This window comes from Microvirga roseola, assembly GCF_020866965.1.
Taxonomy (GTDB): Bacteria; Pseudomonadota; Alphaproteobacteria; order Rhizobiales; family Beijerinckiaceae; genus Microvirga; species Microvirga roseola.
Map to the genome: position 1 here is coordinate 1 of NZ_JAJATX010000002.1, position 55,897 is coordinate 55,897.

The window sequence follows — 55,897 nt, forward strand, 5'->3', positions numbered from 1 at the left end:
TTACCCCAATCCGACCCTCTGCGACATTCTCAAACAGGCACTGAGGTCGATGCGGTTCAGGTCATTGGGATTCGGGTTCCAACCGAAGCCGATAATCCGGTCCGTGCCAAAGCGGCTGCTAAACTCGAAGGTGGTTGGACCTTCGGATCCGTACAGAATGTCGTTCCCTCCACCTCCATTGAGCGTGTCTCTGGAGGAGTAGGAGCCAATGCCATCGAGGACATTGTTCGCGTCGTTCCCCAGAATGTAATTGTTGAGTTCATTGCCAACACCAACCTCGGTGCCTCCGGTCAGGGTTAAGTTCTCGATGCCGTCGTGAAGGAAGAACGTCCGGGTTAGCCCGTTTTGCGGATCGTAGGTGCCAAAATTATATCCCGCACGCAGGGTATCGATCCCCCACGTTTCGATGATGACCTCGTCCGGACTCTCAATGGTATAGACATCGTTGCCGGCCCCTCCGATCAGGGTGTCCGTTCCCCTCATGCCGTTCAGGATGTTATCCCCGCTGTTTCCGATGATGCGGTTGTTCGCGTCATTGCCCGTGCCGTCGATATTCCCGATGCCGGTGAGTTCGAGATTCTCGAAGTTTTCGCGCAGAGTATAGGTGAAGCTCGCCCGGACCGTATCCGTGCCCTGATCGATGTTCTCGGTCAGCCAATCGCTGCTGTCGATGACGTAGACATCATCGCCGAGCCCGCCGCGCAAGTCGTCATTCCCACCCCCGCCGTCGAGGGTGTCGTTGCCGTTCTTCCCTTCCAGGATGTTGCAGCCGGAATTGCCGGTCAGGACGTTGCCGTACCCGTTGTTGTCCGAGGTACCAATGAGGGTCAGGTTCTCGACATGGTCCGGGAGCGTGAAGTTCGCGGCCCCCGACCGGACGAGGTCCGTCCCTTCGTCGGCCATTTCGACCACCACTTCGTCGTCGCGATCAACCGTGTAAGTGTCATCGCCGTCGCCGCCGACAAGGCTATCGCGGCCCGAGTTGCCGAGGGCGACGCTGCCCCTGAGATAATCGTTGCCGTCGCCACCATAGAGGGTGTCGTTCCCCTGTCCCCCGGCCAGGGTATTGTCGAGGCCGTTGCCTGTGCCCTGGAGCCCCGATCCATCCAGTGTCTCAAGGATGAGTTCTTCCACATTCTCCGGAAGCACGTAATCGATCCTGGCGTAAACGCGGTCGCGTCCTGCATTCTCGGCCTCAATCACTACATCGTCGCCGTCGCCCCCATGGATGTGGTAGCTGTCGTCGCCAAGGCCGCCGCGCAGGGTGTCGTTGCCTGCACCGCCGACAAGAACATCGTTTTTGCTGCTGGTCGTGATATCGTTGGCAAGATCGTTGCCATTCGCGATATTGTCCTCGCTGTCATTCTGGATGACGAGATTCTCGATCCGGGCGCCAACGGTATAGTTTCGAAGCGTTGTCCGGACCGTATCGATGTCCTCGTCGCCGCCCTGCTCGTCGATGATGTCGTCGGCATCCCCGTCGATCACGTAGACACCGTTGCCGACGCCGCCGACGAGGGAGTCCCGGCCGGTGCCACCGATGAGCGTATCGTCGCCTAAGCCGCCTTCGAGCGTGTCGTCGCCACCTGCGCCCGAGAGGCTGCTAGCAAGAAACGTGTTCCCGGTGATGCGGTTGTTCTGGGCATTGCCCGTGCCGGCAGTGGCGTCGCGGAGTAACACAAGGTGCTCTACATGGTCGCCGATCGTATAGTCGATGGTGGCCTGGACCGTATCGTGTCCGGCGTCGGCACTTTCCACAATCACATCGTGTCCGTCAGTATCGCCGATGAGGTAGGTGTCGTCATCGTTGCCGCCCGCGAGCGTATCGGCCCCTTCCCCGCCGTTGAGCGTGTCGTTGCCTTCTCCTCCCGCGAGGCTGTTCCCGAGGGCGTTCCCGACGAGCGCGTTGTCGTGGGCATTGCCTGTGCCGACCAAGGCCGCGCCGACGAGCGTCAGGCGCTCAATGTTGTCGCCGAGCACGTGATCAATGGAAGCCTCAACGCTGTCACTTCCACCGTCGAAAGTCTCCAGGATCTCGTCGTTCGCATCATCGATGAGGTAGAGGTCGTCGCCCTCGCCTCCCTGGAGGACATCCGCGCCCTCGCCGCCGTCGAGCGTGTCATTCCCGGCCTCACCCTTGAGGGTATTCGCCCGGGCATTGTCGGCGATGGCGTTGTCGAGGCCGTTGCCGGTGCCTTCGACGGCCGCCCCGGTCAGCACCAGATGTTCCAGGCTTGAACCTAGCGTGTAGTCGATCGCGGCGCGCACTGTATCAGTGCCACCACCCTCTGCTTCAACGACCTGATCACCGGTCTCATCGACGACATAGACGTCGTTGCCGGAGCCGCCGACGAGGATATCGGCGCCGGCACCGCCATCAAGGGTGTTGTGGCCCGCATTGCCGGTGATGCGGTTGATCTGGGCATTGCCGGTGCCGGACAGCGCACGGCCGGTCAGCACGAGGTTCTCTACATAAGCACCCAGCACATGGCTGATCGAGGACCACACAGTATCCGTGCCACTGACCGCTCCCTCGGCCACCACGTCGCCGGCATGGTCGACGAAGTAGACGTCGTTGCCTGAACTGCCCACCATGATGTCCGCACCGGTCCCGCCGAGAAGCGTATCGTTACCGGCCCCGCCGTAGAGCCGGTCATTACCCGCTTGGCCGTTCAGGTAGTTAGCCCGGCCATTGTCTGTGATGGTGTTGCCCAGTGTGTTGCCGACCCCGTTGCTGGCGCTGCCTGTGAGAACCAGCTTCTCGACATGCGATCCCAAGGTGTGGTTGACCGAGGCGCGGACGGTATCGGTGCCCTGACCGGATTTCTCGGTGATCCGGTCCTTGGCGGTGTCGACAATGTAGGTGTCGTGGCCCTTGCCGCCGATGAGCTTGTCGGCGCCTTTCTTGCCGTCGAGGGTGTTGTTCTTGCTGTTGCCGGTAATCGTGTTGCTGAGGCTGTTGCCGGTCCCCTTAAGTTTCGAGCGGCCGGTCAGGGTGAGCTTCTCGACATGGGAGCCCAGGGTCCAACTGACGGAAGCCTTGATCGTGTCCGTGCCTCCCCTGGAACGCTCGATTACCTTGTCGCGCTTGTTGTCCACGACATAGGTGTCGTTGCCGGAGCCGCCCGTCATGCGGTCGCGTCCTTTCCCGGCGTCGAGGAAGTCGCTGCCGCCGAGGCCTGTGAGCGTGTCATTACGGGAGGTGCCGATAAGGCGGTCCGCCCTGGAGGAGCCGGACAGGGTCAGAGCATTGGTGGCCCCGGCTGCCAGACGGGCAGGGGCGACGATGACGCTCGTATTCTCCAAGCTTTGCGAGGTGCCGATGGAGTCCTGCTCCAGGGGCGGTTGGGAGGGAAGCACGATGAAACGCGAGCTTGGTCTGGCCATGGCACACCCGATCGGTAGGGAAGCTTGGCCGTTAACCTATATGCATCGATATTAAGTATAAATTCTTATTCGATTTGGCTTGGACAACAAAAAAGGGAGAGCCAAGCTCTCCCTTTTCCTGTCGCTAACTGCCGTCTTACTCTGCGGCCGGGGTCTCGGCGTTCTCCGGAGTGAAACCGGCATCCTCGCCGGCTCCCTCGACCATATCCTTGCGGGTGCGGCGGCGGCGGCGCGGACGCTCTTCCGCGCTCTCACTGCCGAGATCCGCGGCCGGAGCTGAAACCTGCTCCTCGACGGCCACGGGCGCACGCACCGGGTTCGTCAGGAAGGCGGGCAGGCTGCCCGCATCGGAGGCCTCGGCCTCATCGCGGCGGCGGTCACGCTGGAAGCGCTCGCGGCGCTCCGGACGGTCCCCACGCTCGAAGCGGGCGGGGCGTTCGCCCTCGCTACGGGCCTCGGCAGGCTGGTCGTCGCGCTGGAAATCCTGGCGCGGACCACGATCGCGCTGGAAGCGCTCGCGACGGTCCTGACGGTCTCCGCGCTCCTGCCGATCCCCACGATCCTGGCGGTCACCCCGGTCCTGGCGCTCGCCACGCTCGAAGCGGGCAGGGCGCTCACCCTCGCCGCGGCCCTCGTAAGGCTGCGGCTGGGAGCCGGGATCCAGGTCCTCGCCGTTGCCGAAGGCCGGGCGGTCGCCCTGGAAGCCCTCGTCCTCGCCATCCTCGTCGAAGGGGCGCTGCTGGTAGCCATACTGCTCGCGCAGCTGCTCCTGGGCGGCGGCGATGATGCGGAAATAGTGCTCGGCGTGCTGGAAATAGTTCTCGGCCGCCACCGGGTCGCCACTGGACAGCGCATCGCGGGCCAGCTGGCTGTATTTCTCGGCGATATGCTGAGCCGTGCCGCGGATCTTCACGTCCGGGCCGTTCGACTCGTAGCTCTTCGTCAAGGGATTGGGGCCCTTGCTATTGTTGTTGCGGTTGCGACCGCGCATACGCCTGTTCTGTCCTGGTCTCATCTTTGCTCTACGAGCCTCGCTGGTTCTTCAAGCCCACGCGATATGCAAGCCAAATATTCGCCGAACGGGCTCAGCGCCCACCGTTCGCGTGGCAACCGTCTGTCGTTAAGCCATAGCTTTCAAAGGCTTGGCTGTCCTTCAGTGTCGGGTTCAGGTGATCGCGCCCGGCTGTTCGAAAGCCCCTGCCTGATGCGCGATGGATATCGTTTGGTCTTCCGGCATTCTCCCCCGATGGAAGTCGCCGATTTGTTGAGACCGAGGACGATGTCTGACCCGAATCTAGCGGGTTCCTCCCGGTCCAACAAGCGATATTTCAGCTTTTCTCCCGCCTTAAGACAGAAACAACTGTCGTTCAGGTCACATGCGCCTGAGGGCGATGCATCGGGGATGACCTGATAGATCGTGCGCGAGGTCGAGAATTTCAAGGCTCTCGGCTTCCGCCAGCGCCTTCAGCGCCTCCCCCTGGTCATAGCCGATCTCAAGGGCCATGAGCCCGCCGGAAACAAGGAGCCGCCGGGCTTCCCGGAGCAGGATCCGGTAGGGAGCAAGCCCGTCCGGGCCGCCGTCGAGGGCGAGCAACGGATCGTGCTCCCGCACCTCCCGGTCGAGGGTCGGGATGACATCGGAGGCGATATAGGGCGGGTTCGAGACGATGAGGTCGAAGGGCCCCCTGACGGCCTCAGCCCAGCGGGAGACAGCGAAACGGCTCCGCTCGCCGACCCCGTTGGCATGCGCATTCCGGCGCGCCGTGACAAGGGCTCCAAAGGAGAGGTCGATCCCGAGACCCGTCGCCTGCGGCAGCTCGTGGAGGAGGGCGACCAGGAGGCAGCCGGACCCGGTGCCGAAATCCACGAGCCTCAACGGAGCCTGCCGGTCCGGAAGCAGCTTCAGGGTCGTCTCAACCACGGTTTCCGTGTCCGGCCGGGGCACCAGGGTCTCGGGCGAGAGGGCGAAGGGCAGGCCCCAGAATTCCCGCTCGCCTATGATCCGGGCCACCGGCTCATGGGCTAGGCGGCGGCGTACGAAATCGGCCAGGGTTGCGGCCTGACCGGGTGTCAGAGGCTCGTCGGGGCGGATGACGAGATCCGTTGCGGCGATACCGGTCGCAGAAAGCAGTAGCAGCCGCGCATCGAGCGCGGCTGTCTCGAAGCCTGCCTGCGCAAGGGTCTGGCGGAGGTCCCGCAGCGCTTGCGAGTGGGTCGGAGGTGCGCTCACTCCTTCACGCCTCGTCCGTATCGCGCCAGCCGCTCCTCCAGCGTGCCGGTATGCAGCTCGAACAGGTGGTTATCCTCGTCGTAGAAGTAGAGCGAGTGGCCCTCGCCCTCGACCCGGGGGCGGGACTCGCGCAGTTCCAGGCCGAGCCCCTCGATCCGTGCCCGGTACTCGTCGATGGCCGAAGCGGGGATCTTGAAGGCGATGTGGTTGTAGGTGCGGGTAGGGAGGCTCTCGCCCTCCATCACGGCGATCCAGAGGCCGCCCACGTCAATGAACTTTTCTCGGGAGAGGGAGAAGGTGTCCTCACCCGAAGAGTAGATCTGCCTCCCGTCGAGCACTTGTTCGACGATAGCGCTCATGCGCTCGAGATCGCGGGTGATAAGCGTGATATGGCTTAATCCCTCGATCTTGCCTTCGCTCATGCCGCCTGGTCCTGATCCGCGAGCTGGGCGGCCTGATGCTCGGTCACGAGGGCGTCGATCAGCTCGTCGAGAGCATTGCCGGCGATCACCTCTTCGAGCTTGTAGAGGGTCAGGTTGATCCGGTGGTCCGTCACACGACCTTGCGGGAAGTTGTAGGTGCGGATGCGCTCCGAACGGTCGCCCGAGCCCACCTGCGACTTGCGGTCGGCGGCGCGGGCGGCGTCCTTGGCCGTGCGCTCGGCGTCGTAGAGGCGGGCGCGCAGGAGCGCGAAGGCCCGGGCGCGATTCTTGTGCTGCGAGCGCTCGTCCTGCACGAAGACCACGGTGCCGGTGGGAAGATGCGTGATGCGGATCGCCGACTCGGTCTTGTTGACGTGCTGACCGCCCGCGCCCTGGGCCCGCATGGTCTCGATCTTCAGGTCCGCATCGTTGATGACGATGTCCACGTCTTCCGCCTCGGGCAGCACGGCGACGGTGGCGGCGGAAGTGTGAATGCGCCCCTGGGTCTCCGTATCCGGCACACGCTGGACCCGATGGACGCCGCTCTCGAACTTGAGGCGCGCGAAGACGCTGCGTCCCTTCACTTCGGCCACCACTTCCTTGTAGCCCCCGGCCGTGCCCTCGCTCTCGGAGACGATCTCGACCTTCCAGCCCTTCAGGTCCGCATAGCGGGTGTACATGCGAAGCAGATCGCCGGCGAAAAGCGCCGCCTCGTCGCCGCCCGTACCGGCGCGGATTTCGAGGATTGCGCTCTTCTCGTCCGCCTCGTCCTTGGGCAGCAGCATGATGCGCAAGTTCTGGGCCGCCTTCTCCAGGTCCTCACGGGCCTGGGGCAGCTCGTCCTCTGCGAGCGAGCGCATCTCGGCATCGGTAGAGGGGTCCTCGATCAGAGCCTTGAGCCCCTCCAGGTTCTCCTCCATGGCGCGATAGGCGCGGATCGCCTCCACCACACCGTCGAGCTCGGACAGCTCGCGGGAGAGCGCGACGAAGGTCTCCGGATCGGGACCGGCATTGAGGGTCGCCGTGATGATGTCATGGCGAGCGAGAATGGCGTTCAGACGTTCAGAGGGAGGGGCGAGCGACATCAGACCGGAATACCATGGGTTTCCGCAAAGTGGGCGAGCTTCGGGCGCAGCGTTTCGCCGCCCCCGGCATGATCGAGCTCGTTGCGCAGGAAGGCGCCGATCTGCCCGACCTCGAGGGCGAGCAGCATCGCCTTGACCGGGCCGATGGAGGCCGGGGACATGGAAAGCGAGCGGAAGCCGAGGCCGATCAGGGCCATGGCCTCGAGCGGGCGCCCGCCGATCTCGCCGCAAATAGTCACCTCGCAGTTCGTCTTCACCGCCTGTTCCGCCACGAGGCTCAACGCCCGCAGCATCGGCGCGCTCAGCGGATCGAAGCGGTCCGCCACGCGCCGGTTCTCCCGGTCGACGGCGAAGAGGAACTGCATCAGGTCATTGGAGCCGATGGAGAGGAAATCGGCGCTCTCGCAGATCTCCTTGAGCTGGAAGAGGAGCGAAGGAACCTCCAGCATCACGCCCAGCTTCAGATCGGAGGGCAGCCGATGGCCATGGTGGGAGAGATGGTTCTTCTCCCGCTCCACGAACTGCTTGGCGCGCTCGAACTCGTCGCAGGTCGCCACCATCGGGAACATGATTTTCAGGGGGCGGTCGCCGGCGGCCCTGAGCAATGCGCGGATTTGCGCCCTGAGCAGCCCCGGCCGGTCGAGGCCGATGCGGATGGCGCGCCATCCGAGGGCTGGGTTCTCCTCCTCGACGGACTGCATGTAGGGGAGGATCTTGTCGCCGCCGATATCGAGGGTGCGGAAGGTCACGGGCCGGTCGCCGGCCTCTGCGAAGACAGCGCTGTAGAGCGCCTGCTGCTCGGAGGCGGAAGGCATCCGTTCCGCGATCATGAACTGCAATTCGGTGCGGAAGAGGCCGACGCCGGCAGCTCCCGTTTCGGCCAGATGCGGCAGATCGACCAGAAGACCCGCATTGAGCTGGAGCGTGATCGGAACCCCGTCCTTGGTGACGGAGGGCACGTCGCGGAGCTTGAGATACTGCTCCTGGCGCTTGGCGCGAAGCCGCGCCTTCTCCGCATAGGCCGCCTCGACGTCGGAACTGGGGCGAATCTGCACCTCGCCGGCCGCGCCGTCGACGATAATCGCGTCGCCCGGTTCCGTCAGGGAGGTGGCGTTCGCCACCTCACCGACGGCGGGAATGCCGAGGGCTCGCGCCACGATGGCGATGTGGCTCGTCGGTCCGCCCTCCTCGAGCACGAGGCCGCGCAGGCGGGAGCGGTCATAGTCCAGGAGAGCCGCAGGGCCCATGGAGCGGGCCACGATGATGGCGTTGTCCGGCAGGGAGCCGCGCTCGTCCGCCATGTTCCGCCCGACAAGGCGATAGAGCAGGCGATTGGCGAGATCGTCGAGGTCGTGCAGGCGCTCACGCAGATAGGGATCGGTCTGGCGCAGCATGCGGGCGCGGTTGTCGGACTGAACGCGCTCCACGGCTGCTTCCGCCGTCAGGCCCGATGTCACCGCCTCGCGCATGCGCCGCAGCCAGCCTTGATCGTGGGCGAACATGCGGAAGGTCTCCAGGACCTCCCGGTGCTCGCCGTGATGGGCCACATCGCCGCGCTCGATCAGTTCGTCGATGGAGGCGCGAACCTCGGCGATGGCCGCTTCCAGGCGCTGCAGCTCCGCATCGATGTTCTCGGCGATGAGGTTCTTGACCACCACGCGCGGTTCATGGAGCACCACGTGGCCGAGGCCCACGCCATCGGCGAGTGCAATGCCCTTCTGATAGACCGGGCGGCGCAGCGCGATGCCGGTCTCCACCGGCGCCAGGGCCTGCAATTCGCCCGTGGCGAGCATCTCGGCCAGGACCATCGACGTGGTCTGGAGCGCCTCGATCTCCTCTTCCGTATAGACCCGGTAGGTGCGGTTCTGGACGACGAGGACGCCCAGCGTATTGCCGGCCCTGAGCAGCGGCACGCCGAGGAAGGCGTGGTAGATCTCTTCGCCCGTTTCCGGCTTGTAGGAGAAGGCCGGGTGGGTTTGGGCGTCCGACAGGGCCAGGGGCTCCGCCGTCGAGGCGATCAGGCCCACGAGGCCCTCGCCTGCGCGCATGGTGGTGAGGTGGACGGCTTCCCGGTTCAGGCCCTCGGTCGCGAACAGCTCCAGCACCCCGTCGCCGCGCATCACGTAGACGGAGCACACCTCCGCCACCATGTTGGCAGCGATGAGGATCACGATCTTATCGAGGCGGTCCTGCGCTCCGACCGGCTCCGCCATGATCTCGCGGAGGCGGCGCAGCAGAAGGCGCGGACCGCCGGGAGCGCTAGGCATGAGCTTTACAGTTCCCGTCCTTCTCGGGCCGACGGGCGAACCGGCGGCGTTACTTCAAGTCTCGCAGCCTCACTGACAGATCGTCAATCAGGCCTTATCAAGGCCGTATAGCGAGTGGAGCGTGCGAACTGCAAGCTCCGTATAGGCCGAGTCGATGAGCACTGAGAATTTAATCTCAGAGGTGGTGATCGCGCGAATGTTGATGCCTTTGTCGGCCAGAGCCTTGAAGGCCTTGGCCGCGACGCCCGCGTGGCTGCGCATGCCGACGCCGATGGCGGAGACCTTCACCACGTCGGTGGCCCCCTGGAGGTCCTGGAACTGGATCTCGTCCTTGTGGGCGTTGAGCACGGCGCAGGCGCGCTCGTAGTCGGCTGCGGGGACCGTAAAGGTCAGGTCCGTGGTGGCGGCATTGTCGGACACGACCTGGATGATCATGTCCACGTTCACGTTGGCCTCGGCCAGGGGCACGAAGATCGACGCGGCGATGCCCGGCTTATCCGCAATGTCACGCAGCGTAATCTGAGCCTCGTCGCGGGAATAGGCGATGCCCGTGACAACCTGCTGTTCCATGATGTCTTCCTCGTCGCAGATGAGGGTGCCGAGCTTGGGATCGGCTGGATCGTCGAAGCTGGAGCGCACGTAGGTGGGCACCCGGTACATCATGGCGAGCTCGACCGAGCGCACCTGGAGCACCTTGGCGCCCAGCGAGGCCATTTCCAGCATTTCCTCGTAGGAGACCCTATCCAGTCGCTGCGCCTTGGGCACGATGCGCGGATCGGTGGTATAGACGCCGTCCACGTCCGTGTAGATGTCGCAGCGTTCCGCCTGGATGGCGGCGGCGAGCGCCACGGCGCTCGTATCGGAGCCGCCGCGCCCCAGGGTCGTGACGCGCTGGGTGGGCTGGTGGATGCCCTGGAAGCCGGAGACGACCGCCACTTCCTTGTTGTCCGTGAAGCCCTTCATGATCCCGGTGCCGTCAATGGCGGCGATTCGCGCCGCACCGTGGGCTTCCGAGGTCATGATCGGAATCTGCCATCCCTGCCAGGAGCGGGCCTTGAGTCCCATTTCCTGCAGAGCGATGGCGAGAAGGCCCGACGTCACCTGCTCGCCGGAGGCGACGACCACGTCGTATTCCTTGGAATCGTAGAGGGCGGAGGCCTCCTTGACCCAGCCGACGAGCTCGTTCGTCTTGCCGGCCATGGCGGAGACCACCACGGCCACGTCATAGCCGGCCTCGACCTCGCGTTTGACGTGCCGCGCCACATTGCGGATGCGTTCTACCGTGGCGACGGACGTACCGCCGAACTTCATGACGAGACGGGGCATGGGCGAAGAAGGCCGTTAAGGGTCAGGGAAATTTTTGCCCTTCGCCGTGCGAAAGGCGCGTATACATGACGGTAGGGCCTCGCGCTGTCAACGCGCGGAAATCATTTCTTCGTCTAAGGAATCAGGAACCCATGACCGACGGCGCATCCACGACCATCGACCCGGCCGAGGTCGCCCGATTCGAAAAGATCGCGGACACCTGGTGGGACCCGAAGGGCCCCATGAAGGTCCTGCACAAGTTCAATCCCGTTCGCCTCGCCTACATCCGGGACGAGGCCTGCCGCCGCTTCGGGCGCGACCCGCGCTCGGCCCGCTCCCTCGAAGGCTTGAGCATCCTGGATGTCGGCTGCGGCGGCGGCGTGCTCTCGGAACCGCTGGCCCGGCTCGGCGCCAGGGTCACGGGGCTGGATCCGGCTCCCACCAACATCTCGGTCGCAAAGCTCCATGCGGAACGGGCGGGCGTGGCCGTCGATTACCGGAACGAGACGGTCGAGGCCGTGGTCGCACGGGGCGAAACCTTCGACATCGTGCTCGCCATGGAGGTGGTGGAGCATGTGGCCGACGTGCAGGCCTTCGTGAGCACCTGTGTCAAGGCCGTGAAGCCGGGCGGAACTCTCGTCATGGCCACCATCAACCGGACCCTGCGCTCCTTCGCCTTCGCCATCGTGGGGGCGGAGTACGTCCTCGGCTGGCTGCCGAAAGGCACCCATGAATGGGAAAAGTTCATGACGCCGGAGGAGCTGACCTCCGCCATCGAGGCGACAGGGTTCGCCGTCGACAATCTTGAGGGCGTGGCCTACAACCCCTTGAGGGACGAATGGTCCCTCTCCGAGGACACGGCCGTCAATTACATGCTGCGGGCCTCGCGAGGCTGACGCCGCCGCTTCGTGCCCAGGATCGTTTCAAGGGTGATGGGCCGGTAATCCCAGGCGTCGACGCCCACATCATATTGCCGCGTCTGGGGCTTCAGCTTGCCGTGGCTGTGGCCGTGGAGGTCGATCCAGCCGCGGCCCATGTTCTTCCAGGTGCGAAAGGCATAGTGGCACATGACGACGGCATGCCCGTCGACGCTCAGTTCCGCATAGGCCTGCACGCTTTCCCAGCCCCTCGCGGCCAGGGTTGCCGGTCCGTCGTTGTTGCCGGTGATCAGGTGCTTGCGGCCGTTGAGCTGTCCCAGAAGCTCGTCGATGCGCTCCGGGCGAACATGCAGGGCGAAATCGCCCAGGTGCCAGACCTCGTCGTTCGCCGAGACGGTCTCGTTCCAGTTGGCGATCAGCGCCTCGTCGTGTTCGGGAATGGTGCTGAACGGACGTTTATCGATCCGCAGCACCCTGGCATCGCCGAAATGGGTGTCGCTGGTGAAAAAGACTGCCATGAATAATCCAACACAGCTTGAAGGCTGCGTCGAAACGGGTTCGCCGCGCACCGGTTCCTGCCTAGAGCATCGTGCGGAAAAGTGGACCCGGTTTTCCGCACACCAACGATGCTCTCATCATAAGAGAAAGCATCGGATGGGATCCCAAAAGTGCAAATCCACTTTTGGGTCCGATGCTTTAGCGGGCACGATACCCGCGAAGCGCATTATAGGTCTCAACCTGCTCTGGAGCGAGAATATTCCTAGTTGAGAGGTGGTATTTGAGGTGGGCGCCCCTTAGCCTCGCTTGGGTTTCGCCGATCCTGGCAGTGGCTTCATCGAGGGCGCTTTCGGTCACTGTCTTGCTTGCAAAGAGCCGGTCCAGATCCTGCTCCTGCTCGATCAGGCGCAGCCCAATCGCGACTGTTTCCGCCTTCATCTCGGCATGAAGCCCCTCCATGCGGTTCCTCTGGGCGGCCGAAAGGTCGAGCGCATCGGCATGTTCGATCACATGAAGGGGGCCGGGGTAGCCGTTCAGCTCGGCCGCAAGCGCAAGGCCCATGCCGCGGCCGTTCCTCAAATCGGCGATCTGCTGTTCTGACAGGGCCTTGATCGAGCGCTGCGAGATTTCCGCATAAGGAGAGTGACCCCCCGGATGGTGTTGGGCGAGGGCGGTCCCGCCGAGCAATAGAGCGACGAGCGTGACTGGAACGAATGTGCGCATGGGAGATCCTTTCACCGGAGGCCCCTTTTATGTCCGCCTTTCTCGCGAACGTATGATTGCGATCATAAACCGCGCGGCTTCAGCAGGCGGATGGTCGAGTGCGTACGTTCGATGATGCGCTCTCGTTCCAGTCCGGCCAAGACGCGGTAGATCGCTTCGCGGCTCAGACCCAACTCGAAGGCGAGATCCTGAATCCGGGGCGGGAGGCGGACCGATCCGTCCGCCTCGGCGCGGGACTCGAGCAGCAACAGGAGCCTGTCGCGGGCCGAGCGCACACTGCGGAGTTCGAGCTGATGGCGCAGGTTCTGGAGCTGTCGCGCCATTCCGGCGAGAAGGGATGTGGCGCCGGTCGGGTTCTGCCGGACCGCCTCTAGAACCGCTCCCTTGGAGTAGCAGCGCACAAGGGAGTCTTCGATGGCGATGGCATCGCAATGATAGATGTCCGAGAACAGCGACGCCTCAGCGATGAACTGGCCCGTCCGGGACGTATGAAGGACCACCTTGCGTCCGTCATAGGTAGACCGTTCCAATCGAATTGCCCCGCTTTCGATCCGAAACATGCCCGCCGTGAGGTCGCCTTGTCGAAAAAGAGCCTCGCCAGAGGCAAGCGTTCGGGTCTGTGGGGCCACATCCTCCGTGAGCATGGAGGTGACTAATTCCGGTCGTCCGGAATGACCGGCAGGGGAAGCACGTCGATGCCTTCTTCCAGAAGCGCCCGCGCCTCGGCCAGATCGGCCTCGCCGTAGATCGAGCGCTCCTCCGCCTCGCCGTAATGCATCTTGCGCGCTTCCTCGACGAAGCCCTTGCCGACGTTCTCGGAGTTCTTCATCACGTGCTCCCGAAGCGCCCTCAGGGCCGCGCGGATTTCCCGCTCCCTGTCGGAGAGAACCACAACGGGTTGGCTCTCCGGCAGGCGGGCGGGCGCGGAATCCTTGTCCTTGCGAGCGATGGAGGGCGCCATGATCTGCTTCTCGACCTTGGCCGAGTTGCAGTATGGGCAGGTTACAAAGCCGCGCTTGCGCTGCGTCTCGAACGCATCGCTCGACGGAAACCAGCTCTCGAACTCGTGGGCCTGCTCGCAGGCCAAAGCGTACTTGATCATGTCCTTACGGGGTCAGGGTTCTGCACCTTTTTGCCGGGATTTCAAGCCGATGAGGCCTGCCGCAGGGGCTGAGGCGCCGACACGGTCTCGACCTTGAAGGGCCTTGCATTCTTCAGGGTGGGAATGCGGCTGCGGGCATCGGTCACGAGGGCCGGATCGATCTCGGCCAGAAAAACGCCAGGCTCCGTGCCGCCCTCGGCCAGGACCCGGCCCCAGGGATCGATGATGACCGAATGGCCGAAGGTCTCGCGCCCGTCCTCATGCAGGCCCCCCTGGGCGGCCGAGATCATGAAGGAACCGGTCTCGATGGCCCGGGCCCGGTGAAGCACATGCCAATGGGCCTCGCCCGTCTGCTTCGTGAAGGCCGCAGGGGCCGAAAGGAACGAGGCGCCGTTCTCGGCCAACGCCCTGAAGAGGGCGGCAAAGCGCACATCGTAGCAGATGGTGATGCCGAGCAGGCCCCACGGCGTCTCGGCGAGGACCGCCCTCTCGCCGCCGGTATAGCTGGCGGATTCCCGCCAGCTTTCGCCGTTGGGCAGATCGACATCGTAAAGGTGGATCTTATCGTAGGATGTGACGATCTCGCCATCGGCCCCGATCAGGAAGGCGCGGTTCGCAATCTTGTCCCCGTCCTTCACGGCGATGGAGCCGATCTGGACCACGATGCCGCGTTCGCGCGCCACCTCACGCAGGGAGGCGAGCACCGGGTCCTGGCCCTCCGGCCCGACCTTGTCGAACAGTTCGGCTCGCTCCCGGCACACCAGCGAGGTCATCTCCGGCGTCTGGGCGAAATGTGCGCCCTGGGTCGCAGCCTGGCGAACGAGGGCCACCGCGTCGTCGCGGTTTCTCAGCACGTCGCGCCCGGAGCGCATCTGGATGCAGGCGGCGGTAAAGCGGGTCGGGGTCATGGGGATCTATCTCCGTCAGGCCTGCAATAAGGGCTCAAGCTGGCCCCTGTCATCAAGGGCGTAAAGGTCGTCGCAGCCGCCTACATGCTTCTCGCCGATGAAGATCTGCGGCACGGAGGTGCGCCCATTGGCCTTCTGGATCATCTCGGCGCGGGCTTCGGGCTTGGCCTCGATGTCGATCTCGATGAAGGCCGCGCCTTTCTCGTCGAGCAGCTTCTTGGCAGCGGAGCAATAGGGGCACCAGCTTTTCGTATAAATCGTGATGGGCGGCATCGGGTCATCTCCTGAGAGACCAGGATATAGGAAGCTTTACGCCTCTGTCACAACTCTCGCGAAGGCGAGAACGTCGACCGAAGCCGCACCGCCTCTCAAAAGGGCCCGCGACGCCGCATTCGCCGTCGATCCGGTGGTCAGCACGTCGTCGATGAGGAGAACGCGCCTGCCCGCAAGCCGCGCCTTGGCGTCCTGGGGCACCCGGAAGGCGCCCTGCAGGTTCTCCTGCCGCTGAGCCTTGGTGAGGCCGACCTGGCGGCGGGTGGACTTCACGCGGGCGAGGAGGAAGGGATCGCAGGGAATCCCGCTTTCCAGCGAGACGACCTGGCTCAAGGCCATGGCCTGATTGAACCTGCGTCGCCAGAGCCGCCAGCGGTGGAGGGGCACGGGGACGATCACGTCGGCCTCCCGGAGGAGCTCCGTTCCGGCACGGGTCATCATGGTCCCCATGGCCCGGGCGAGCTCCAACCGGTCGGCGTATTTGAGCCGGTGGACCAGGAGGCTCGCCGTCCCGTCGTATTCGGCGACCGCCCGGGCGCGGCCGAAGACCGGCTGCTCGGCAATGGCCTGCGGCGAGAGGAGAGGGGCGCCGGTATCATAGGCCAGGGGCGTTCCCAGCCTCTCACAGAAGGGCCGCTCGATGAAGCGGATGCCGGACCAGCAGGCGGCGCAAAGCCCATGCGGCTCGCCGGTCGCGGCCTGGCAGGCGATGCAGGAGGGCGGATAGACGATTCCGAGCGCCCAGCGGCCTGCCTCCCGCACTCCTCGAAGGAGGCGGGCGCTCAGACTCGTCGGCAAGGCCTCGACGGGATCGCTCATGGAGCCAAGCTTAACGGATCGGCGATCTCCTGTGCATCTCTCCGGCCGGAGGGGCAGATTGGCCCTTGGTTTGGTGCGCGGCTCACGCCATATCGAGCGCCTGATGAATACGCCCCTCGTCTTCGACCGCTCCCTCCTTCGCCGCCGCCTGTCCCGGGCGCTCAGCCAGGGCTATGCCGACTTTCTCCTCACCCGTGTGGTGGAGGATCTGGAGGAGCGCCTCTCCACGGTGGTGCGGTCCTTTCCGCTGGCACTCGATGTCGGAACGCCCACCGCCGCCGCCGTCGAGGCCCTGCGCCGGAGCGGGCGAGCCGAGGAGGTGGTCCGCCTGTCGCCGGTTCCGGAGCCGGGGAACATCATGGGCGATGAGGAGCGCCTGCCTTTCGCGGGCGGGCAATTCGACCTCGCGATCTCCGTTCTCGCGCTCCAGGGGGTGAACGACCTTCCCGGCGCGCTCGTCCAGATCCGCCGCGCCCTGAAGCCCGACGGGCTGTTCATCGCGGCTCTGCTCGGCGGTGCGACCCTCACCGAGCTGCGCCAGTCCTTCACCCAGGCCGAGGCGGAGCTTGAGGGCGGGGTGAGCCCGCGTGTCGCGCCCTTCGCGGACCTGCGCGACATCGGCGGCCTGCTCCAGCGGGCGGGCTTCGCCCTGCCGGTGACGGATTCGGAGGCCTTGAGGGTGCGCTACGCCACGCCCTTTGCCCTGATGCAGGACCTGCGCCGGATGGGCCTGACCAATGCCCTCAACGACCGCCGCAAAGCCCCCTTGAGACGCGCGACGCTGATGCGGGCAGCCGAAATCTATGCCGAGCGCTTCGCCGATCCGGACGGGCGCATCCCGGCGACCTTCGAGATCGTCTGGCTCTCCGGCTGGACCCCCCATGAAAGCCAGCAGAAGCCCCTGCGCCCTGGTTCGGCCAAGATGCGCCTGGCGGATGCGCTTGGCGTGAAGGAAGGGGAGACGCCGCCCAGTCCCGAGGACGGCCAATCTTCCTGAATTCCTCTTGGGCCGGACGCCGCCTGCTCTATCTCCTCGGTGAGATCTCTGGAGGCGACGTCACATGAAAGAGCCGGGCTCCGATCACCCGATCACCATCACCCAGAACCCGCACCGCATCCGGGTCATGCTCGGCGGCTTCATCGTTGCGGAGACGACTGAGGCCCTGACGCTTCAGGAGGCCTCGCTGCCGCCCGTGCAGTACATTCCCCGCAAGGATGTGCGCATGGACCTCCTCGATCCGACGGATCACCGGACCCATTGTCCCTACAAGGGGGACGCCTCCTACTTCACCGTCAACGGAGGTGGGCTCGTCCGGGAGAATGCGGCCTGGAGCTATGAGCGGCCCTATCCGGCCATGGCGCGGATCGCGGAGTACCTGGCCTTCTACCCCGAGAGGGTCGACGCCATCGAAGAGTTCACGGACTGACTCTCAGCCCCGCCGGAGCCTTCCCGTAAACGAGACCAGCGCCACGCCGGCCAGCACCACCGCGCCGCCGAGGATCTCGCGGCCGCCGATGTGCTCGCCCAGGAAGAGCACCGCCAGGAGGGTCGCCCAGATCGGCGCGAGATAGCCGACCATGGAGGCCCGCGTCGGGCCCGCCCGGCGGATCAGATGCATGAAGAGCAGGATCGGCAGGGCGGTGGACATCACGCCGAGGGCGAGCAGCGGCGCGATGTTCTCGGGCACCGGCGCGAAGGCCGAGGGGCCGGCGAGCGTCAGGGCGAGGATGGTCGCAGGAATCCCCGAGCAGATCTGCTGGCCGAGCGCCAGCCGCGCCGGGTCCGCTTGCTTGATCGTGCGGACATAGAGATTGGCCGAGGCGTAGCTGCAGGCGACCGCCACCATGGCGATCATGCCTGTGGTGCTGATCTCGCTGTCAGGGAAGGCAGCGGGCCCGATGAGGATGGCCATGCCGGTCAGGCCGACGAGCACGCCGAGAAAGCGCCGCGGGATCAGCCGCTCGTCCGCGAACAGGAGATGCGCCGTGACCGCGACGATGAGCGGGGACGAGGCCTGGATCATGGCGGCGGGAGCGGTGGCGATCTGGGTCAGCGCATAGGCGAGCAGCACGTTGGGAAGCCAGCCGTTGAACGCCCCCAGGAAAAGCCAGTGCCGCCACTCGCCGCCCTGCGGAAGGATGCTGCCGCGCTGGAGCAGGAACCAGGCGGCGAGGCTGGCCGCGCCGATCAGACCGCGCATGGCGGCGAGAACGAAAGGGCTCAGGTTCCCGGATAGCTTGATGAGCGGAAACGCGCTCGCCCAGAGGAACGAGCAGATGAGAAGGCTGGAAAGTACGAAGCCTGGGGTGGGAGCCCGCGGGGAGGCTGCGGCCCCTGTCGTCGCAGCTGTCATGATCGGATTCAGGGGCCGAGGAGATCGACGAGGAAGGGGATCAGCGGCTCGTCGGCAGGCGGCATCGGATAGGCGCGCAGTTCCTGCGGTTTCACCCATGTCAGGGCCTGCCCCTCGAGAGACTGCACGAAACCCTCCCAGCGGCGGCAGACATAAAGCGGCATGAGCAGATGGAAGCTCTCATAGGCGTGGCTCGCGAAGGTCAGGGGAGCGAGGCAGGGTTCCTTGACCGTAATGCCGAGCTCCTCGCGCAATTCGCGGATCAGCGTCTCCTCCGGCCTCTCGCCGGGCTCGGCCTTGCCGCCCGGAAACTCCCACAGGCCCGCCAGCTGCTTTCCTTCCGGGCGCTGGGCCAGGAGAATGCGGTTGTCGGGATCGACCAGGGCCACGGCGACAACGAGAGTGAGCTTGAGAGGGGGCAAGGGGCTAAATCCATGAATGGGCGTCGGTTCTGACGCGAAGCCCTATAGATGCCTTTGGACCCGGCGCGAAGCCATTGGTTCGACCTTCCCCGTCAAGCAGCCTTCGGAAGGCGGAACGGACACTCGTGCCATGGCGCACATGGCGGAGCGCCGGGAGGTTGCAGGAGCTACAACTTACGTTAGCTTCAGCGGCGCAACTATGTTTCGAGTCGTGTAATCCTGCAGGAGCGTATCATGAGAATCAACAAGCTGATGGTTCTGGCCGGTGCCGCCGGCCTGTCATTGACCGCATTCGGGGCCCAGGCCAGTGACTGCAACGTCGCTCCCATGAACTTCAACTCGCATGTGGCGAATATCGACGGCGTGATGACCGTGAAGGCAGGCAAGGGCTGCGGCTTCGGCCTCGATGGCATCCAGGGAGCGATTACCGAGGCGGTCATCGTCCAAAAGCCGAAGGCCGGGGTGGTGGGCGTTCGCGGCCTCATGCCCTACTACATTGCCAGGCCAGGCTATCGCGGGCCGGACGAGTTCACCTATGCCATCATCGGTACCGACCAGTATGGCGGCCCGATGCGGGTGACCACGAAGATGAAGGTGACCGTCGTTCCCTGACCCGTCTTCGGATCAGCTCCGGTAATCCCCATTGATCTCGACATAGGCCTTGGTGAGATCGCAGGTCCAGGCCGTGGCCTCGCCGCGCCCCAGTCCCAGATCTACGCGGACGGTGATCTCGTCGCCCTTCATGTAGGCCGAGGTTTTGGACTCATCGTAGTCGGGGTCCCGCGCGCCCTTCACCGCGACGCGGATGTCGCCGAACCAGATGGCGAGCTTGTCGCGCTCGGCCGGCTCGCCGGCCTTGCCGACAGCCATGACCACGCGGCCCCAGTTGGCGTCCTCGCCGGCAATCGCCGTCTTCACTAGCGGCGAATTGGCGATCGCCATGGCGATGCGCTTGGCGGAGGTGGCGCCCGTGGCGCCGGTCACCCTCACGGTCACGAACTTGCGCGCGCCCTCGCCGTCGCGGGCGACCTGCTGGGCGAGGTCGCAGAGCAGGTTTTCAAGCGCGGCGCGGAATTCCTTCAGGCGGCGGTCGCTCGGCAGCGAGATCGCCGGCGCGCCGCGGCTCGCCGCCGCGCCCGTCGCGAAGAAGAGAAGCGTGTCTGAGGTGGAGGTGTCGCTGTCCACCGTCACGCAGTTGAAGCTCTTGTCGGCGCCCTTCTTCAGCAGGGTCTGAAGCACGGGGGCGGCAATCGGCGCGTCCGTGAAGATGAAGGAGAGCATGGTCGCCATGTCGGGGGCGATCATGCCTGCGCCCTTGGCGATGCCGTTGATCGTCACCTCGACCCCGCCGATGGTGGCGGTGCGGGTCGCCACCTTCGGGAAGGTGTCGGTGGTCATGATGGCCTTGGCCGCATCGAGCCAGGCGGTGGACTTTGCTTTCTTCTCGCAGGACTGGAGAACGCCTTCGAACTTCGTGGCATCGAGCGGCTCCCCGATGACGCCGGTCGAGGCGATGAACACCTGCGAGGCGCGGCAGCCCGCCGCCTCCGCGGCGAGGTCCGCGGTCAGCTTCACGGCCTCGGCGCCCTTCTTGCCGGTGAAGGCATTGGCGTTGCCCGAATTTACCACCAGAGCCCGAGCCGCGCCCTTTGCGAGATTCTTGCGGCACCAGTCGACCGGGGCCGAAGGGCATTTTGAGCGTGTGAAGACGCCCGCCACAGTCGTGTCCTTCGCCAGCGCCACATAGAGAACGTCTGTGCGGTTCTTATAGCGGATGCCCGCCTCCGCCGTCGCGATCCTCACGCCTTCGATGGCGGGAAGCGCCGGATAGGACTTGGGCGCGAGCGGGGACACGGTCTTGGACATGCGGATACTCGAAAGAGCGGGTGAAGATGCCGTTGGGAACCGCGACCTGCGGTTCTTTAAGGCTTCTTGTCAAGGGGAAGCTTTGCTGGAGGCCGGCTCCGACAGGCGGAACGAGGGTCCGTCCCGTACCGTTGACCCCTCAAGCAACCAAGGAGGCGAATATGACGGGCAAGCATCCCAAGTCCAAACCGGAAGAGCGTCCGCGCAGCGATCTCAACGTCGATCCGGGTATCGGTCGCTCCAAGGGTTCCTACATGACAGGCGAGGACCCGCGCGATCTCGATGGCGGATCGACCTTCCAGGGCGACGTGAAGAACGAGACCACCCGCGAGGGCGGTGTCGATCCGAAGAAGGTCGGCCGGACGAACAAGTGACGCTGAACGTCTCCCTTCTCCTAGCGGGGAGGGAAAGGAGCGGCGCGACTTGCTGGCACTGCCGCACAGCGTCAAAAGAAAAAGGGCGGCCCGGAGGCCGCCCTTCTCATTCTTCGAACCTGAAAAAGCTTACTGCTGCTTCGGCTGCTCAACCAGATTGCCCTTGTCGTCGAGACGCTCGATCTTGGCGTCCTTGCGCAGGCTCATAATGAGGTCCTGCTGCGCCTTGCGGCCGAGATAGGTTTCCACCTGGTCCTTCGTCTCCTCGAAGGTCGGAACGGGCTTGGTGCGCTTCTCTTCGACCTTGATCACGTGCCAGCCGAACTGGGACTTCACCGGATCGGAGACCTGGCCGGGCTCCATCTTGAAGGCGGCTTCTGCGAAGGCCTCGACCATGCGGTCCTTGGTGAAGAAGCCGAGATCGCCGCCATCCGTCTTGGAGCCGGGATCCTTGGAGAGCTCGGCGGCCACCTTGGCGAAGTCCTCGCCGCCCTTCACGCGCGCTGCGGCCTTCTTGGCCTCCTCCTCGGTCTCGACGAGGATGTGGCGGGCGCGGACCTCCTGCTCGGGGGTGATGCTCTTCACCGTCTCCTCGTAGAGCTGGCGGGCGGCCTCAGGCGTTACGGCCTTCTGAGCCTGCTGCTCCAGGTATTCGTCGAGCAGGGTCTTGTCCCGGTTATAGGCCAGCTTGCGGGCGAAGTCGGCGCTGTCCTGCACCTTGGCCTTCTCGGCCGCCTGGGCGCCGAGCTTCAGGTCGACCAGGTAGCCGATCAGCAGGTCGCGCTTCTGGGCCTCGGGCACGTTGGGCAGCTGCAGGGCGGGATCGGCGGCCGCAACGTCGAGGTCCCCTTCCGTAATCTCGATCCCGTTCACCCGGGCGACAACCTTGCTGGGATCGACCGCGGAGGTGGATTCCGGAGCGGCAGGGGTGGTCGAAGGCGTGGTCTGAGCGAAGACGGCGCCTGCGGCGAGGGGGAGGGCGACGCCCAGGGCGAGAAGGCTCTTACGGACGGGTGACGATAGGACCATGTGAATTCCTCAGTGAGCGTGAGCGCGCTCACGCATGGAAGCGATCACATGGCCCGACCTGTTTACGTTTGCAAGAGATGGCATATTTATGCCACAGCATCCCCCGCCTGCGGGGCCTTCCCAGGGACCAAGCCTGTGGAGGGCGGCTGCGCCACTCGGGCACAGCCTTTAAGATGCGCTCGGGCATAATTAGGTCTATAAGGCGGCGCACGCCGCTTTCTCCTGCATTCTGGAATTCTGAAGGCTTTCGATGTTCGGTTCTCTCGCGAAGAAAATCTTTGGCTCGGTCAACGATCGCCGGCTGAAGTCCTACCGGCCGAAGGTAGCGGCTATCAACGCGATGGAGGCCGAGCTCGAGGCCCTGTCGGACGAGCAGCTCCGGGCCCGCACGGACGAGTTCAGGGCCCAGCTCGCAGCCGGCAAGACCCTGGATGACATCCTCATCCCCGCCTTCGCCACCGTTCGCGAGGCGGCCAAGCGCACCCTCGGCCAACGACACTTCGACGTGCAGCTCATCGGCGGCATGGTGCTCCATGAGGGCTCCATCGCCGAAATGAGGACCGGCGAGGGCAAGACCCTGGTGGCCACGCTTCCCGTCTATCTCAATGCGCTCGCTGGCAAGGGCGTCCACGTGGTCACGGTGAACGACTACCTCGCCCGCCGCGACTCCGAGTGGATGGGCCAGATCTACCGCTTCCTCGGCCTTTCGGTCGGCGTCATCGTCCATGGGATCGACGATTCCGAGCGCGCCGCGGCCTATGCGGCGGACATCACCTACGGCACGAACAACGAGTACGGCTTCGACTATCTGCGCGACAACATGAAGTACGAGATGGCGCAGATGGTCCAGCGGGGCCACAACTTCGCCATTGTGGACGAGGTGGACTCGATCCTCATCGACGAGGCCCGTACGCCGCTCATCATCTCCGGCCCCCTCGACGACCGTTCCGACCTCTACAACGCCATCGACAAGGTCATCCCGCGCCTCGACAAGAGCGATTACGAGCTCGACGAGAAGCAGCGTTCCGTGGCCCTCACGGAGGCCGGCACCGAGAAGATCGAGGAGCTCCTGCGCACCGAGGGCCTCCTGAAGGAGGGCGATCTCTATGACGCCCAGAACGCCACCCTCGTTCATCACATGAACCAGGCGCTCAGGGCCCACACCCTGTTCCAGCGCGACAAGGACTACATCGTCCGCAATGGCGAAGTCGTCATCATCGACGAGTTCACCGGCCGCATGATGCCGGGCCGCCGCTATTCGGAAGGCCTGCACCAGGCGCTCGAGGCCAAGGAGCACGTCCAGGTCCAGCCGGAGAACCAGACGCTCGCCTCCATCACCTTCCAGAACTATTTCCGCCTCTACAGCAAGCTTGGCGGCATGACCGGCACGGCGGCGACGGAAGCCGACGAGTTCATGGAGATCTACAACCTCGACGTTGTCGAGATCCCGACGAACCGCCCCGTCTCCCGCATCGACGAGGACGACGAGGTCTATCGGACGATGGAAGAGCGCTACAAGGCGGTCATCCGCGATATCGAGGCCTCCTCCGCCAAGGGTCAGCCGATCCTGGTCGGCACGACCTCCATCGAGAAGTCGGAGCTGTTGGCCGAGATGCTGATCAGGGACGGCTATACTCTCATCGACTTCGAGAACCCGCAGGCGCTGGAGCCGCTCTATCGCGATGCCCGCGCAGGCCGCGGCACCAGGCACTTCGCCGTGCTCAACGCCCGCTTCCACGAGCAGGAGGCCTTCATCGTGGCCCAGGCCGGCGTGCCCGGCGCGATCACGATCGCCACCAACATGGCGGGCCGCGGAACCGACATCCAGCTCGGCGGTAACGCCAAGATGCGCATCGAGCGCGAGCTCGAGGGTGTGGAGGGCGAGGAGCGCGTCCGCCGTGAGAAGGAAATCATGGACGAGGTGGTGGCCTTCAAGGAGAAGGCGCTGGCCGCCGGCGGCCTCTACGTGCTCGGCACCGAGCGCCATGAATCCCGGCGTATCGACAACCAGTTGCGCGGCCGCTCGGGCCGCCAGGGCGATCCCGGCCGCTCCAAGTTCTACCTGTCCCTCCAGGACGACCTGATGCGTATCTTCGGCTCCGACCGCATGGACGGAATGCTGCAGAAGCTCGGCCTGCAGGAGGGCGAGGCCATCGTCCACCCGTGGATCAACAAGGCCATCGAGCGGGCGCAGGCAAAGGTCGAGGCGCGCAACTTCGACATCCGCAAGAACATCCTGAAATACGACAACGTCATGAACGACCAGCGCAAGGTCGTCTTCGAGCAGCGCAAGGAGTTCATGGCGGAAGAGAGCGTGCGCGAGACCATCGACGACATGCGCCACGGCGTGATCGAGGACATGGTCTCCCGGACGATCCCCGAGAACGCCTATGCGGAGCAGTGGGACGTCGCCGGGCTCAAAGAGGGCGTGGCGAACTATCTCAACCTTGACCTGCCCATCGAGGACTGGGCCAAGGAGGAGGGCATCGCCGACGAGGAGATCCGCGAGCGCATCACCAAGGCTGCCGACGAGTCCTATGCTCAGCGCATCGAGCAGAACACGCCCGAGGTCATGAACTACGTCGAGAAGCAGGTCCTGCTTCAGAGCCTCGACCACCTCTGGCGCGAGCACCTCGTAACCCTCGACCACCTGCGCCAGGTCATCGGCTGGCGCGGCCTCGCCCAGCGCGATCCGCTGAACGAGTACAAGTCGGAGGCCTTCGAGCTCTTCAACACCATGATCACGCATCTGCGCGAGCAGGTGACGGGTCAACTCATGCGCATCCAGGTGGTGTTCCAGCAGCCGGAGCCCGCGGAGCTTCCGCCCATGTATGCGCAGCATCTCGACCCCGCCACCGGTGAGAACGAGATGGACATGCCGCAAGGCGCAGCCTTCGGCGCGGGTTCGGCGCTCGGCTTTGCTGCGACCGCGGCCACGACGGAGCCGACGGTGTCCCGCGATCCGAACGATCCCTCGACATGGGGCCGCGTGGGCCGCAACGAGCCCTGCCCCTGCGGCTCGGGCAAGAAGTTCAAGCACTGCCACGGTCAGTTCGTCGCCTGAGGCGGCAAGCGCCCGCACTAACGAAAAGCCCGGCTCGCGCCGGGCTTTTTTGCTTCAGGGCAGATAGCAGCCGTGGCTTGCTTCACCAGGCGGCAATCGGCTCGCACCGGTCCGTGGCCGACGGCGTGAAGGCGTAGCGTCCGTTGCACACATAGGCCTTGGGCGGCTGCTTTGTCCGCTCGAAGAAGTCGTAGCCTTCCTTGAGGTTCGACCAGTAGGACGCCCAACGGTGCCCGTCCTTCTCGGCCAGGACCTTGTCCGTCATGCGAAACGGGAAGGCATGGACGCGGACCTCCGACTGTCCTGCCTGGAGCGCAGCCTCGACAACCGTGTAGATGTCGCCGATGACCCTGTCGGTCATGGCGTAGCATCCGATGGAGACGCAGTCTCCATGGACCATCAGGAAGGACCCGCTCCGCCCGAAGGTGCGGTCATAGGCGTTCGGAAAGCCAAGATTGAAGGCGCGGAAATAGTTGCTGTTCGGGTTCAGCTGCTTGAGTCCGACGGCATAGAAGCCCTCGGGACTCTGCCCGTCGCCTTCCGCGAGCTTCGGGCCGATCTCGCCCGACCACGTGCAGATCGGGTAGGTCTCGAAAAGCTCGAAGCGGTCCCCGCGAAGAAGCCAGAGCTCGAGCTCGCTCTCCTGCTTGAAGATCCTGATGAAGGCGGGGCTGCCCAGGCGGAACCCCTTCTCGGCCAACAGGTCCGAGACAGGCTTGGAGGAGCCGAGGCGAACCTGGGCTCCCCATTCCGGATTGAGGAATTCGACGATTCTGACGGCCCTGTCGGAGGCGCTCTGCAGGATCTGCGGGTTCAGCGCGAGAAAGCCGATGCCGACCAGGGCCATGAGCCCCAAGGTGATCGCAATGAGTCGGCGCATGGGACAAGGGTCTCCTAACAGGGTTCAAGATTGCCGGAAAGCGCCGATTCGGGTCGCGGGCACGGCAATCGCGCCGGTAGGATACGCCTCGATCAGGAAACAAATGCTCAACAAAAAACCCGCCATTTGGCGAGTTTCTCACGTCAGGTCGCTAAAGCATCGGACCCAAAAGTGGACTCGCACTTTTGGGATCCCATCCGATGCTTTCTCTTGGGATGAGAGCATCGTGCGGAAAACCGGACCCACTTTTCCGCACGATGCTCTAGCGGGGTTCAGTTCGCCGAGACCATCTTCACGCCGGAGCCGGCCTGCGCTCGCTTCTGGGGAATGGCGCTGCGCTGGGGCGGGAGCGGAACGGGAGCGAGCTGAACGGCTTCCGGCGCGGGCTGGACCGCCGGGGACGAGCTGCGGAACAGGTCGCCGACGCTGCTGAACATCCGCTTGTAGAAGGGCGTCTCCTGCTGGGCGGGAGCGGCCTCTTCCACCGGGGCGGCGGCCGGAGCCTGGGCAACGGGCTGTGCCTCGGGAGTTGGCGCCGCTGGAACCTCCTGCAGCGAAGCGAAGGCGAGCGCGGTGGACGGCGCTTCCGGCCTCGGCCGGCCGCTGTCATCGAGGGCGATCTGCTGCGGGCCGGACGCAATGCCCTCGGTGCGGCTCACATAGCCGAGCCTCTTGTCGCTGACGCCGGTGACGTTGGCGAGCGCCGTGCGGAAGGAATCGTGAGTGTCGCCGTCATGATAGACGAGCTTGATCGGCTTCACGCCCTTGGCGACCAGTTCGGCAACCTGCTGCTCGTCCTGGCGCTGCTTCTGCGCGACGGCGGTTGCAGTGGTCTCGTCGATATTGAACTGGTAGCGCCTATTGACCACGGCCACGCTCAGCTCTTCCTTCGTGACCTCGAAGGTATCAGCGCCTTCCTTCAGGTTCTTCCAGAAGGCGATGTTCGGATCCAGGCGATGCTTGGCCAGGTTCTCGGCGGTCATCCGGAAGGGATAGGACTGGAACTGGAAGCCGCGCTGGCCTGCGGAGAGCGCCTCGCGGGCGATGGCGTAGATCTCTGCGACGTTCTGGTCCGTCATCGCGAAGCAGCCGCGAGAGGAGCACGAGCCGTGGACCATGATGTCGCCGCCCGTACGGCCGAAGGACCGGTCATAGGCGTTCGGATAGCCGGTGTCGAAGGACAGGTAGTAGGAGGAGTTCGGGTTCATCTGGGCCGGACTGACCGTGTAGAAGCCCTCCGGCACCTGGCGGTCGCCCTCGCGCTGCTTGGGCCCGAGCTGGCCCGACCAGCGGCAGATCGGATAGGTCTTGAGGAGCGCGTACTTGCCGTTGGCGCCGCGCTTCCAGACTTCCAGCTCCGATTCCTTCTTGTAGGCCCGGACCAGGATGGGATCGTCCTTGGACATGCCCTTGGCCGACATCAGCGCCATGGTGGCGGCCGGGATCGGCTGAAGGTGGCGTGTGGAGCCTTGGGCCAGACGGTCGTTCTGGCAGGCGGCCAGCGCGAGCGCCAGGCTCGCGGCCAATGCGATACGCTTCATCATGGGGACCCCGCAGTTTTTGATCTGCCCGGCCTCATGCCGAGCAGTTCCCCTATATGCTTAAATCGTTAGCCTTAAGCGCCCCTTACCGCAAGCGGGCGCGTAATAGAGTCATAGTTAATTGGAGGTAAAAAGTCCGTCCATTGTGGCGAAATGAGGTTCCATCCAGCGGATCACCAGACCCGACCCGCTCTTAGGCCGCTGAAGACGGGCTTGCTCGCCTCCCCGCGTAGGGGAGGGAGGCATATCGGCAGTCCGCACGAGGGGGGCGCTTAAAGCTTCCGCCCGATGGCGAGGAACTTGTCCGCCCGGTGGTCGCGCAGTTCCGCGGGGCCCATATTGCCGAGATCGTGGAGGGCTTCCTCGATGACGTTTCCGGCGGCCTGGATCGTGGCCTGCGGGTCCCGGTGCGCGCCGCCCACGGGCTCGGTCACGATGCCGTCGATGATGCCGAGCCGCAGGAGGTCCTGGGCGGTGATCTTCATGTTCGTGGCGGCGTCCTGGGCGCGGGCCGCGTCGCGCCAGAGGATTGAAGCCGCGCCTTCCGGCGAGATCACGCTGTAGATTGCGTGCTCCAGCATCAGAACCTTGTTGGCGGTGGCGATGGCGATCGCGCCGCCGGAGCCGCCCTCGCCGATGACCACGGAGACGTTCGGGACGCCGAGTCCCAGCTGCGTCTCTGTCGAGCGGGCGATGGCCTCCGCCTGCCCGCGCTCCTCCGCCTCGATGCCGGGATAGGCGCCGGCGGTGTCCACGAAGGAGATGACCGGCAGGCCGAAGCGGTCGGCCATTTCCATCAGGCGCACGGCCTTGCGGTAGCCCTCGGGGCGGGCCATGCCGAAATTGTGCCGGATGCGGGTTTCGGTGTTGTGGCCCTTCTCCTGGCCCAGCACGCAGACGGGCTGGCCGCGGAAGCGGCCGAAGCCGCCGACGATGGCCTCGTCCTCCGCAAACTTGCGGTCGCCGGCCAGCGGCGTGAATTCGGTGATCAGCCCGGCGCAGTAATCGACGAAATGGGGGCGCTGCGGATGACGCGCGACCAGGGTCTTCTGCCAGGGCGTGAGCCTGCCGTAGAGATCCTTCAGGGCGTCGGCCGCCTTGGCCTCGAGCCGGGAGATGTCGTCCGCGATGGAGACCGCGTCCCGGTTCTCACCGAGCGCCCGGAGCTCCTCGACCTTGGCTTCCAGTTCGGCGACAGGCTTTTCGAAATCGAGATAACTGCGCATCAGACTCTATGGAAAATGATAACCGGCGCTGGCTCTTGCAGGCCTGGCCGGAGCGGGCGGACACTGGCGTTTCAGGGGGCTCAAGTCAAGCTGAGCCCCGCCTTGATCCCCAAAACCCGGCGAAATCAAGGACATTCCGCCACGCAGGAGGCGGGAGCAGGAATAAAAACGGGAACCGTGCGGTTGGCGCGCCGGACCACGCGCACCGCACCGGGGCGATAGAGCTGCTTCGTCGCCTCGACGATGTGAAGTCCCGCGCCGGGCATGGAGAGGCCCGAGCCGATCCGCTCCCAGATCTGGCCGGTCTGGAGCAGAAGGCGGTTGCGCAGGGGCGGCATGTAGAGGGTCTCGGCCCAGCCCTCCGGCGAGAACCAGGTCTGGCGCATCAGGCTCTTGAGCTGGGAGCGGCTGTAGGGCTGGCCGTAGCCGAAGGGGGTCGTGTCCATGCGCGCCCACAACCCGCGCCGGTTGGGAACCACCATGATGATGCGTCCGCCCGGAGTCAGGATGCGCCAGATCTCGTGCAGGAGATCGCTCGGGCTCTCCACCGTCTCCAGGGCATGCACCACCAGGACCCGGTCGATGGAGGCGTCGGGCAGGGGCATCATCAGCGGGTCGACGAGAGCGGCCGCCGAAGCTCCGGTGCTCGGCCAGTTCACGACGCCCTGGCTCGCCGGCATGAAGGCGATGGTGCGCTCGCATTCCTCCCGCACCGCCGCGAGATAGGGGGGCGCATAGCCGAGGCCGAGCACGCGCAGGCCGTGCAGGTGGCCCCAGAAGCTGTCGATGGCCCGCCCCACATAGCGGCAGGTCACGCCGCCCAAGGGGCTGGCGTAGAAGCTGCGCAGATCGGTGATGTCTATACTCATGCCCTGTCCGCTCGTGCCTGGCCGCCCCTTTCCCGAGAGCCGCTGCAAGTCAAGATCTGGTTTCCCGGCCGAACTGTCCCATGATAGCTCATGACGCATCAAGTAAAGGGGCCCGCCATGTCCGCGCAAATCCACGTCTTTCGTTGTCTTGACGACAATATCGGTGCCCTGATCCAGGATCCCAATACGGGGGCCTGCGCGGCCATCGACGCGCCGGAGGAGGGGCCGATCCTTGCGGCGCTCGCGGAAACCGGCTGGCAATTGTCCGACATCATCGTGACGCACCGCCATGCCGATCACGTGCAGGCGATCGAGCCCCTGAAGCGCCGCACCGGCTGCCGGGTGGTCGCGCCCGTGAAGGCCCGCGATGCGGTGCCTCTCGCCGACGCCTTCGTTCGCGAGGGCGATACGGTGATGGTCGGTGACCTCCAGGGGCATGTGTGGGAGACGCCAGGCCATTGCGCAGACCACATCTCATACTGGTTCGCCGCCGATCGCGCTCTGTTTGCGGGCGACACGCTCTTCACTCTCGGCTGCGGGCGCATGTTCGAGGGGACCTATGCCGGGTTCTGGGCCTCGCTCCAGCGTCTGGCGGCTCTTCCCGACGAGGCGCGGGTCTATTGCGGCCACGACTACACGCTCTCGAACGCCCGCTTCGCGCTCGCCGCCGATCCGGACAACGAAGCCCTCAAGGCGCGGGCGGCGGAAGCCGAACGGGCGAAGGCCGAGGGCCGCTTCCTGGTGCCGAGCACCATCGGCCAGGAAAAGGCCACCAATCCGTTCCTGCGCGCAGGCGAGCCGGCGCTCGCGAAATCCGTGCAGAAGGAGGGGGCGAGCCCTGTCGAGGTGTTTCAGGCCTTGCGCGAATGGAAGAACAGGTTCTGATGAGGCGAGAGCACACCAGGAGCGTTTGAGCCTCATGAGCGATCAGAGCCTCGTCATCGGATTGGAAAGCCGGCTCCTGAACGCCTGGCCGTCCTTCGACTACCAGGCCTATGACGGCTGGATCCTGCGGCTCGCCAACGGCTATTCCAAGCGCGCCAACTCCGCCACGCCCCTCATGCCTGGCGCGGCCCTCGACGACGATCTCCTCGACACCATGATCGCGCGTTTCGTGGAGGCCAATGTGCGCCCCACCTTTCGCCTCAACGGGCTGCAGGCGGCGGATGCGGATCAGCGCCTGGCCGAGCGCGGCTTCCAGGAGATCGAGGCCACCTGTGTGATGGTGGTTCCCGTCAGGGAGGGCGACTGCGCCGTCGATCCCGAGGTGCGCCTCCAGGCCGAGGTCACCAAGCGCTGGGTGCGGGAGGCCGCGGAATCCTATGGCGGCGATAAGGCCGACGATTCGACCCTGATGCAGATCGTCTCCCGCATCCGCCAGAAGGCGGCCTTTGCGACCCTCGATCTCGACGAAAAGCCGGTCGCCTGGGGACTTGGCGTGGTGGAGCGGGGCTATGTGGGCCTTTACGACATCGTCGTTTCGCCGGAGTTGCGCGGCATCGGTCTAGGGCGGCGCGTGGTCTCGAGCCTCATGGCCTGGGGCTACCAGGAGGGTGCCCATACGGCCTATCTCCAGGTCCGCGAGGAGAACGAGGTCGCCCGCTCCCTCTATCGGTCCCTCGGCTTCGGGGACGCCTATCGCTACACGCACCGGGTCATGCCGCCGCCGCCGCCCGCTTCGGCGTAAGCGTCGCGACGAGGGCGCCGAGGACGATCAGGCCGCAGGAGGCGGCGAGCGTCAGCGACGGCTCCGCATAACCGGCAAGGACGAGAAGCAGCGTCGAGAGCACGGGAGCCGCATAGGAGGCGACGCCGAGCAGGCGGATGTCGCCCCGCTTCATGCCGATGTCCCAGACATAGAAGGATCCGCCCACCGGGCCGAGACCGAGCGCCACGAGCGCGAGCCACTGCATGGAGGTCTCGGGCCAGACGGTCGTCTCGAACATCAGGTGGCAGACGAGGCTCAGGAAGGCCGCCATTAGGCAGAAACCGGCCACCGCGTCGGTCGGCACCTGGCCGAAGCGGCGGGACAGAACCGAGTAGCTGGCCCAGAAGAAGGCGGCGACGACCGCGCAGAGATAGCCGGGAATGTCTTCCGCCCGCGCATCGAGGGATCCGCGCCCGGCGATGAGCACGACGACTCCCGCAAATCCGAGCAGCGCTCCGACAATGTGGGCCCGCCGGAGATGCTCGCCCGGCAGGAGCGAGGAGAACAGGACGATCAGGAGCGGCCAGAGATAGTTCAGCAGGCCCGCCTCCGCCGGCGGAGCCCAGCGCAAGGCGGCGAAATAGAGGGCGTGATAGCCGAAGAGGCCGCTCAGGCCGAGAGCCCAGACGATGGGTTTCTGACGCAGGGCCCTGATCCCCTGGGGCCGCACGATCCAGCTCGCCATTCCGAGAAGCCCGCCGATCAGGAAGGTCATCGCCACGAGCTGAAACGGGGGGATCCGCCCCGTCGCCACTGTCAGCAGGGCCAGGAGGGACCAGAGAAGAATGGCTGTGAAGCCGATCAGGGTGGCGGTGCGAGTCGTCATGATGACCGCCATAAACGAAAGCCCTCCCGCTGAGGAGGGCCCTTGGAGCTTTATTGCGACACGCCGGGCGGCGTCAGGCCATGTATTGCCCGCCGTTGAGGGACAGGGTCGAGCCGGTGATGAAGCCCGCATCGTCGCCGGCGAGGAAGAGCACCCCACGGGCGATCTCCCCCGCCTCCCCGAGGCGGCCGACCGGGATGAGGGGAAGGATCTTGGATTTGAGAACCTCTTCCGGCACCGCCTTCACCATCTCGGTGGCGATGTAGCCGGGTGCGATCACGTTGACGGTGATCCCCTTGTTGGCGTTCTCCAAAGCGAGCGCCTTGGCGAAACCGACGACGCCAGCCTTGGCGGCCGAGTAGTTCGCCTGTCCCATCTGACCCTTCTGGCCGTTGATGGAGGAGATGATGATGATGCGTCCGAAGCCGCGCTCACGCATGCCCTCGATCACGGGCCGCGTACAGGTGAACATGGAATCGAGATTGGTGCGCATGACGGCCGACCACTGGTCGAAGGTCATCTTGTGGAACATGCCGTCGCGGGTGATGCCCGCATTGTTGACCAAGATGTCGACGGGGCCGTGCTCGGCCTCGATGCTCCTGATCCCCGCCTCGCAGGCGGCGGCGTCCGATACGTCGAACTTGTAGACCGGGATGTCCGTCTCGGATTTGAACTTGTTGGCGGCCTCGTCATTGCCGCCGTAATTGGCCGCAACTGTATAGCCTTTTTCCTTGAGGGCCATCGAGATCGCGGCGCCGATGCCGCGAGTGCCGCCGGTGACCAATGCAACGCGCGCCATGTCTGTCTCCTTCCCGAGCCGTTCCCATGCGGATCTCTGTCGGATCCATTCCATCCCGAGGCAGCAAATCACGCTGCCTAAGGCATAGTTTAGTATATGTGGCGAAGCGGAAAAGAATGAAGCTCCGTAATTTCCCGGAGAACTTTCGTCCTAAAGAAGAAGGGCCGCGCTCCTCGACGAAAGCGCGGCCCGTTCTGTTATCCTATTGGGAGCGAGGCGGCCTGCGCCCCGCTCTCGAGAACGCCTCAGCGCTCCACGCACATGGCGACGCCCATGCCGCCGCCGATGCAGAGAGTGGCGAGGCCCTTCCTCGCATTGCGGCGGCCCATCTCGTGAAGCAGGGTCACGAAGACACGCGCTCCCGACGCGCCGATGGGATGGCCGATGGCGATGGCGCCGCCGTTGACGTTCACGATGGACGGATCCCAGCCCATGTCCTTGTTGACCGCGAGCGCCTGCGCCGCGAAGGCCTCGTTCGCCTCGACGAGGTCGAGATCGGAAGCCTTCCAGCCGGCCTTCTCCAGCGCCTTGCGCGAGGCCGGGATCGGGCCCGTGCCCATGATCGCCGGATCGACGCCGGCGGTGGCCCAGGAGACGATCCGGGCGAGCGGGGTGAGCCCGCGCCTTTCGGCCTCGGCCTCGGTCATCAGCACGACGGCCGCCGCGCCATCATTGATGCCGGAGGCGTTGCCTGCGGTTACCGTGCCCTCCTTCGAGAAGGCGGGCTTGAGCTTCGCGAGAGCCTCGACGGTCGTGCCGGCGCGGATGTACTCGTCCTGGTCCACCGCGATGTCGCCCTTGCGGGTGGAGATCGTCACCGGCGTGATCTCGTCCTTGAACCGGCCTTCCTTCTGGGCGGCCTCGGCCTTGTTCTGCGAGGCGGTGGCGAACTGGTCCTGCTCCTCGCGGGTGAGCTGCCAGCGCTGGGCCACGTTCTCGGCGGTGTTGCCCATGTGGTAGCCGTTGAAGGCGTCCATCAGGCCGTCCTTCAGCATGGTGTCCGCGAGCTTGAAGTCGCCCATCTTGGTGCCAGAGCGCATATGCGCCGCGTGCGGGGCGAGCGACATGGATTCCTGTCCGCCCGCCACGATGATGCTGGCGTCGCCGTTGGCGATCTGCTGCAGGCCGATGGCGACGGTGCGCAGGCCCGAGCCGCAGAGCTGGTTGAGGCCCCAGGCGGTCTTCTCCTGCGGCACGCCCGCGGCCATGGCCGCCTGGCGGGCCGGGTTCTGGCCCTGGCCGGCGGTAAGGATCTGGCCGAGGATGACCTCGTCCACTTCCGCTCCGTCGACCTTCGCGCGCTCGAGCGCCGCCTTGATGGCGACCGCGCCGAGCTCATGCGCGGGGGTATTGGCGAAGGCGCCGTTGAACGAACCGACGGGGGTGCGTGCAGCGCCGACGATGACGATGCTGTCTCGGGCCATTCCGATCTCCTGTGCTGGCCTGCCTATGCGCGAGGCAAAGTGCTGATGATCCGATCAAAGCGCGCAGCGGGTCGAAGTCAAGCACACTATGGTCGAGGGACCGTGAAATCCCGCCTGCGCTTTTAAGGCTTTGACCAAATCCGGGAACCCACTAATCTGGGCGCGGCTCAAGCCCGGAAGCGGGCCCGGGCCAGCGCTTTGGTCACTAGTACTGCATCGGGATCCCATGGCGACGGACAAGCAGCCGACGGTCATCAAGAAATACGCCAACCGCCGCCTCTATCACACCGGCACCTCGACCTACGTGACGCTGGAGGACCTGGCGGAGATGGTCCGCGGCGGCGAGGATTTCGTCGTCTACGACGCGAAGTCGGGCGAGGACATCACCCGCACGGTCCTGACCCAGATCATCTTCGAGCAGGAGAGCAAGGAGGGGCAGAACCTCCTTCCCGTCACCGTGCTGCGCCAGCTCATCCGCTTCTATGGCGACAGCATGCAGGCGCTGGTGCCGAGCTACCTCGAATTCTCCATGAACAACCTGTCCCGGGAACAGCAGAAGCTGCGGGACCAGATGGCCCAGGCCTTCGGCCCCGGAGCCTTCCAGGCCATGGAGGACCAGATCCGCAAGAACATGGGTCTCTTCACGGAAGCCATGCGCATGTTCTCGCCCTTCCCCCCGCAGCGGCCCGGAGGTCCAGTCGAGACCAGGGCCGAGGCGGAGGAGACCTCCGACGAACTCGACGCCCTGAAGCGCCAGATGGCCGACATGCAGGCAAAGCTCGAGAAGCTTTCAGGCAAGTAGGCGCAGGGCTTCAGGCGGGCGGCTTCACGCCCGCTTTTTCCGTTGTCCGAGGCTGTCGGCCTGTCGGATCGCCTCAAGCTCCCCGAACAGGTTTCCATCTAGATAATCCACGCCCCAGGATTCCAGCAGGCGGGCGGTTCCCTCGTCGTCCACCCATTCCGCGGCGGTGGGGATACCGAGGTGCTGCGCCCTGTCGATCAGGGTGCGCAGGTAAAGGCGGTCGTCGGTCGAGCGCCCGAGGGGCTGGATGAAGACGCCGTCGAGGCGGACGAGATCGACCGGCAGGTCCTGAATCTGCGACAGCGCCACATGGCCGGCCCCGAAGCCGGAGACGGAAAGGCCGATCCCGAGGGCCTTCATGGCATCCAGCCGGCCCCTGACGGCAGGTATATCCGCAAGCGCGCTCTCGTCGATCTCGATCATGAACCGCGAGGCGATCCCCGGTCGCGCGCCGAGATGGGCGGCCAGCACCGCCAGCCACTCGGGATCCTGCAGGGCAGCCGCGGAGAGGGGCAGGGCGAGGCGCTCCTGGCCATGGCGGGCGAGGCGATCCGCCGCCAGTTCCAGCAGGCGGGATTCCAAGAGAAGGGCAAGCCCGTCCACATCCCGGCGAGGCGGGAGCGGGACCGTGCGCCCGTCGGAAAGGGCGAGACCGGCGCAGGCCCGGGTCATGGCGCTGGCGCGCGTGCGGGAGTCCACCACCGGGCGACAGGACAGGCTCAGGCTGCGGCTGTTGAGGGCGGCAAGCCAGTCGAAGGGATCGCGCTTCGCGCTCGGCTTCGACGGGGCGTGGCGGAGATCGTGGACCCTGGTGGTCTCGCCGCGTTCGATGCCGAGACTCAGCGCCTCCTCGGCAAAGCGCAGCAGCTTCACGGCCTTGAAGGTGTGATCCGGCGCGCAGGCGGCGGCGAGATGCAGGGAGGAGGCCGCCGGATGGCCTCTGAGCAGGTCCGCCAACCGCCTCATGGCGCTGGCCGCCTCGATGGCCGGGCAGCCGACCAGGGCGAGGGCGAAGCAGTTGGGACCAAGGGCCGCGAAATGGTCTTGCCGGCGCATCATCGGGCGGAGCCTGTGGCCGATCTCCGCCACCGTGACCTCGTCCTCGTCCTGGAAACACCCGACGATCAGGGTGCAGGTCTGGGAGAGGCGCAGGGCCTCGTTGATGGAGGCCTGAATGGAGCGGAGCAGCTCCGAGCGCGACACGATGGCGGCAGGCAGGAGATCGGGCGTGCTGGCCTGGATGTCCGCGCGCAACTGGCCGCGTACGAAAGCGGGCCGCCCACGGCCATCCGGCAGCCAGCGGCCGCAATCCAGCACCATGACGACCCGGTCCGGTCCGAAGCGCAGGGCATGGCGGGTATCATAGGTTCCGCTCGGGCTGGCGCCTTCCGCGATCGCTTCATGGCGGGAGGACCCGCTGCCGGGCTCGACCAAGCGGGCGAAGGCCGCGCCCGTCTGGGGCAGGTCGTCGTCCGAATCCAGACCCAGCGCGGATGCCGCGTGAGGTCCCCAGGACAGCGTGTCGGAGGCGAGATCCCAGGCATAGACGGTGCCGGAGGAAGAGGCCCGGCCGGAAGGGAGGGAAGGCTGACGGCGCCTGCGCGACGTCCGGGATGCGCCCGAAAAGATCCCAGCCCGCCCCTGACGCTTCGACCCCATCTGACCCAACACCCCGACGCAGAGGGGCTGGAGGACGGCGAAACGGCTCGCGGCCCGGTCGACAACCCCTTTGATGCAAGGGAGCAGGATCGGCGCAAAGCCTTAAGAAATCTTGAAAGCTTCAGGCGTCAGGGCACAAAAAAACCGGCGCATGGAGCGCCGGTTCCTGATTGTCGCATGAAGCGTGGATCTTACGCTTCCGACTTCACCTTGAGGACCTGACGGCCACGGTACATGCCGGTCTTCAGGTCGATGTGGTGAGGGCGGCGCAGCTCGCCGGAATCCTTGTCCTCGACGTAGGTCGGGGCCTTCAGGGCATCGGCGGAGCGACGCATGCCGCGCCGCGACGGCGACGTTTTTCTCTTTGGAACGGCCATTTATCTCGTCTCCGGTCAATAGCGGAGCGCCCGCTTAACCGGGGAACGCTCACATCTCAGTCTTGATGAGGTTGCGCCTCATACAAGGTATTCGGGGAAATATCTAGCCCCTTTGAGCGCGCGGTCAGGGTTTCAGGCAGGCGCTGTAGGGGGCGGCGCCCGCCATGCGCGCCACGAGTTGTCCCGCCAGGGCGCCATGCCGGCCCGAGGGGCGGGCCGGGTTACGCGCGAGGGGATTGGGCAGCGCCTTGGCCAGAAGGGCAGCCTCCCGGCGGCTCAGGCTCTGGGCCGGTTTCCTGAAGTACTTCTGCGCGGCGGCCTCGGCCCCGAAAACTCCTTCGCCCCATTCGGCGATGTTGAGATAGACCTCCATCATCTGCCGCTTCGACCAGATCAGGTCGAGATAGAGGGCGACCGGGATCTCCAGGCCCTTCCGGACATAGGATCGATTCGGCCAGAGAAAGAGGTTCTTGGCCACCTGCATGGGGATGGTCGAGGCGCCCCGGGAGGGACCGTCCTCGTCGGCGGCCTCCACCACCTGCCAAAGGGCATTCCAGTCGACGCCGTGATGCTCGCAGAAGAGGCTGTCCTCGGATGTCATCACCGCCAGCGGCAGATGGGGCGAGATCTCGTCGAGGCTCACAAAATCGCGAGCCATAGGCTGCAGGGTCATCCAGCGGCCGAGCATGAGCGTCGAGACCGGGGGCACGACCCAGTACAAAAGGCCTAGCCAAAAGACCGCCGCAACCCATAAGAGGATGAGACCGAGGCCGATCCGGACGGTGCGTCGAAACAGGCGGGCGGCCGATATCGGCTCCCGCGACCGACCCGACCGCAGCGTCCATCCCGGCCCGGAACGTTCACCATTTTCCTCGGACGGGATCGCAGATCCCTCCGAATCCGGGCTCGTCATGACGCCATCCACCAGCACTTTCACGGCGCGGCTCAACGAGGCCGCCGGGGTTGTCGAAGCAAGTCTCGAGGCCTTGCTATCAGACAAAGCGGAGCAGGGCGAGATCGCCCGGCCCGCCCGCCTCATGGCGGCCATGCGACATGGGGCCTTGGGGGGCGGCAAGCGCCTGCGGCCCTTCCTCGCCATCGAGACGGCCCGCCTCTTCGGAAAGACGGGGGAGGGACCCCTGCGCGCGGGCTGCGCCGTCGAGCTCCTGCACTGCTATTCCCTCGTCCATGACGACCTGCCCTCCATGGACGACGACGACCTGCGCCGGGGCCGGCCCACGGTCCACAAGGCCTATGACGAGGCCACCGCGATCCTCGTGGGCGACGCCCTGCAGACGCTGGCCTTCGAGGTCCTGGCCGATCCCGAGACCGATTCCGACCCCGCCATCCGCTCCGATCTCGTGCTCGGCCTCGCCCGCGCCTCGGGACTCGGGGGCATGGTCGGCGGCCAGATGCTCGATCTCGCCGCCGAAGGCCGCTACGGGGCGGCGGATCTCGGGGAGGCCGATGTCAGGCTCCTCCAGATGATGAAGACGGGCGCGATCCTCACCTTTTCGGTAGAAGCGGGCGCAATCCTCGGCCGGGCCGACGCGGCGACGCGCCGGCGCCTCGTGGAATACGGGCGGGCGCTGGGCGCGGCCTTTCAGGTGGCGGACGACATCCTCGACCGGGAATCCTCCGCGGAGGCGCTGGGCAAGCGCACGGGCAAGGACCTCGAGAAGGGCAAAGCGACCCTCGTGGACCTTCTCGGGCTCGACGGCGCGCGGCGCGAATGCCGCCATCTCGTAGAGAAGGCCGAGGCCGCCCTGGACGGCTTCGGCCCGCCGGCGGATACACTGCGCGAGGCGGTGCGCTTCGTCGTGGAGCGGCAGGTCTAGAGCGTCGGAACCCAGAAGCGGAGCTTCGTGCGCCCCGGAAGGCGGTCGTGGGGGAACGTACCCGCTGCGACGCCGCCATTGGCGAGAATCACCTTCTGCGAGGCCAGGTTGTCGTCATCGCAGGTAATCAGGACGCGCGAAAAGCCCTCGTCGCGGGCGAAGGGCAGGATCTGGCGCAGCGCCTCGGTCGCGTAGCCGCGCCGCTGCTTCCAGGGCACGATGGTGTAGCCGATATGCCCGTGGACCTTGGGCGGCATCTCCTCCGTGCCGCGCTGGAAGCGGAAGCCGATCCGGCCGCAGAATTCCCCATCGCTGATCCAGAAATCGTGCGCCGGCAGGCGCGGAACCTCGGTACCATCGGCAAGGCGAAGGGTCGGGCTGCTGTAGAGATCGTACAGGAAGCGCTCAGGGTCCTGCCTGAGCTGCCGCAGCTGCTCCTGGCTGACATCCTGCGTCGTGTCAGGCGACCAGCCCTGGGCGAGGGCATGTTCGTAAGCCGGCAGCCACTCGAGGCTCGGGCGGATAAGGACAATCTCGGTCATGGAGACCTGAGACTGACACCGGCTCACGCGAAGGGCAACAACCTCACACAGTGACCTGCGTGCCGACCTCCACCACGCGCCCGGTGGGGATCTGGAAGAAGTCCGTGGCGTCGCTCGCGGATTTTGCAAGGCTGATGAACAGCTTGTCCTGCCAGAGCGGCATGCCGGACTGTGTTGCCGGACGGATGGACCGGCGCGAGAGGAAGAACGACGTCGACATGATGTCGAACTTGAAGCCCTGCTTGCGCAGGATCGCGAGCCCGCGCGGAATGTTGGGCGTCTCCATGTAGCCGTAGCTCACCTGGATGCGCCAGAACGAATCGCCCACATGCTCGATTTGCACCCGGTCCTCGTCGTCGATCCGGGGCACGTCCACGCTGTTGACGGTGAGGATCACGTTCTTCTCGTGCAGCACCTTGTTGTGCTTGAGATTGTGGAGCAGGGCGGCCGGCGCGGTGTCCGGGTCGCTGGTGAGGAACACGGCGGTGCCCTTGACCTGATGAGGCGGGCTCTTCTCCAGCATCTTCACCAGTTCGAGGAAGGGCACGTCGATCTTGCGGGTCTTCTCGAACAGGATGTTCGTGCCCTTCACCCAGGTCCACATGAGCGTGATCAGCGCGGAGGCCAGCAGGACCGGCACGTAGCCGCCCGTGAACAGCTTCAGGAGGTTGGCGCCGAAGAACACGAGGTCGATGGCGAGGAACGGCAGCATCGTCGCGAGCGCCAGGCCGAGGCCCCAGCGCCAGCCCCGCCAGATCACGATGATGGCGAGGATGGCATCCACCGACATGGCGCCGAAGACGGACACGCCGTAGGCGTGGGACAGGTTGCTCGACGAGCCGAAGATGAGGACGAGCACGATCACGCCGAAGAGCAGCAGCATATTCACCTTCGGCAGGTAGATCTGCCCCTGGTGCGCTTCCGAGGTGAAGCGGATCTCCATGCGCGGCAGGAGACCGAGCTGGATGGCCTGGCGCGTGAGCGAGAAGGCTCCGGTAATGACCGCCTGGCTCGCGATGATGGTGGCGAGCGTCGCGAGGCCGATCATCGGCAGCAGCGCCCATTCCGGCACGAGACGGAAAAGCGGCGACTCGGCGGCTTCCGGATGGGCGAGGACGAGTGCGCCCTGGCCGAAATAGTTGATGGTGAGCGCCGGAAAGACGAGGTAGAGCCAGGCTCTCCGGATGGGCTTGGCGCCGAAATGGCCCAGGTCAGCATAGACCGCCTCGGCGCCCGTGACCGCAAGAGCCACCGCGCCGAGAACCGCGAGCGAGACGCTCGGGTGATCGACGAAGAACATGATGCCGTGGAGCGGATTGATCGCCAGGAGAACCGAGACGTCGTCCAGGATGTGAAGCGCCCCGGTCACGGCCAGGGTTGCGAACCAGACGAGCATGATCGGCCCGAACAGGGCGGCCACCTTTCCCGTCCCGCGGGACTGGGCGAGGAAGAGAGCCGTCAGGATCGCCAGGGTCAGGGGCACCACATAGGGCTCGAGGGCCGGCGTCACGAGGTTGAGGCCCTCTACGGCCGACAGCACCGAGATGGCGGGCGTGAGAACCGCGTCGCCGTAGAAGAGACCCGCGCCGACGATGCCGAGGAGCAGCACGACGCCGCGCTTGTGCCGCGCGGTGCGCTGAGCCAGGGCCACGAGGGTCAGGGTTCCGCCCTCTCCCTTGTTGTCCGCGCGCAGCAGGACGAAGACGTATTTGCACGTCACCACCAGCACGAGTGCCCACAGGATCAGGGACAGGGTGCCCAGGATGATGTCGCGGGTGACGGGACCGCCTGCCGCGGCCGCGGCGACCGATTCCTTGAAGGCATAGAGGGGGCTCGTGCCGATATCGCCGAAAACGACCCCGACGGCGCCGACGACCAGGGTCGTGAGGCTCGCCTTGCCATGGGCTTCGGGAAGAGAAGCTTCCGGAGCCGGTGAATCGGCGTGCCCTGGGACGGCGGTGTTCTGATCTGCCATGTGTATTTCTTTGCGGAAATGCCCGCGGACGGCCCTGAATCGGTGACTTGGCAACGTGACGAAGGGCGCCCCCCTTCCAGAGAGGACGCAACGGCCGTCGATGCCGGCGCGGCGGGCTTCTAACACATCGCGCCTGAGCTTAAAACGGAATTCGAGCGAGTGTTCCGCGGATCGTCTTCACTCCCCCTGAGGGGCGAAGGACGATCCGCAAGTCCCTGCTCACCGCGATATCGATGAAAAGCCGGCTTCCACAAACCTCAACGGCTTCGGCCTATTCGGCGGCGTCCCGTCCGGCTTGGCCATAGTTCTTCTCGATATAGTCGAGCACGATCTTCTGGAAGTCCTGGGCGAGGGTGGGGCCGCGCAGGGTCATGGCCTTCTTTCCGTCGATGAAGACGGGAGCGGCCGGCTGCTCGCCCGTGCCGGGAAGCGAGATGCCGATATTGGCGTGCTTTGACTCGCCGGGCCCATTCACGATGCAGCCCATCACCGCCACGTTCAGGTTCTCGACGCCGGGATGGGTGCGCCGCCACTCGGGCATGGAGGAGGAAATCCAGTTCTGGATGTCCCGCGCCAGCTCCTGGAAGACGGAGGAGGTCGTGCGCCCGCAGCCCGGGCAGGCGGCCACCAGAGGCACGAAGGTGCGGAAGCCCATGGTCTGGAGCAGTTCCTGCGCCGTCTTGACCTCGATGGTCCGGTCGCCCCCCGGTTCCGGGGTCAGGGAGAAGCGGATCGTGTCTCCGATGCCCTGCTGGAGCAGGATGCCGATGGCGGCGGAGGAGGCGACGATGCCCTTCGTGCCCATGCCGGCCTCGGTGAGGCCGAGATGGATGGCGTACTCGGAGCGGCGGGCGAGTTCCTGATAGACCGCGATCAGGTCCTGGACGGCGGAGACCTTGGCCGAGAGGATGATCCGGTCCTTAGGGAGACCGATCTCCTCGGCCCGGGCTGCCGACAGGAGCGCCGACTGGACCATGGCCTCGCGGGTGACCCAGCGCATGTCGCGCGGGTTGGCCGAGGCCGCGTTCTCATTCATGAGATGGGTCAGCAGTTCCTGATCGAGGGAGCCCCAATTCGCGCCGATGCGCACAGCCTTGCCGTGCTTGATCGCCAATTCGACGATTGCCGCGAACTGCCGGTCCTTCTTTTCCTTGAAGCCCACATTGCCGGGATTGATCCGGTACTTGTCGAGGGCCTCAGCGCAGGCCGGATGATCGGCAAGAAGCTGGTGGCCGATATAGTGGAAATCGCCCACCAGCGGCACGGTCACGCTCAGGCGGTCGAGACGCTCGCGGATCTTCGGCACGGCCGCCGCCGCTTCGTCCCGGTCGACCGTGATGCGGACGATCTCGGAACCTGCGCGGGCCAGCGCCGCCACCTGGGCGACGGTCGCGTCCACATCCGCCGTGTCCGTGTTGGTCATGGACTGGACCACGACCGGCGCACCGCCGCCGACCATGACGGAGCCGACGCGCACGCCCACCGTGCGGTGGCGCGGAGCCGGTCCTGCCAGGCTCTCGGGAGCGGCGTCGATGTCGGAGGAGGTGAGAAGAGACATGCTGCGATCCAGGGCGGCGCGGGATGGGCCGCCGCCGTTTAGCTGATGCGAAAACCCCTCTCCGTCAAGCTCGGCCGGAGGAGAGGCGGCGATCAATCCTGCTTGAACCGCCAGACGCTGCTCTTTTTGATCTCCGCGTCCTCGAGGCTGCGTGTGACGGGCACCTCGTAGGCGGCAAGACGCTCGAGACGGTCTTGAGGCAGGTAGCTGCGCCCCGGATCGCCGATGAGCACGGTTGCGCCCCTGCGGCTCAAGGCGAAGAGCCAGTCCGTGACCTTTTCCGCCAGGTCCCGCTCGTAGCAGATATCGCCCGCCAGAACCGTGTCCCAGCCCTGATCCTGTCCGACGAGGTCCGCCTGGACGGGGGTGATGGTGACGTCGTTCGCCTCGGCGTTGAGGGCCATGGCGGCAATCGCGAAGGAATCGATGTCGCAGGCCATGACCTCGGCGGCGCCGGCCTTCATGGCCGCAATGGCCACGAGCCCGGAGCCGGAGGCAAAATCCAAGACGCGGCGGCCGCGCACCGTTTCGGGATTGTCGAGGATATAGCGGGCGAGGGCCTGCCCGCCGGCCCAGGCGAAGGCCCAGAAGGGCGGGGGAAGGCCGATTGCGCCGAGCTCCTCCTCTGTCTTCTGCCAGAGATCAGTCGCCTCGTCCGCCACATGCAGGGAAATTTCCGGCGCGTGGGGCACCGGGCGAAGGCGCGTCTCGGCGCGGATGAAGGCGTTCGCGTCGTCGATCATGATGTCAGGATGGAGATATAGAGGCTTTTCAGCCTGTCCATCACGTCCCGCTCTGTAAACCCGTCGAGGACGCGGGCGCGGACCGCCTCGCCCATTCGGACGACCAGATCCGGATTGCTGGCGAGGGCAACGAGCGCCTCCGCCAAGCCCGAGGAATCATTGGGGGCAACGATGCGGCCCTCGATCCCGTCCCGCACCAGGGTCCGGCAGCCGGGAACGTCCGTGGTCAGGATGGCCCGGCCGCAGGCGGCAGCCTCCAGAAGCGTCCGGGGCAGGCCCTCGCCGCCGCGGGAGGGCAGGCAGGCCAGGTGGTGGTCGCGCCAGACCCCCGCGATGTCCCTTGTCGCGCCGTGCCAGGCGATGCCGAGCTCCGCATTCCAGGCCATCAGGGTCTCTTCAGGGATCGCCTTGGGATTGGAGGGATCGGGAGCGCCGTAGAGGGACAGCTCCACATCCGCTCCCTTCGCCCGTGCCGCACGCACGGCCTCCACCGCGAGGTCGACGCCCTTCGACCAGAGCATGCGGGCGACGACGGCCACCTTCAGCGGCGGCTGCGGGGGCAGGGGCTCCGGACGAAGGGCCTCGGGATTGACGCCTGCGCCGCCCACGATGGCGACATGAGGGGCCGCCGGGTCGAGGCCCAGGAGCCCGGGATCGTCCGTATTCTCGAAGAGGTAGCGGGTCCGTTTCGTTTCCAGCCCACGGACGAGCAGACGCACGGCCCGGCGCGCGAAACGCCCGGCAAGGTCCGTCCTGGCCCCGAGAAACCCCGAGCCGGTGAGCGCATAGACCCGGTTCGGGATGCCCGCCATGCCGGCGGCGAAGCCGCCGACCAGAATGCTGCGTAGCGCGATGCAGTGGACGAGATCCGCCTTCTCGGCCTTGAGGATCGAAGCGAGCTGCCCGGAGGCATAGCCCGCCGCCATGGGGTTCAGGCTGCGCCGCTCGGCCTGGAGCGGGATCACCTTCGCGCCCGTCGCCTCGATGGCCTCCCGGCGGGAGCGCACGCGGGTCACGACCGAAACGGAAAGGCCCAGCTCCCGCGCGGCCCGGGCCATGGGAAGGAAATGCGAGGCGAAGAACCAGTCTTCGGTGACGACGAAGACGAGCTTGCGGCCTTGGAGATCGGGAAGGGGCGAGGAGGACACGGGCAATCCGGCTTGAGATCCAGCCCTTCTAGCCGCCGCAGGAGCCTGAGGGAACTCCCCAAGTCCGATTCCGTTGCCGTCTGCCGAGCGAACGGGAGACGAGAATGAATCAGTGGGCGCCGACAATCCTGGCCACGGTGGCGGGTCTGCTCTCCACGTCGAGTTTCGCTCCTCAGGTGCTGAAGGCCTGGCGTGAGCGCGATACGACGGCGATCTCCAAGCGCATGTACATGGTCACCGTCACGGCCTTCACCCTCTGGTCGATCTACGGCTTCATGATCGGCAGCTGGCCTCTCATCGTCTTCAACCTGCTCAGCCTTGGCATGAGCGGTACGATCCTTGCCATCAAGATCCGCAACGAGCGCCTCGGGATCGATGCTCCTGTTTCGCGCAGGGAACCGGAGATGGCGCAGTCCAGTTGATGTCTCAGGCTTTTCCCAGGCGAGTGATGCTGCTGGATCCGAATTCCTCTCCCGAAAACGTCGTCGATCCGCGCGATGCCGCCGAGACGGCCGGTCTGACTTACGTATCGGACGAGGAGCCGGGCATCCGGCGCAAGAAAGCCGGCAAAGGTTTCACCTATCTGCGCCCCGACGGAAAGAAGGTCGAGGACGAGGCCACGCTGGAGCGCATCAGGAAACTCGCCATTCCTCCGGCCTATACGGATGTGTGGATCTGCCCCAAGGCCAGCGGTCATATCCAGGCCATCGGACGCGACGCCAAGGGGCGCAAGCAGTACCGCTACCATCAGGCTTTCCGAGAGGTTCGCGAGAGCACCAAGTACGAGCACATGCTCGAGTTCGCGAAGGGCCTGCCCGCGATCCGCAAGACCATCGACGAGCACATGAGCCAGCGCGGCCTGCCGCGTGAGAAGGTGCTGGCGACGGTGGTGCATCTGCTCGAGAACACGCTCATCCGCGTCGGCAATTCGGATTACGCCAAGCAGAACAAGAGCTACGGCCTCACGACCTTGCGCGATCCGCATGTGAAGGTGGATGGCTCGGAGTTGAAATTCCAGTTCAAGGGCAAGAGCGGTAAGACGTGGCGCCTGTCGGTCAAGGACCGACGCATCGCCAAGATCGTGAAGGCCTGCCAGGACCTGCCCGGTCAGGATCTCTTCCAATACCTCGACGAGAACGGCGAGCAGCAATCCGTCACCTCGGCGGATGTGAACGCTTATCTCAAGGACATCACCGGGCGCGAGATCACCGCCAAGGATTTCCGCACCTGGGCGGGAACGGTGCTCGCCGCCATGGCGCTGTCCGAGTTCGAGGAGTTCGACAGCGAGGCCAAGGCCAAGAAGAACATCCGCGCGGCCATCGAGACCGTCTCCGCCCGCCTCGGCAACACGCCCACGGTCTGCCGCAAATGCTATGTCCATCCGGAGGTCTTCACCTGCTATCTCGACAAGGCGCTGATGCTCGAAATCAAGGACGAGGCCGAGACGGAGCTGCGCGAGGAGCTTGCCTCCCTCAGGCCCGAGGAGGCCGCGGTCCTGACGCTCCTGCAGGAGCGTCTCTCGGAGGAAGTCGAGAAGGTCCGGAAGGAGGCCGGAAAGACGCGCCGCGCCTCTGCCGGCAAGGACCAAGCCGAGGCGCGCACCTGACGGGTACGAACATTTTGCGCGATTCCGACGTTGGAGCCGGGCCAGTCTCTTTACATCGAGGACACGCATGCGCATCCATCATCTCAACTGCGGCTGCATGTGCCCCATCGGGGGCAGGCTATGGGATGGCGTCAGCCGCGGTCCGACGGCGCAGCTGGTATGCCACTGCCTCCTCGTGGAGACGGACCATAGCGGCCTCGTCCTCGTCGATACAGGCTTCGGCTCGCGGGATGTGGAGGAGCCGTATGAGCGGTTGGGCCCGCTCTTCGTCCGGATGAACCGCATCCAGCTCGAGCACCGCTACACGGCGCTGGAGCAGGTGAAACGTCAGGGGTTCTCCCCGCGCGACGTGCGCCATATTGTCCTCACCCATCTCGATTTCGATCATGCGGGCGGGTTGGAGGACTTCCCGGAAGCGACGGTTCATGTGCTTCGCGCGGAGGCCGAGGAGGCCGAGGTGCGGCAGGGCTTCATCCATCGCCGCCGCTACCGCCCCGAGCAATGGGATGGCGTTCGCGACTGGCGCTTCTACGATCCGGACGGAGAGAGCTGGTTCGGCTTCGGCTCCGTGCGCGACCTCGACGGATTGCCGCCCGAGCTTCTGATGATCCCGCTTCCCGGACACACGATGGGGCATGCCGGCATAGCCATCGACACGCCCGAGGGGTGGCTGCTCAATGCCGGGGACGCCTATTTTCACCGGCACGAGATGGATGAGGAGCCCTCCTGCACGCCCGGTCTTGCCGCCTATCAGCGGATGATGGAGGAGAACCGGCCGATGCGGCTCCGCAATCAGGAAAGGCTGCGCATGCTGGCGAATGACGACCGCAGCAATGTCCGCATCTTCTGCAGCCACGATCCCGTCGAGCTGGAGGCTCTGTCGCGCCTCAGCACCGGATGGCGGCTTGTCTGAAGGGAATCTATTCCCTTAGCGCAAAGCTGCCGTGACCGTGCCCCACTGGTCCGCCCCCTTGTCCCGCCCTAAAAGCAGAGGGGACCATCGAAGGGGAAGCGGAAATGGAATTCGACGCCCTGATGCTCTCGCGCGTCCAGTTTGCGTTCACGGTTGCCTTCCACATCATCTTTCCGGCTTTCACCATCGGCCTCGCAAGCTGGCTCGCAGCGCTGGAATTCAACTGGCTGCGCACCGGTAACCCGCTCTACCGCAACCTCTTCCGCTTCTGGGTGAAGATATTCGCGGTCTCCTTCGGTCTCGGCGTGGTTTCCGGCATCGTCATGAGCTACCAGTTCGGCACCAACTGGTCGCGATACTCCGAGTTCACGGGCAACGTGCTGGGTCCTGTCATCGCCTACGAGGTGATCACGGCCTTCTTTCTCGAGGCGGCCTTCCTCGGCATCATGCTCTTCGGCTGGGAGAAGGTGGGCGACCGGCTGCATTTCTTCGCCACCTGCATGGTGGCGCTGGGCACCCTCATCTCCGCGTTCTGGATCCTCTCCGCCAATTCCTGGATGCAGACGCCTGCAGGCTACGCCATCGAGAACGGCAAGGCGGTGCCGGTCGACTGGTTCCAGATCATCTTCAACCCGTCCTTCCTCTACCGCTATGCCCACATGGTGATGGGCTGCTATCTCACGACGGCCTTCGCCGTGGCGGGAATGTCCGCGTGGATGCTGCTGCGTCATCCGCACGATGCGCCGGAATCCAAGCTTCTTGCCTCGCGGCGCTCCATGTCCATGGCGCTCTGGTTCGCCACCATCTTCGTGCCGATCCAGATCGTGATCGGCGATCTGCACGGCCTCGGCGTGCTGGAATACCAGCCCACGAAGCTCGCCGCCATCGAGGGCAACTGGGAGACGCAAGCCAACATGCCGCTTCGTCTCTTCGCCATCCCCGACGAGGAGGCGGAGATGAACCATTACGAGATTGCGATCCCGAAGATCGGCAGCTGGATCCTGACCCATGCCTATGACGGCGTCGTGCCGGGCCTGAAGGATGTGCCGCGCGAGGATCGCCCGCCGGTCTGGCCGGTCTTCTTCTCCTTCCGTGTCATGGTCGCCATCGGCTTTGCAATGCTCTTCATCGGCCTGTGGAGCGTTTACCTGCGCTGGAAAGGCACGCTCTTCACCAACAGGAAGTTTCTCTACGCCGCGATGCTGATGACCCCGTCGGGCTTCGGCGCGGTGCTCTTCGGCTGGTTCACCGCCGAGATCGGCCGTCAGCCCTGGGTGGTCTATGGCCTCCTGCGCACGGCAGACGCGGTCTCGCCCGTCTCCGCCGGCGCGGTCACCGCCTCGCTCCTCATCTTCGTTGTCGTCTACGCCTTCGTCTTCGGCTTCGGGTCCTACTACCTCGCGAAGCTCCTGCGTCGCGGACCGGATCCCGTCGAAGAGATCCGCGGCGACGATCCCGGCAAGAAGCCGAAGCGTCCGTTCTCGGTGCCGGACGAGGCGCTGGAAGGTGCGCCCGGCGACAAAGCTCTCCCGGCGCGATAGGAGGCGGCACCATGTTCGGTTACGGAATGGAACTCGAAGGTCTCGCCTTCTGGCTACCGGTGATCTGGGCCGCGCTCATTGCGGTCGCGGTCGCGATGTACGTCATCGTGGACGGCTTCGACCTCGGCGTCGGCATCCTCTTCAAGGCTGCGCACAACGAGAACTGGCGCGACCGCATGATGTTCTCGGTGGCTCCGGTCTGGGACGGCAACGAGACCTGGCTCATCCTCGGCGGCGGCGGCCTCTTCGCCGTCTTTCATATCGCCTATGCCGTGCTCATGCCGGCGCTCTACGTGCCGATCATCCTGATGCTGATTGCGCTCATCTTCCGGGGTGTCGCCTTCGAGTTCCGCTTCAAGTCGGGCCGCTCGAAGTTCCTGTGGGACAATTCCTTCTTCTTCGGTTCGCTGCTCGCCACCTTCTTCCAGGGCATGGTGCTGGGCGCCTTCGTCCAGGGCTTCGCCAATGACGGACGCCAGTTCACGGGCGGCACCTGGGATTTCCTGACGCTCTTCAGCGTGGTGACCGGCATCGGACTGATCTGCGGCTACGGGCTTCTCGGCGCGACCTGGTGTGTGATGAAGACCACGGGCGAACTGGAGATCTGGGCGCGGCGCATGGCCATCCGCTTCCTGATCGCGACGATCATCGCCATGGGGGTCGTGTCGCTCTGGGTGCCATTCCTCGGGCGGGAGATCGAGGACCGCTGGTTCTCCTGGCCCAACATCGCCTTCCTCGCGCCGATTCCGCTGATCACGGCGTTCACGGCCTACCGGCTCTACCGCAACCTGGAGGCCGGGACGCATTACAGGCCGTTCTTCAAGGCGATCGCCCTGTTCCTGCTTGGCTATCTCGGCCTCGGCATCAGCCTCTTTCCTTACCTCGTGCCGCCGAACCTCACGATCTGGGACACGGCCAACACCGTGACCTCCCAGCTCTTCGCCCTGGTCGGCTTTTCCATCGTGATGCCGCTCACCTTCGTCTATACGGCCTACGCCTATTACGTCTTCCGCGGAAAGGTGGCCGAGGAGATCAAGGGCGGGGGTTACGGATACCACTGATGAATGCAGGGCCGAGTCACACTCCGGAGAAGCGCTCCAAGCGGCTCCTCTGGTTCGTCTTCATCTACGTCGCGAGCCTCGCCGTCTTCGCGGCCCTCGTCTACGGCTTGCGCGGCCTTATTCCCCGCTGACGGGGGAGCTATATCGGATCGGCGGCATGCCCGGAGGGGGTAAGCCCGACGATTCCGATCCCGCGTCAAAGACCTCAAGAGGGCGGCTCGCCTGGCCCCGGACCTGCCTTGGCGCCGGCCGGGGAGCCTGCCGCCCGGATGGTCCCGGGCTGCCGCCGGGGCGCTCCTGTGCGGAGCCGCACCTGCTGGAGATTGCCCTCCAAGCTTCACGATGTGGCCGCATTGCTTCGGCAAAGGCGTTAACTACAGCGCCTTATCAAAGGGTTACGTTTGTGTTATAGAGTTTCGAGTGTGGCCCCTCCGAACGGGGGGTGACACTTATGTCCTAAAATTCCTCACGGGTTTTAGTTGACATTGTTGCGTGAAATAGGGTTACAAGAACATGGCGTAACGTAAGGCGCCGGACGATGGGGGCTCCCGCAATCATGTGGGTCAGAAGGATTAGCGCCGTTTCCCGGCGGTCCAGACGTGCTTTCCTCAGTCTTAAGCCTGCCTTCGCAGCCGTCGCGAGACGGCGAACGCCGTGCTAGGATCTTAGTTCTACGCGACGTCACGGCAGAACTCGACGGTACGGCACCGGCTAGACCGGCCCGCTTATGGAAGAAGACATGAAACAGGCATCCAGAAGACCCAAGGAAGACGGCGCGGAAGTCTTCGAGGCCCTCAAGGAAAGCAGCCCCGCCTTCATCGGCGTCGCGGCTTTCTCGGCCGTCGTAAACCTCCTGGCCCTGACCGGCTCGATCTACATGCTCCAGCTCTACGACCGGGTTCTGTCGAGCCAGAGCGTTCCCACCCTGATCGGTCTCTCCCTGATCGTGCTGGCGGCCTATTTCCTCCAGGGCGGCCTGGATACCATCCGCGGCAAGATGCTGGCGCGCATCGGCGCGCGCTTCGACGAGCTGCTTTCCCGGCGCATCTTCGACCTCGTGGCGGCCATGCCCCTCAAGGGCGCCAAGCAGGCCGAAAGCCTGCAGCCGATCCGCGATCTCGATACGATCCGCAGCTTCCTGTCGAGCCTGGGTCCCACGGCCCTGTTCGACATGCCCTTCATGCCGATCTTCTTCATCGGCTGCTTCATCATTCATCCCTGGCTCGGCTGGATGTCGGTGGTCGGCGGCCTCGTCATCGTCGCCCTGACCCTCTACACGGACGCCAAGAGCAAGGGCCCCTCCTACGAGCTGACGAAGAGCGCGGCCGAGCGCCACGCCATGGCCGAGACCAGCCGCCGCAACGCCGAGGTGGTGCGCGCGCTCGGCATGGTCGAGTTCCTCGGCAAGCGGTATGAGGAAGTCCACGTCAAGCATGTGGACGACGGACTGCGCGCCAGCGAATCGACCTCCGGCATCAGCGCCTTCGCCAAGGTCTTCCGCATGATCCTCCAGTCGGGCATCCTGGGCCTCGCCGCCTATCTCGTGATCCTCGGCGAAGTGTCGGGCGGCTCGATGATCGCGGCGTCGATCATGATGTCCCGCGCCCTCGCGCCCATCGAGATCGCGGTCGCTCACTGGAAGGGCTTCACGGCCTCCCGCCAGGCCTATCGCCGCCTGAAGCACATCCTGTCGATCATCCCGGCGCAGGAAAACCGGATGCCCCTGCCGGCCCCCAAGGCCACCCTCATGGCCGAGGAGATCTATGTCGGTGCTCCCGGAACCCAGTCTCCGATCGTGGGCGGCGCGTCCTTCGAGCTGCGCTCGGGCCAGGGCCTGGGCCTGATCGGCCCGAGCGCCTCCGGCAAGTCGACCCTCGCCCGCGCCCTCGTCGGCGTCTGGTCGACCCTGCGCGGCGACATCCGCCTCGACGGCGCCTCCCTCGACCAGTGGGATTCCGATGCGCTCGGCCGCCATATCGGCTACCTGCCGCAGGATGTGGAGCTGTTCGACGGCACCGTTGCCGAGAACATCGCCCGCTTCCAGCCCGATGCTTCGCCGGAAGCCATCATCTCCGCCGCCAAGACGGCCGGCGCCCATGACCTGATCCTGGGCCTGCCCGACGGCTACAACACCCGGATCGGCGAGGGCGGAACGGCCCTGTCGGGCGGCCAGCGCCAGCGCGTCGCGCTCGCCCGCGCCCTCTATGGCGATCCCTTCCTCGTCGTTCTCGACGAGCCGAATGCCAGCCTCGACGGCGCGGGCGACGAGGCGCTCAACGAGGCGATCCTCTCCGTGCGCCGGCGCGGGGGCATCGTGGTCGTCATCACCCATCGCCCGGCCGCCCTCGGCAACGTCGATACCGTCGCCATCATGGAAGAAGGGCGGATCAAGGCCATGGGCCCGCGGGACGAGGTCCTGCAGGCCGTCATGAAACGCAATGCAACGCCGGCGCCTGTCCGCCCGGCAGCACAGGGCGGGGCCCAGGCCGCTTCCCTGCGAGAGGTTGGTTAAATGATTTCCGTCGCAAGCAAACCAGCCAAGAAGTCCGTGCACCAGGAAGTGCTGCGCAAGTCGGCCATTGCCGGATGCTCGATGATCGCCCTGTTCTTCGGCACCATCGGCCTTTGGGCCGCCACGGCGACCCTGTCCGGCGCCGTGGTCGCCGGCGGCCAGTTCGTGATCGACACCAGCACCAAGAAGGTGCAGCACGCCAATGGCGGCATCGTCGGCGAGCTCAAGGTGCGTGACGGCGACTTCGTCAAGGAAGGCGACCTCCTGATCCGCCTGGACGAGACGCTGACCCGCGCCAACCTCCTGGTCGTGTCCAAGCAGCTCGACGAGTATCTGGCGCGCCAGTCCCGTCTCGAGGCGGAGCGCGACGGGGCGGACGAGGTCAAGATGCCGGCGGAATTCGCCGATCGCCTCGACGAGCCCGCCATCCAGAAGATCATGGGATCCGAGCGCACGCTCTTCGAGGCCCGCCGCGCATCCCGCGAGGCGCAGAAGGACCAGCTCAAGAAGCGGATCGCCCAGTCCCAGGACGAGATCACCGGCCTCAAGGCCCAGCAGGAGGCGAAGGCTCGCGAGGCCGACCTGATCAAGGAGGAGCTGAAGGGCGTCCGCGAGCTCTACGAGAAGAACCTCGTTCAGCTCTCCCGCCTCAATGCGCTCGAGCGTGACGCCGCCAGCATCGAGGGCCAGCGCGGCCAGCTGATCGCGGCGGTCGCCCAGGCGGAGAGCCGGATCGCCGAGACCTCGTTCCAGATCATCCAGGTCGACGAGCAGATGCGTGCGGAGGCCCTGCAGGAGCTGCGCGAGATCCAAGGCAAGATCGCCGAATACACCGAGCGCAAGGTGGCTGCTGAAGACCAGCTGAAGCGCATCGACATCCGCTCGCCCAGCTCCGGCTATGTCCACCAGCTGGCGGTTCATACGGTCGGCGGCGTCATATCGCCTGCCGAGCCCGTGATGTTCATCGTGCCGAGCAACGAAGAGCTCGACCTCGAGGCCCGCGTCCTCCCGAACGACATCGATCAGGTGAAGATTGGGCAGGAGGCGCACGTTCGCGTTCACGCCTCGCATGCGCGCTCGATCCCCGAGCTGAAGGGCAGCGTGTCCCGGATCTCGGCGGATATCTCACGGGACCAGCAGACCGGCACGCCCTTCTACACGATCCGCGTTTCGCTCCCGAAGAAGGAGATCGAGAAGCTCGGCAAGCTCAAGCTGATCGCCGGCATGCAGGCGGAGGTCTTCGTGCAGGTGAACGAGCGCACGCCGTTCGAATATCTCATCAAGCCGCTCGAGGAGCAGGTCGCCCGCGCCTTCCGCGAGCACTGAGCGCGCCTGGAAATCAGGGCTAACGGGATCCGCGGCAGCCTCGTGCAGCCGCGGATTTTCCTTTTCGGGGCCCCTCTAGAGCCCCCTCAGAGCATCTCAAGTCTGGAAAGTCTGCCATAACAGGCCCATAAAGGGTCCGGGTGCCGCTCTCCTGAAGCACCCGCCAGAGGCGAAACTTCGATGCTCTTCCGGAGTTGAAGCTTAGCCGTTCGGCATAATCTTTGAACCCGTAGGGAACCAGACTTTTGAGGATTATATTCCGCTTCGGCGGCATCGCATTGATCGTGGCGGCCATTGTCATCCTGGCCGTCCTACCCTTTGCGACGTCCTTCGTGGAGCAGTGGTCGCGCCGGGATGTCGAGCTGCGCTCGCGCCTCGTCTTCAATTCCGTCCGCGACCAGGTCAGCACTCTGCTCGCCCGCAACGACGCCGGGCAGATCGCGAGCCTCTTCGAGCGGATTGCCTCCGACGAGCGGGTGCTCGCAATCGGCTATTGCGACGGCCAGCGGCTGCTCTACCCGTCGAGCAACATGCCTCCCTCCTTCTCCTGCGAGCAGGCGGCCCGCTCCGAAACCGAGAGTTTCTCCATCATCACCACCCCTGAGAACCGCAACGTTCTCGTCAGTTCATTTCCGCTCAATGTCGGCGGCCGGTCCGGGCACCTCGTGGTCCTGCACGACCTGAGCTACGCCGACCAGCGCGGCTGGCAGGCCCGCAACTACCTGTTCCTTGCGCTGGCCGGTGTCGCCTTCGGAGCGGCGGCGCTGGCCGCCATGATCGCCGCCATCATCATGCGGCGCTGGCTCGCCTCGATCCGTCAGGCCATCGAGAGCGCCCGCGCCGGAACCGCCAACCCCCACACGGACGAGAACCTGATTCCCATCGGGCAGGAGGTCCGCGAGGTGCTGCAGGAGCTCGAAGCCTCGCGGCGGACCATCGACGCGGCCCACACGGACTGGAGTCCGGAGACCCTGCGCGCGGCCCTGCTGAACGAGTTATCCGGGTCTGAGGTCATCGTGGTCTCCAACCGCGAGCCCTACATCCATAACCGGACGGAGAATGGCATCTCCCTGCAGATCCCGGCGAGCGGCCTCGTGGCGGCGCTGGAGCCCGTCACCCGGGCCTGCGGCGGCACATGGGTGGCCCACGGCAGCGGCTCGGCGGACCGCGACGTGGTCGACGCCCATGACCGCGTGCCCGTCCCCCCGAGCAACCCGTCCTACACGCTGCGCCGCGTCTGGCTGACCGACGAGGAGCAGGACGGCTACTATTACGGGGCAGCCAACGAGGGGCTCTGGCCCTTGTGCCACATCGCCTTCGTGCGCCCGGTCTTCCGCGAGGCGGACTGGCGCATGTATCGCGCGGTCAACGAGAAATTCGCCGAGGCCGTCGTGGCGGAAGCCAAGCGCGAGGACCCGATCATCCTCGTGCAGGACTACCATTTCGCGCTTCTCCCGCGCATGATCCGCAACCGGCTTCCCCGTGCGACCATCGTCACGTTCTGGCACATTCCCTGGCCGAACGAGGAGACCTTCGGCATCTGCCCGTGGCGCGAAGAGATCATCGACGGGCTGCTCGGCTCGTCGATCCTGGGTTTCCACACCCCGGCCCACTGCAACTACTTCTTCGACGCCGTCGACGCATATATGGAAAGCCGCATCGACCGGGAGCGGGATTCCGTCACATATGGCGGTGAGGAAACCCTGATCCGTCCCTACCCGATCTCCATCGAGTGGCCGCCGACTGCGCTCGAAGGGCAAAAGCCCGTTCCCGAGTGCCGCCGCGCCGTGCGTGAGCGCCTGGGCCTGCCGCAGGACGTGCACATCGGCGTCGGGATCGAGCGGTTCGACTATACCAAGGGCATCCTCGACCGGATGCTCGCCATCGATGCGCTGCTCACCGAACATCCCGAATGGAAGGGGCGCTTCGTCTTCATCCAGGTGGCGGCTCCGACCCGCAGCAAGCTGACGAACTACCGCCTCCTCCAGGAGGAGGCCGAGAACCTCGCCCGCGATAT

At 65.4% G+C, this 55,897-nt stretch carries 52 protein-coding genes (1 of these 52 cut by a window edge); 19 read left to right on the forward strand and 33 right to left on the reverse strand.

What is annotated here, in order from left to right; translation table 11 throughout:
- The 7 genes from LG661_RS01410 to LG661_RS01440 all read right to left on the reverse strand — a co-directional run bounded on the left by LG661_RS01410 (position 1) and on the right by LG661_RS01440 (position 10,717).
- Positions 1-3,387, reverse strand: coding sequence for a calcium-binding protein (locus LG661_RS01410; protein ID WP_230530079.1), 3,387 nt, complete (start codon positions 3,385-3,387; stop codon positions 1-3).
- Between the two features lie 136 nt (positions 3,388-3,523).
- A complete protein-coding gene (locus LG661_RS01415) occupies positions 3,524-4,378 on the reverse strand; it encodes a DUF4167 domain-containing protein (protein WP_230530080.1) in 855 nt (284 codons plus the stop codon).
- Between the two features lie 381 nt (positions 4,379-4,759).
- Positions 4,760-5,617 carry a peptide chain release factor N(5)-glutamine methyltransferase gene (gene prmC / locus LG661_RS01420; RefSeq protein WP_230530081.1) on the reverse strand — a complete coding sequence of 286 codons (858 nt, stop codon included), beginning with the start codon at positions 5,615-5,617 and terminating at the stop codon, positions 4,760-4,762.
- Entirely contained in the window at positions 5,614-6,039 is a 426-nt protein-coding gene (gene fosX / locus LG661_RS01425; protein ID WP_230530082.1) for a FosX/FosE/FosI family fosfomycin resistance hydrolase, read from the reverse strand. The genes prmC and fosX overlap by 4 nt, the downstream gene beginning before the upstream one ends.
- Positions 6,036-7,124, reverse strand: coding sequence for a peptide chain release factor 1 (prfA, locus tag LG661_RS01430; protein ID WP_230530083.1), 1,089 nt, complete (start codon positions 7,122-7,124; stop codon positions 6,036-6,038). The genes fosX and prfA overlap by 4 nt, the downstream gene beginning before the upstream one ends.
- A complete protein-coding gene (gene ptsP / locus LG661_RS01435) occupies positions 7,124-9,391 on the reverse strand; it encodes a phosphoenolpyruvate--protein phosphotransferase (protein WP_230530084.1) in 2,268 nt (755 codons plus the stop codon). The genes prfA and ptsP overlap by 1 nt, the downstream gene beginning before the upstream one ends.
- An 87-nt stretch (positions 9,392-9,478) precedes the next feature.
- A complete protein-coding gene (locus LG661_RS01440; protein ID WP_230530085.1) occupies positions 9,479-10,717 on the reverse strand; it encodes an aspartate kinase in 1,239 nt (412 codons plus the stop codon).
- Between the two features lie 131 nt (positions 10,718-10,848).
- Here LG661_RS01440 and ubiG point away from each other — a divergent pair, with 131 nt between their 5' ends.
- Entirely contained in the window at positions 10,849-11,592 is a 744-nt protein-coding gene (gene ubiG / locus LG661_RS01445) for a bifunctional 2-polyprenyl-6-hydroxyphenol methylase/3-demethylubiquinol 3-O-methyltransferase UbiG (protein WP_230530086.1), read from the forward strand.
- Here the strand turns inward: ubiG and LG661_RS01450 are convergent.
- The 7 genes from LG661_RS01450 to LG661_RS01480 form a co-directional block, all read right to left on the reverse strand.
- The gene (locus LG661_RS01450; protein WP_230530087.1) at positions 11,565-12,092 is read right to left on the reverse strand and encodes a metallophosphoesterase family protein; all 528 of its coding nucleotides are present in this window, start codon (positions 12,090-12,092) and stop codon (positions 11,565-11,567) included. The two genes, ubiG and LG661_RS01450, sit on opposite strands and share 28 nt — an antisense overlap.
- Before the next feature lie 178 nt (positions 12,093-12,270).
- Positions 12,271-12,795: a Spy/CpxP family protein refolding chaperone gene (locus tag LG661_RS01455; RefSeq protein ID WP_230530088.1), complete on the reverse strand. Its 525-nt coding sequence runs from the start codon at positions 12,793-12,795 to the stop codon at positions 12,271-12,273.
- Positions 12,796-12,857: 62 nt separating this feature from the next.
- Positions 12,858-13,439 (reverse strand): Crp/Fnr family transcriptional regulator, encoded by a 582-nt coding sequence (locus LG661_RS01460; protein WP_268995420.1) that lies wholly within the window; start codon positions 13,437-13,439, stop codon positions 12,858-12,860.
- Between the two features lie 8 nt (positions 13,440-13,447).
- Positions 13,448-13,897 carry a DUF1178 family protein gene (locus tag LG661_RS01465; RefSeq protein ID WP_230530089.1) on the reverse strand — a complete coding sequence of 150 codons (450 nt, stop codon included), beginning with the start codon at positions 13,895-13,897 and terminating at the stop codon, positions 13,448-13,450.
- Between the two features lie 41 nt (positions 13,898-13,938).
- Positions 13,939-14,805, reverse strand: coding sequence for a carbon-nitrogen hydrolase family protein (locus LG661_RS01470; RefSeq protein ID WP_230530090.1), 867 nt, complete (start codon positions 14,803-14,805; stop codon positions 13,939-13,941).
- A gap of 15 nt (positions 14,806-14,820) precedes the next feature.
- Complete coding sequence (gene grxC, locus LG661_RS01475) at positions 14,821-15,078, reverse strand: glutaredoxin 3 (protein WP_230530091.1); 258 nt, start codon at positions 15,076-15,078, stop codon at positions 14,821-14,823.
- Between the two features lie 36 nt (positions 15,079-15,114).
- Positions 15,115-15,897, reverse strand: a complete 783-nt coding sequence (locus tag LG661_RS01480) for a ComF family protein (protein ID WP_230530092.1) — start codon at positions 15,895-15,897, stop codon at positions 15,115-15,117.
- 103 nt (positions 15,898-16,000) lie between these two features.
- Here LG661_RS01480 and LG661_RS01485 point away from each other — a divergent pair, with 103 nt between their 5' ends.
- Both LG661_RS01485 and LG661_RS01490 read left to right on the forward strand, forming a co-directional pair.
- Entirely contained in the window at positions 16,001-16,894 is an 894-nt protein-coding gene (locus LG661_RS01485) for a methyltransferase domain-containing protein (RefSeq protein ID WP_230530325.1), read from the forward strand.
- A 64-nt stretch (positions 16,895-16,958) separates the two neighbouring features.
- Positions 16,959-17,324: a DUF427 domain-containing protein gene (locus LG661_RS01490; protein WP_230530093.1), complete on the forward strand. Its 366-nt coding sequence runs from the start codon at positions 16,959-16,961 to the stop codon at positions 17,322-17,324.
- A gap of 3 nt (positions 17,325-17,327) precedes the next feature.
- On the opposite strand, the gene LG661_RS01495 is transcribed toward LG661_RS01490, so the two are convergent.
- Both LG661_RS01495 and LG661_RS01500 read right to left on the reverse strand, forming a co-directional pair.
- Complete coding sequence (locus LG661_RS01495) at positions 17,328-18,251, reverse strand: DMT family transporter (protein WP_230530094.1); 924 nt, start codon at positions 18,249-18,251, stop codon at positions 17,328-17,330.
- An 8-nt stretch (positions 18,252-18,259) separates the two neighbouring features.
- Complete coding sequence (locus LG661_RS01500) at positions 18,260-18,673, reverse strand: (deoxy)nucleoside triphosphate pyrophosphohydrolase (RefSeq protein ID WP_230530095.1); 414 nt, start codon at positions 18,671-18,673, stop codon at positions 18,260-18,262.
- 234 nt (positions 18,674-18,907) lie between these two features.
- Here LG661_RS01500 and LG661_RS01505 point away from each other — a divergent pair, with 234 nt between their 5' ends.
- Positions 18,908-19,285, forward strand: coding sequence for a hypothetical protein (locus tag LG661_RS01505; protein WP_230530096.1), 378 nt, complete (start codon positions 18,908-18,910; stop codon positions 19,283-19,285).
- Between the two features lie 12 nt (positions 19,286-19,297).
- Here LG661_RS01505 and argJ read toward each other — a convergent pair whose 3' ends face one another.
- Positions 19,298-20,539, reverse strand: coding sequence for a bifunctional glutamate N-acetyltransferase/amino-acid acetyltransferase ArgJ (argJ, locus tag LG661_RS01510; RefSeq protein WP_230530097.1), 1,242 nt, complete (start codon positions 20,537-20,539; stop codon positions 19,298-19,300).
- A gap of 161 nt (positions 20,540-20,700) precedes the next feature.
- On the opposite strand from argJ, the gene LG661_RS01515 reads away from it, so the two are divergent.
- Positions 20,701-20,913 carry a hypothetical protein gene (locus tag LG661_RS01515; protein WP_230530098.1) on the forward strand — a complete coding sequence of 71 codons (213 nt, stop codon included), beginning with the start codon at positions 20,701-20,703 and terminating at the stop codon, positions 20,911-20,913.
- A gap of 129 nt (positions 20,914-21,042) precedes the next feature.
- Here LG661_RS01515 and LG661_RS01520 read toward each other — a convergent pair whose 3' ends face one another.
- Positions 21,043-21,942: a peptidylprolyl isomerase gene (locus LG661_RS01520; RefSeq protein WP_230530099.1), complete on the reverse strand. Its 900-nt coding sequence runs from the start codon at positions 21,940-21,942 to the stop codon at positions 21,043-21,045.
- 250 nt (positions 21,943-22,192) lie between these two features.
- On the opposite strand from LG661_RS01520, the gene secA reads away from it, so the two are divergent.
- Entirely contained in the window at positions 22,193-25,006 is a 2,814-nt protein-coding gene (secA, locus tag LG661_RS01525; RefSeq protein WP_230530100.1) for a preprotein translocase subunit SecA, read from the forward strand.
- An 82-nt stretch (positions 25,007-25,088) separates the two neighbouring features.
- On the opposite strand, the gene LG661_RS01530 is transcribed toward secA, so the two are convergent.
- From LG661_RS01530 to LG661_RS01545, 4 genes are all read right to left on the reverse strand, one after another.
- The gene (locus LG661_RS01530) at positions 25,089-25,886 is read right to left on the reverse strand and encodes a L,D-transpeptidase family protein (protein ID WP_230530101.1); all 798 of its coding nucleotides are present in this window, start codon (positions 25,884-25,886) and stop codon (positions 25,089-25,091) included.
- A gap of 272 nt (positions 25,887-26,158) precedes the next feature.
- A complete protein-coding gene (locus LG661_RS01535) occupies positions 26,159-27,430 on the reverse strand; it encodes a L,D-transpeptidase family protein (RefSeq protein WP_230530102.1) in 1,272 nt (423 codons plus the stop codon).
- A 269-nt stretch (positions 27,431-27,699) separates the two neighbouring features.
- Positions 27,700-28,653, reverse strand: a complete 954-nt coding sequence (locus LG661_RS01540; protein ID WP_230530103.1) for an acetyl-CoA carboxylase carboxyltransferase subunit alpha — start codon at positions 28,651-28,653, stop codon at positions 27,700-27,702.
- A 125-nt stretch (positions 28,654-28,778) separates the two neighbouring features.
- Positions 28,779-29,522 (reverse strand): class I SAM-dependent methyltransferase, encoded by a 744-nt coding sequence (locus tag LG661_RS01545; RefSeq protein ID WP_230530104.1) that lies wholly within the window; start codon positions 29,520-29,522, stop codon positions 28,779-28,781.
- Between the two features lie 117 nt (positions 29,523-29,639).
- On the opposite strand from LG661_RS01545, the gene gloB reads away from it, so the two are divergent.
- Both gloB and LG661_RS01555 read left to right on the forward strand, forming a co-directional pair.
- Positions 29,640-30,407 (forward strand): hydroxyacylglutathione hydrolase, encoded by a 768-nt coding sequence (gene gloB, locus LG661_RS01550; RefSeq protein WP_230530105.1) that lies wholly within the window; start codon positions 29,640-29,642, stop codon positions 30,405-30,407.
- Positions 30,408-30,441: 34 nt separating this feature from the next.
- On the forward strand, positions 30,442-31,209 hold the full coding sequence (locus tag LG661_RS01555; RefSeq protein WP_230530106.1) for a GNAT family N-acetyltransferase: 768 nt from the start codon (positions 30,442-30,444) through the stop codon (positions 31,207-31,209).
- Here the strand turns inward: LG661_RS01555 and yddG are convergent.
- The 3 genes from yddG to LG661_RS01570 form a co-directional block, all read right to left on the reverse strand.
- Positions 31,178-32,056: an aromatic amino acid exporter YddG gene (gene yddG / locus LG661_RS01560; RefSeq protein WP_230530107.1), complete on the reverse strand. Its 879-nt coding sequence runs from the start codon at positions 32,054-32,056 to the stop codon at positions 31,178-31,180. The two genes, LG661_RS01555 and yddG, sit on opposite strands and share 32 nt — an antisense overlap.
- Positions 32,057-32,129: 73 nt before the next feature.
- The gene (gene phbB / locus LG661_RS01565) at positions 32,130-32,855 is read right to left on the reverse strand and encodes an acetoacetyl-CoA reductase (protein ID WP_230530108.1); all 726 of its coding nucleotides are present in this window, start codon (positions 32,853-32,855) and stop codon (positions 32,130-32,132) included.
- A 245-nt stretch (positions 32,856-33,100) separates the two neighbouring features.
- Positions 33,101-34,279 carry an acetyl-CoA C-acetyltransferase gene (locus tag LG661_RS01570; protein ID WP_230530109.1) on the reverse strand — a complete coding sequence of 393 codons (1,179 nt, stop codon included), beginning with the start codon at positions 34,277-34,279 and terminating at the stop codon, positions 33,101-33,103.
- A 226-nt stretch (positions 34,280-34,505) separates the two neighbouring features.
- Here LG661_RS01570 and phaR point away from each other — a divergent pair, with 226 nt between their 5' ends.
- The gene (gene phaR, locus LG661_RS01575; RefSeq protein ID WP_230530110.1) at positions 34,506-35,081 is read left to right on the forward strand and encodes a polyhydroxyalkanoate synthesis repressor PhaR; all 576 of its coding nucleotides are present in this window, start codon (positions 34,506-34,508) and stop codon (positions 35,079-35,081) included.
- A 24-nt stretch (positions 35,082-35,105) separates the two neighbouring features.
- Here phaR and LG661_RS01580 read toward each other — a convergent pair whose 3' ends face one another.
- From LG661_RS01580 to mtgA, 3 genes are all read right to left on the reverse strand, one after another.
- Entirely contained in the window at positions 35,106-36,740 is a 1,635-nt protein-coding gene (locus LG661_RS01580; protein WP_230530111.1) for a GGDEF domain-containing phosphodiesterase, read from the reverse strand.
- Between the two features lie 191 nt (positions 36,741-36,931).
- Entirely contained in the window at positions 36,932-37,117 is a 186-nt protein-coding gene (rpmF, locus tag LG661_RS01585; protein WP_230530112.1) for a 50S ribosomal protein L32, read from the reverse strand.
- A 124-nt stretch (positions 37,118-37,241) separates the two neighbouring features.
- Complete coding sequence (mtgA, locus tag LG661_RS01590) at positions 37,242-38,030, reverse strand: monofunctional biosynthetic peptidoglycan transglycosylase (protein WP_230530113.1); 789 nt, start codon at positions 38,028-38,030, stop codon at positions 37,242-37,244.
- Between mtgA and LG661_RS01595 the strand changes: the two genes are divergently transcribed.
- Positions 38,029-38,955 carry a polyprenyl synthetase family protein gene (locus LG661_RS01595; protein WP_230530114.1) on the forward strand — a complete coding sequence of 309 codons (927 nt, stop codon included), beginning with the start codon at positions 38,029-38,031 and terminating at the stop codon, positions 38,953-38,955. The genes mtgA and LG661_RS01595 overlap by 2 nt on opposite strands.
- Here LG661_RS01595 and LG661_RS01600 read toward each other — a convergent pair.
- The 5 genes from LG661_RS01600 to LG661_RS01620 form a co-directional block, all read right to left on the reverse strand.
- The gene (locus LG661_RS01600; RefSeq protein ID WP_230530115.1) at positions 38,952-39,497 is read right to left on the reverse strand and encodes a GNAT family N-acetyltransferase; all 546 of its coding nucleotides are present in this window, start codon (positions 39,495-39,497) and stop codon (positions 38,952-38,954) included. The two genes, LG661_RS01595 and LG661_RS01600, sit on opposite strands and share 4 nt — an antisense overlap.
- A gap of 43 nt (positions 39,498-39,540) precedes the next feature.
- Positions 39,541-41,472 (reverse strand): potassium transporter Kup, encoded by a 1,932-nt coding sequence (locus LG661_RS01605; RefSeq protein ID WP_230530116.1) that lies wholly within the window; start codon positions 41,470-41,472, stop codon positions 39,541-39,543.
- 271 nt (positions 41,473-41,743) lie between these two features.
- Positions 41,744-43,030, reverse strand: coding sequence for a flavodoxin-dependent (E)-4-hydroxy-3-methylbut-2-enyl-diphosphate synthase (ispG, locus tag LG661_RS01610; RefSeq protein WP_230530117.1), 1,287 nt, complete (start codon positions 43,028-43,030; stop codon positions 41,744-41,746).
- Positions 43,031-43,122: 92 nt separating this feature from the next.
- Positions 43,123-43,773, reverse strand: a complete 651-nt coding sequence (locus tag LG661_RS01615; RefSeq protein ID WP_230530118.1) for a class I SAM-dependent methyltransferase — start codon at positions 43,771-43,773, stop codon at positions 43,123-43,125.
- Positions 43,770-44,921, reverse strand: a complete 1,152-nt coding sequence (locus LG661_RS01620) for a glycosyltransferase family 4 protein (protein ID WP_230530119.1) — start codon at positions 44,919-44,921, stop codon at positions 43,770-43,772. Before LG661_RS01620 ends, LG661_RS01615 begins: the two co-directional genes overlap by 4 nt.
- A 104-nt stretch (positions 44,922-45,025) precedes the next feature.
- Here LG661_RS01620 and LG661_RS01625 point away from each other — a divergent pair, with 104 nt between their 5' ends.
- The 9 genes from LG661_RS01625 to LG661_RS01660 form a co-directional block, all read left to right on the forward strand.
- On the forward strand, positions 45,026-45,343 hold the full coding sequence (locus LG661_RS01625; RefSeq protein WP_230530120.1) for a SemiSWEET family sugar transporter: 318 nt from the start codon (positions 45,026-45,028) through the stop codon (positions 45,341-45,343).
- A gap of 26 nt (positions 45,344-45,369) precedes the next feature.
- On the forward strand, positions 45,370-46,527 hold the full coding sequence (locus LG661_RS01630; RefSeq protein ID WP_230530121.1) for a DNA topoisomerase IB: 1,158 nt from the start codon (positions 45,370-45,372) through the stop codon (positions 46,525-46,527).
- Between the two features lie 67 nt (positions 46,528-46,594).
- A complete protein-coding gene (locus tag LG661_RS01635) occupies positions 46,595-47,440 on the forward strand; it encodes an MBL fold metallo-hydrolase (protein WP_230530122.1) in 846 nt (281 codons plus the stop codon).
- A 104-nt stretch (positions 47,441-47,544) separates the two neighbouring features.
- Entirely contained in the window at positions 47,545-48,981 is a 1,437-nt protein-coding gene (locus LG661_RS01640; RefSeq protein ID WP_230530123.1) for a cytochrome ubiquinol oxidase subunit I, read from the forward strand.
- Positions 48,982-48,992: 11 nt separating this feature from the next.
- Entirely contained in the window at positions 48,993-50,042 is a 1,050-nt protein-coding gene (gene cydB / locus LG661_RS01645; protein WP_230530124.1) for a cytochrome d ubiquinol oxidase subunit II, read from the forward strand.
- The gene (locus LG661_RS25005; RefSeq protein WP_268995421.1) at positions 50,042-50,173 is read left to right on the forward strand and encodes a hypothetical protein; all 132 of its coding nucleotides are present in this window, start codon (positions 50,042-50,044) and stop codon (positions 50,171-50,173) included. Before cydB ends, LG661_RS25005 begins: the two co-directional genes overlap by 1 nt.
- 608 nt (positions 50,174-50,781) lie before the next feature.
- Positions 50,782-52,554 (forward strand): type I secretion system permease/ATPase, encoded by a 1,773-nt coding sequence (locus LG661_RS01650; protein ID WP_230530125.1) that lies wholly within the window; start codon positions 50,782-50,784, stop codon positions 52,552-52,554.
- Entirely contained in the window at positions 52,555-53,880 is a 1,326-nt protein-coding gene (locus LG661_RS01655) for an HlyD family type I secretion periplasmic adaptor subunit (protein WP_230530126.1), read from the forward strand.
- 245 nt (positions 53,881-54,125) lie between these two features.
- Positions 54,126-55,897, forward strand: the 5' portion of a protein-coding gene (locus LG661_RS01660; RefSeq protein WP_230530127.1) for an alpha,alpha-trehalose-phosphate synthase (UDP-forming). 463 nt of this gene lie beyond the right edge of the window; 1,772 of the gene's 2,235 nt are visible here — the first part of the coding sequence; it begins with the start codon at positions 54,126-54,128; its stop codon lies off the right edge, out of view.

Excerpts from the sequence above, each read along its gene's own strand:
- LG661_RS01410 (WP_230530079.1), bottom strand. The coding sequence starts at position 3,387 with ATGGCCAGACCAAGCTCGCGTTTCATCGTGCTTCCCTCCCAACCGCCC.
- LG661_RS01415 (WP_230530080.1), bottom strand. The coding sequence starts at position 4,378 with ATGCGCGGTCGCAACCGCAACAACAATAGCAAGGGCCCCAATCCCTTG.
- fosX (WP_230530082.1), bottom strand. The coding sequence starts at position 6,039 with ATGAGCGAAGGCAAGATCGAGGGATTAAGCCATATCACGCTTATCACC.
- prfA (WP_230530083.1), bottom strand. The coding sequence starts at position 7,124 with ATGTCGCTCGCCCCTCCCTCTGAACGTCTGAACGCCATTCTCGCTCGC.
- ptsP (WP_230530084.1), bottom strand. The coding sequence starts at position 9,391 with ATGCCTAGCGCTCCCGGCGGTCCGCGCCTTCTGCTGCGCCGCCTCCGC.
- LG661_RS01440 (WP_230530085.1), bottom strand. The coding sequence starts at position 10,717 with ATGCCCCGTCTCGTCATGAAGTTCGGCGGTACGTCCGTCGCCACGGTA.
- ubiG (WP_230530086.1), top strand. The coding sequence starts at position 10,849 with ATGACCGACGGCGCATCCACGACCATCGACCCGGCCGAGGTCGCCCGA.
- LG661_RS01450 (WP_230530087.1), bottom strand. The coding sequence starts at position 12,092 with ATGGCAGTCTTTTTCACCAGCGACACCCATTTCGGCGATGCCAGGGTG.
- LG661_RS01455 (WP_230530088.1), bottom strand. The coding sequence starts at position 12,795 with ATGCGCACATTCGTTCCAGTCACGCTCGTCGCTCTATTGCTCGGCGGG.
- LG661_RS01460 (WP_268995420.1), bottom strand. The coding sequence starts at position 13,439 with ATGCTCACGGAGGATGTGGCCCCACAGACCCGAACGCTTGCCTCTGGC.
- LG661_RS01465 (WP_230530089.1), bottom strand. The coding sequence starts at position 13,897 with ATGATCAAGTACGCTTTGGCCTGCGAGCAGGCCCACGAGTTCGAGAGC.
- LG661_RS01470 (WP_230530090.1), bottom strand. The coding sequence starts at position 14,805 with ATGACCCCGACCCGCTTTACCGCCGCCTGCATCCAGATGCGCTCCGGG.
- grxC (WP_230530091.1), bottom strand. The coding sequence starts at position 15,078 with ATGCCGCCCATCACGATTTATACGAAAAGCTGGTGCCCCTATTGCTCC.
- LG661_RS01480 (WP_230530092.1), bottom strand. The coding sequence starts at position 15,897 with ATGAGCGATCCCGTCGAGGCCTTGCCGACGAGTCTGAGCGCCCGCCTC.
- LG661_RS01485 (WP_230530325.1), top strand. The coding sequence starts at position 16,001 with ATGAATACGCCCCTCGTCTTCGACCGCTCCCTCCTTCGCCGCCGCCTG.
- LG661_RS01490 (WP_230530093.1), top strand. The coding sequence starts at position 16,959 with ATGAAAGAGCCGGGCTCCGATCACCCGATCACCATCACCCAGAACCCG.
- LG661_RS01495 (WP_230530094.1), bottom strand. The coding sequence starts at position 18,251 with ATGACAGCTGCGACGACAGGGGCCGCAGCCTCCCCGCGGGCTCCCACC.
- LG661_RS01505 (WP_230530096.1), top strand. The coding sequence starts at position 18,908 with ATGAGAATCAACAAGCTGATGGTTCTGGCCGGTGCCGCCGGCCTGTCA.
- argJ (WP_230530097.1), bottom strand. The coding sequence starts at position 20,539 with ATGTCCAAGACCGTGTCCCCGCTCGCGCCCAAGTCCTATCCGGCGCTT.
- LG661_RS01515 (WP_230530098.1), top strand. The coding sequence starts at position 20,701 with ATGACGGGCAAGCATCCCAAGTCCAAACCGGAAGAGCGTCCGCGCAGC.
- LG661_RS01520 (WP_230530099.1), bottom strand. The coding sequence starts at position 21,942 with ATGGTCCTATCGTCACCCGTCCGTAAGAGCCTTCTCGCCCTGGGCGTC.
- secA (WP_230530100.1), top strand. The coding sequence starts at position 22,193 with ATGTTCGGTTCTCTCGCGAAGAAAATCTTTGGCTCGGTCAACGATCGC.
- LG661_RS01530 (WP_230530101.1), bottom strand. The coding sequence starts at position 25,886 with ATGCGCCGACTCATTGCGATCACCTTGGGGCTCATGGCCCTGGTCGGC.
- LG661_RS01535 (WP_230530102.1), bottom strand. The coding sequence starts at position 27,430 with ATGATGAAGCGTATCGCATTGGCCGCGAGCCTGGCGCTCGCGCTGGCC.
- LG661_RS01540 (WP_230530103.1), bottom strand. The coding sequence starts at position 28,653 with ATGCGCAGTTATCTCGATTTCGAAAAGCCTGTCGCCGAACTGGAAGCC.
- LG661_RS01545 (WP_230530104.1), bottom strand. The coding sequence starts at position 29,522 with ATGAGTATAGACATCACCGATCTGCGCAGCTTCTACGCCAGCCCCTTG.
- gloB (WP_230530105.1), top strand. The coding sequence starts at position 29,640 with ATGTCCGCGCAAATCCACGTCTTTCGTTGTCTTGACGACAATATCGGT.
- LG661_RS01555 (WP_230530106.1), top strand. The coding sequence starts at position 30,442 with ATGAGCGATCAGAGCCTCGTCATCGGATTGGAAAGCCGGCTCCTGAAC.
- yddG (WP_230530107.1), bottom strand. The coding sequence starts at position 32,056 with ATGACGACTCGCACCGCCACCCTGATCGGCTTCACAGCCATTCTTCTC.
- phbB (WP_230530108.1), bottom strand. The coding sequence starts at position 32,855 with ATGGCGCGCGTTGCATTGGTCACCGGCGGCACTCGCGGCATCGGCGCC.
- LG661_RS01570 (WP_230530109.1), bottom strand. The coding sequence starts at position 34,279 with ATGGCCCGAGACAGCATCGTCATCGTCGGCGCTGCACGCACCCCCGTC.
- phaR (WP_230530110.1), top strand. The coding sequence starts at position 34,506 with ATGGCGACGGACAAGCAGCCGACGGTCATCAAGAAATACGCCAACCGC.
- LG661_RS01580 (WP_230530111.1), bottom strand. The coding sequence starts at position 36,740 with ATGGGGTCGAAGCGTCAGGGGCGGGCTGGGATCTTTTCGGGCGCATCC.
- rpmF (WP_230530112.1), bottom strand. The coding sequence starts at position 37,117 with ATGGCCGTTCCAAAGAGAAAAACGTCGCCGTCGCGGCGCGGCATGCGT.
- LG661_RS01595 (WP_230530114.1), top strand. The coding sequence starts at position 38,029 with ATGACGCCATCCACCAGCACTTTCACGGCGCGGCTCAACGAGGCCGCC.
- mtgA (WP_230530113.1), bottom strand. The coding sequence starts at position 38,030 with ATGACGAGCCCGGATTCGGAGGGATCTGCGATCCCGTCCGAGGAAAAT.
- LG661_RS01600 (WP_230530115.1), bottom strand. The coding sequence starts at position 39,497 with ATGACCGAGATTGTCCTTATCCGCCCGAGCCTCGAGTGGCTGCCGGCT.
- LG661_RS01605 (WP_230530116.1), bottom strand. The coding sequence starts at position 41,472 with ATGGCAGATCAGAACACCGCCGTCCCAGGGCACGCCGATTCACCGGCT.
- ispG (WP_230530117.1), bottom strand. The coding sequence starts at position 43,030 with ATGTCTCTTCTCACCTCCTCCGACATCGACGCCGCTCCCGAGAGCCTG.
- LG661_RS01615 (WP_230530118.1), bottom strand. The coding sequence starts at position 43,773 with ATGATCGACGACGCGAACGCCTTCATCCGCGCCGAGACGCGCCTTCGC.
- LG661_RS01625 (WP_230530120.1), top strand. The coding sequence starts at position 45,026 with ATGAATCAGTGGGCGCCGACAATCCTGGCCACGGTGGCGGGTCTGCTC.
- LG661_RS01630 (WP_230530121.1), top strand. The coding sequence starts at position 45,370 with ATGCTGCTGGATCCGAATTCCTCTCCCGAAAACGTCGTCGATCCGCGC.
- LG661_RS01635 (WP_230530122.1), top strand. The coding sequence starts at position 46,595 with ATGCGCATCCATCATCTCAACTGCGGCTGCATGTGCCCCATCGGGGGC.
- LG661_RS01640 (WP_230530123.1), top strand. The coding sequence starts at position 47,545 with ATGGAATTCGACGCCCTGATGCTCTCGCGCGTCCAGTTTGCGTTCACG.
- cydB (WP_230530124.1), top strand. The coding sequence starts at position 48,993 with ATGTTCGGTTACGGAATGGAACTCGAAGGTCTCGCCTTCTGGCTACCG.
- LG661_RS25005 (WP_268995421.1), top strand. The coding sequence starts at position 50,042 with ATGAATGCAGGGCCGAGTCACACTCCGGAGAAGCGCTCCAAGCGGCTC.
- LG661_RS01650 (WP_230530125.1), top strand. The coding sequence starts at position 50,782 with ATGAAACAGGCATCCAGAAGACCCAAGGAAGACGGCGCGGAAGTCTTC.
- LG661_RS01655 (WP_230530126.1), top strand. The coding sequence starts at position 52,555 with ATGATTTCCGTCGCAAGCAAACCAGCCAAGAAGTCCGTGCACCAGGAA.